Below are 57,671 nucleotides of genomic sequence, written 5' to 3' on the forward strand. Positions count from 1 at the left end.
CCTTGAGTAGAGTTGAAAAGTAGTATTTTTCTTCTTTTTAGCTGGAGAAGGTTTTTCCTTGGGTGTTTACTTTGGGTTGGTGTAGGCTCTGATGGTTGAGCAGCAGCCTTTTTCTCAAGGGTTGCTGACGGAACTGGATCAACCTTAGGCAAGGTCTTAGTATCCGTCATGTCATCAAAGACTACCTTAGCATCACGACTATGGCTAGGATGAAGACTCGTCACAAGGTCACGGCTCATTTCCAGAGTGCTGTTGTAACGGTTTTCTAACTTTTTAGCTGTCGCTCGAATAACCACATTCTCCAAAGCTTGAGGAACGTTATGGTTCTCAGCCAAAATCGATGGCAGAGGCTTTTGAAAATGTTGGAGGGCAATGGTAACTGCACTGTCACCATCATAAGGGATATGTCCTGTCAACATCTCAAAGAGCATGATACCCATAGCATAGATGTCACTCTGAATAGTAGCTTTAGACCCTCTCGCTTGCTCTGGAGACAGGTAGTGGACTGAACCTAACATAGAATTGGTCTGAGTCAGGCTCGTCTCAGCAAAGGCCACTGCAATACCAAAATCGGTCACCTTAGCCGTTCCATCCTTTGTTAAAAGAACGTTTTGCGGCTTCAAATCCCTATGAATAATCCCTTTTTGATGGGCAAGAGTCATGGCAGAGAGAACTTCTCCCATGATACGCACAACGTCTTGGTTAGATAGAGGTGCATGATCTTGAATATATTTCTTCAAGTCCGAACCGTCCACATATTCCATCGCTAAGAATTGCTGGCCGTCTTCTTCGCCAATATCTCGAATCGCAACAATATTTGGATGACTGAGTTCTGCCATGGCACGCGCTTCCCGTTGGAAACGCGCCACAGCCACCTGATCGGTCTGATAATTGGTCCGAAGCACCTTGATAGCCACTTCTTCATTATCCAAAATCAGGTCGTTAGCCAGATAAACATCCGCCATACCGCCACGTCCGATAGCTTTAAGGATTCGATAACGTCCAGCAAACAATTTGCCGACTTGGATCATTATCCTTCCTCACTTTCTATCTTAACAAGAGCAACTGTGATATTATCAAGACCACCTGCCTCGTTAGCAGCTGCCACTAAACGGCTAGTCTTTTCTTCGACAAATCCAGGACTGTTGACAATATGAACAATCTGATCAGTTGAAATCATATTTGTTAATCCATCTGAATTCGCTAAAATATAGTCTCCAGGTTCCAATTGTTGCACACCGAGGTCCGCCTCAATTGGGGCAGATTGTCCTACAGATTGCGTAATGATATTACGTTGCGGGTGGACAGCTGCCTCTTCCTCTGTCAATTGACCAGCCTTGATAAGGGCATTTACCAAAGAGTGGTCACTTGTCAATTGTTTGTATTCACCATTACGAATGTGAGCAATACGTGAATCCCCAACATGGGCAAAAATCACAGCATTATCAACAAAGGCAAGAACTTCAATAGTTGTTCCCATGCCCTTGTACTCTTCATTTTGACCGAGTTCATAAATTTTACGATTTTCTGCATCAATAGCAGCAATCATCCAATCACGAATCTTACTTAATTCACGAAAATCTGTGTTGATCCAATCACGACCAAGGTCCGTTACTGACATTTCGCTGGCAATATTACCAGCTCGGTGTCCACCCATTCCGTCTGCAACAACGACAAGGGTAACACCAGCTTGGTTAACAAATTTATTAACAAAGTCTTGGTTGTTTGACCGCTTTTGGCCAATGTCCGTTAATAATGAAATTTCCATAATCTTCTTTCTGACTTGCGTCAGCATTTCCTCCTCTGTAACCCTAGGCCTTTTTACGCAACTGTGCGATAAAGAAGCCATCAGTTAGATACTGTTCGGGGGTGATTGCCAAACAGCCATTAACCATTATGTTTTGGCATGGATGGTCTAAGGCAACTTGCTCAAAATCAGGATGCGTTTCAAGAAAAGCTTGAATCACCTCTTGATTTTCTTCAGCTATAATGGTGCAAGTACTATATGTTATTATACCACCTTTGCGTAGGGTTTGACAAACACTGGATAAGATGTCCAACTGCACAGCCTTAAGGGACTCAAAGTCTTGCAGATCCTTATTGTACTTAATGTCTGGTTTTCGACGGATGAGTCCAATTCCTGAACAAGGAGCATCCACGAGTATCTTATCAAAACTATCAGCTGGAAAGACTCGATGAACCTGACTAGCATCCAGTTTCTGTGTCTTAACCTTATCAGCCAGACCAAGTCGTTGCGCATTTTCCTTGATGAGATCTAGTTTATGATCATAAAGGTCAAGCGCTGTTACATGTCCACTGGTCAAATACGAAGCCATATGGACCGTCTTACCACCAGGAGCCGCACAGGCATCAAGGATTTCTTCTTCACCTTGAATCCCTAAAGTTGGCGCAACCAGTTGACTGGTCTCATCCTGAATGGTTAACAAGCCCTCTTTAAAATATTCTGTCCCAGCAAAGTAACCAGAGGACTTAACAAGCCCAACTGGTGACAGTTCTGAACGTTCAGCACCAGTTGCATCCGCAATCTCTTCCATACGAGACACATCTGTCACACGAACACTGGCCTTGTTCCTGACAAAGAGACTTTGGAAAATAGCAAGGGCACGGTCTTCCCCATACTGGTCAATAAGTTTCTTCACCAACCATACAGGTAGGGAATATTGAACAGAATAGCGTTTATTGACACGTTTAATCTTACTTGGGTCTGGCAATGGTTGACTAGACAATTTCCGAAGAACGGCATTGACCAGCTTCTCAGCACCCTTTTTATTACCTCGATTTTTGGCAATAGAGACGGCATCATTAACCACCGCATGGGCTGGAATTTTATCTAAGTAAGCCAACTGGTAAAGACTCAAAAGCAAGAGGTCGTAGACCCAAGCTTCAAGTTTGTCTCGATCCTCAATAACATGGGCCAAGATCCATTCCAAAGTAATCTTACGGGCAACGGTTCCATAAACAATTTCCGTCACCAAGGCCTTGTCCTTATCTGTTAGATGCGACTTGCTCAGACGTGCATTGAGGGCAATATTCGAGTAAGCCCCTTCTTGGAAGACTTCTTCTAAGACTTCAAGTGCCTGTCCACGGGCTGTTTTTTTCCAATCAGTGGCCAAATGCATCACCTACTTCAAGATTGCGACCGACCCCATTGAGAAAATCAGTAATAGCCATACGAGGCTTCCCTGCAGGCTGAACTGTCTTAAGCGAAATAGCTCCCTGACCAGTAGCAACGACCAAGCTCTTCTTGGTTTTTTCAATGATATGACCAGCCTGTCCTTGACCTTCTACCAAGTCTGCTTCATAAATCTTGAAACGTTTGCCATCAAGCAAAGTATGGGCCACAGGCCATGGGTACATACCTCGGATTTGATTGAAGATGTCACGTGCTGACTTGTTCCAATCAAGGCGTTCTTCTTCTGGGCTAATGTTTGGTGAAAAGGTTACCTGACTGGCATCTTGAGGAACAGGTTTAACTTCTCCTGCAATATAGGCAGGCAAGGTCTCGAGCAAAAGGTCACGACCCAAGACGGCCAATTTTTCAAACATGGTACCAACATTATCCTCGTCAAGAATTGGCAAGGCCTTTTGGCTAACCATGTCACCAGCGTCCATCTCCTTGACCATTTCCATAATTGTCACACCTGCTTCTGCATCCCCATTGATAATGGCATAATGAATAGGTGCCCCACCACGGTATTTTGGCAAGAGAGAGGCGTGAACATTCACCGCAAAATCCATGCTATTAAGCAACTTGCTTGGCAAAAATTGTCCATAAGCCGCAGTCACAATCCCATCAGCACCTAGTGCCATTACTTGAGCCATCTCTTCTGAACCCGACAATTTTTCAGGTTGATAAATAGGCAAATCATGCGCCAAGGCCACTTCCTTAACTGGTGTCATGCGGATTTCTTTTTACGGCCGACAGCACGGTCTGGCTGTGTGACAACAGCGACAATTTCGTAACGCTCATCTGTCAAAAGTCCTTCCAGCACTGTCGCTGAAAAGGCAGGCGTTCCCATAAATACTAATTTTGTCATATTTTCCTTTTCTAGATTAAGTAAAATTCTGAGGTTCGTGATCAATAATCAGACGCAAGTCCTTATTTTCAGGTTCCTGGGTCATATCAAGGACCCCATTAAGCGTTTCTTCCAAGTTATCTTCAAAACGGTATTTGATAATAATCTGATAATGATAAAGGTTATGTGTTCGAGCAATAGGCTTAGGCGTTGGTCCCAGAAAAGTCACCTTGTCCGACAAGTGCTCTTTCAAATAAGCCATAACCTCATAGCTCTTGCGGACTACAAACTCTTCATCCTTGTGAGAAAGCGTGATTCCTACCGTATAGAAATAGGGCGGGTAGGCCAGCTGGTGGCGAATCCCCATCTCATAGGCATAAAAACCTTCGTAATCCTGTTGCTGGGCAAACCGAATGGCATAATGGCTAGGATTATAGGTCTGAATAATAACCTCCCCTTCCTTGTCCGCACGACCAGCACGACCAGCCACCTGAGTCAAGAGTTGGAAGGTACGCTCAGCCGAACGAAAATCCGGTAAATTCAAGGACGTATCCGCATTCAAGACCCCTACCAAGGTAACATTTGGAAAATCCAAACCCTTGGCAATCATTTGGGTCCCAAGCAAAATGTCAGCCTTGCCACTTCCAAAAGTCTCTAGGAGTTTCTCGTGAGCACCTTTTTTACGTGTCGTATCAACATCCATCCGAATCACTCTGGCTTCAGGCAAGAGTTCTGTCAACTGGTCATAAGCCTTCTGTGTTCCAGTCCCATAATAGCGAATCTGACGACTCTGACAGTTAGGGCAGACGTGTGGTATTGCTTTTTGAAAATCACAATAGTGACAATTCATGGTCTTGGTATCCATGTGCAAGGTCAATGAAATATCACAGTTGGGACAATCATCCACATAGCCACAGTCACGACACATGACAAAAGAGGAATACCCACGACGGTTCAACATTAATACGACTTGTTCCTTACGTGCCAAGCGTTCTCTGATTTTTTCCAAGAGAGGTGGCGTAAAATCACTTACCTCTTGACGCCCAACAAAGTCCTTAAAATCCACCACTTCTACCTGCGGAATTTTAGCCTTAGGATTGGCCCTCTCTGTCAACTCAAGAAAATGATAAACCCCTTTCTGAGCCCTCGCTCGTGTCTCAATAGAAGGTGTCGCTGAGCCAAGGACAAGAATAGCGCCATGACTCTTAGCCCTAAGCAAGGCCACATCTCTAGCATGGTAGCGAGGATTGGACTCTTGTTTGTAAGTAGCCTCATGTTCCTCATCAATAATGATTGCTCCGATATTGTCCAAGGGAGCAAAGATAGCCGAACGTGCCCCTACAACAACTTTGGCTTGACCAGACCTAACCTTACGCCACTCATCAAATTTTTCACCGTCTGACAAGCCTGAATGCATAATGGCTACCAAGTCTCCAAAACGAGAGATGAAACGATTAGTCATTTGGGGTGTCAGGGAAATCTCTGGAACCAAGACAATGGCTGTTTTCCCCATGGCCAAGGTCCGCTCAATAAGATGAAGATAGACTTCCGTCTTACCCGAACCCGTCACTCCTTCCAACAAGAACGGTTTGCCACCACGACCAATCTGACCTGTCATGACTTCAACAGCATGCGCCTGTTGCGCATTAAGCTCCAGAAAATCTGTCCTTGCTACCTTTTCAAAGTAGCTATCGGCACGATTGACCTCAACCTCAGTGATGACCAAAGCTCCAGCTTCAATGAAAAACTTAACCACATCTCGAGAAAACAATTTATAGAGGTCAGCCAACTTCCCAGATTCACTTTTTCCTAGCAAGAAGTCCCTTAACTCTAACCGTTTCTTGGCTCGTTGCGAAATGTCCAAAGTCTCTAAAATGCCCTTTTGAACACTATAATGCTTCTCCGTTTTTATATTTTGCTTATCCTTGGCAATGTAATCAACCGTTACGCAACCAGATTGCACCAGACGAGGAATAGCTTGACCTTGTTTCTCTGATAATTGGGAGAAAAGAATGTGGTCTCGCCCCTGAAGAAAAGTGACCCTCTCCTCTTCACTCAGCTTATCAGTCGCCATGATAACTTTGTCATACTGAGAATTAAGAAGACCTGGAAGCATAGACTTCAAGATGGAAATCTTATAGGAAAAAACCGTGTGTCGCATTTGGTCAGCCAGGTCCAGCTGATCCTGATTTAGGACCGGTTCATAATCCAAAAGCTCCGCAATAGGCTTCAACTCTGGAAGATTGTCTCCATTTTCCTGCTCTTCCAAACCAAGGATAAAGCCTTGCAAAAGACGATTTCCCTTACCAAAAGGGACATGAACCCGCATACCGATGGCAATTTGACCTTGCATTGATTCGGGTACAAGGTAACTATAAGGCCTGTCCGTCTGCATCAGAGGAACATCTACAATTATTGTGCAACTAAAACCATATATCTCCTCCCATCACTGCCTTAAGACCAGTATTTTGTAGTGCTCAGGACCTCCTGAGTTGGATTATCATCATAAAGAAGGAAGCTGAGGCACTATGCCTCAGCTCCCCCTGTCCTCATAAACCAAAGCTAGACTTTGATTTTAGATTTTATCGCCTTCTTCTTTTCTTTAGCGATTTGTTCTTTGATTTTACGTTCTTCTTCCTCAGCAGCTAGACGTGCTTGGATAACTTTCAAACGTGCCAATTCACGTTTACCTTCTGGATCTGGGTGGATTGTGACATTTCCAGATTCAATTTCTTCAAGGGCTTGAAGCGTAGATTTGACAGCTGAAAATTCTTGAGTTGGTTCGGCACCAGCTGCCAATTCATGAGCACGTTTGGCTTGCAAAATAACCAATGAATATTTTGAAGGTACTTTATCCAAAAGCTTATCAATAGAGGGTTTCAACATCATAATTCTATACCTATTTCTAATTTATTTATCTGATAATTTCTTTTCTGAAATCATATTACGATAGCGGCCAATCACACGATCTACTCGGAAATGTTCTGCTTCAATGACACGTTTGACACGTTCAGCAGCCAAAGGCACCTCGTCATTGACGATAGCATAATCGTACTCGCTCATAAGAGCAATCTCTTCACGGGCACGCTCAATACGTTTAGCAATCACTTCCTCAGAATCTGTTCCACGACCAACCAAACGTTCTTGAAGTTCGTTCAAATCTGGTGGTGTTAAAAAGATAAAGACAGCATCTGGAACTTTTTTCTTAACCTGGAGGGCTCCTTGTACCTCGATTTCAAGAAACACATCAATGCCCTTATCCAAGGTCTCATTAACATAAGTCAATGGTGTTCCATAGTAGTTACCAACATACTCAGCATATTCCAACATTTGGCCGTTGCGAATAAGCTCCTCAAATTCCTCACGAGAACGGAAGAAATAATCCTTTCCATCAACCTCACCAGGACGCTGGGCACGTGTAGTCATTGAGACTGAGTATTCAAATTTGTGGTCAGGTGTTGAAAAAATTTCCTGACGGACAGTTCCTTTTCCGACACCAGAAGGCCCTGAAAAAACAATTAAAAGTCCACGATCAGACATGTCTTCTCCTTAAACTAAGATTAAAAATCTCTTTAAACTTGCCGTAAAAACAGAAAAGCAGATGCTCATTTCTACAGCTTGGGGGTTGTTGATTGATTCCGTGACAGCTCACTCACCGGAGCATGCCTTTTACCTTACTATTCTACCAATAAAAGCGACTTTTTTCAAGGTGAGGGAACCATTAAAAAAAGTGAATCCTATTTTCCTAGCACTCACTCTTTTATTCTTATCTTTTAAACCAAGCCAGTCAAGAGACCTTGCATAAATTCTTCCGAATGGAATTCACCAATATCATCAATTTTTTCACCAAAACCAATCAATTTTACTGGGATATCCAATTCTTGGCGGATGGCTAGAACTACCCCACCCTTGGCACTACCGTCCAATTTAGTCAAGATAAGACCAGTCAAGGGTGTGATTTTTGAAAATTCCTTAGCCTGACTAAGCGCATTTTGACCTGTTGAAGCATCCAAAGCCAAGAGGGTTTCATGAGGAGCTTCTGGGACCACACGTTTGATAATACGACCAATCTTTTCAAGCTCTGCCATGAGGTTGTCTTTATTTTGCAAGCGACCTGCCGTATCAATCATGAGAACATCAACGTCCTCAGCAAGAGCCTTTTCCATACCATCAAAGACTACTGAAGCAGGGTCAGCCTTCTCAGCACCAGTCACCACTGGCACATCTACACGACGCCCCCACTCGACCAACTGGGCAACAGCCCCTGCACGGAAGGTATCAGCAGCAACCAGCATGACTTTTTTACCTTCTTGTTTGTATTTGTGTGCCAACTTACCGATAGATGTCGTCTTACCTACACCATTGACCCCAACAAAAAGCATAACAGTCAAGCCATCCTGGAAGTTAATTTGCTCATTGTAAACATCGTCTTTCTCATAGATATCCACAAGCTTTTCGATAATCAAGCGTTGCAAATCCTCAGTCTTTTTGACATTTTCAAGGCGAGCTTCATAGCGTAAGTCTTCCGTTAATTGTGTCGCAACATTGACCCCAACGTCAGAGAGAATTAGCATTTCTTCCAATTCTTCGAAAAACTCTTCATCAACACGACGGAAATTAGCGAAAAATTCATTCAGACGGGCAGCAAAACCAGTACGGGTCTTTTTGAGTGTTCGATCATACTTTTCTCGTTCTGTTTCTACTTGAGAAGTAGCAACTTCTTCGGTTTTTTCCTCAACTTGACGGGTTTGAACCGCTTCAAAAGTAACTGTCTCACCTTTTTCGGCAGCAGCAGCTACTTGAGCTTTCTTGGCATAATAGTCAGCCATGACATCAGCAAAATGGTTATCCACAGCAGCTTGACTTTCTTCAGGCTCTTGACCTACTTCTGACTCACTAGAAGCAATACTATCCTCAGAAAAATCTTCAACCGTTTCTTCTTCAGATACTTCTTCGCTGTTCACGTCTACAGCGTCAGCCACTTCATCAACAGATTCTGTGGATAAAGCTTCTTCTGGATTTTCTGACTGACTTACTTGCTCAGTTTGACTCTCACTAGCTGACTCGCTTGTTGATAAATCTTGATGATCAAGGAACTCGACTTCTGAGTCAAAGTTTTGCAAGTCTTGATTGTCAAGAGACTCTGTTTCTGAAATGTCATCTGTTAAATCATTGCTGGCAACAGTTTCTGCAGCTTCCTGTGACTGTTCGTTTTTCTGTCCAAATAATCGATCAAATAGACCCATTTGGTTCTCCTTATTTCTCTAAAATATAGTTATGGATGGCCTCAGCCACACCAGATTCTTCATTCGTTTGGGTTGTTACAGCATCTGCGACAGCCTTGACTTTATCAACACCATTAGCCATAGCCACACCGAGACCAGCCCATTTCAACATGGTCAAATCGTTTTCTTCATCACCCATGGCCATGACTTGACTTTGGTCAATGCCCAGATAATCTGACAATAGTTTCAAGCCCTCAGCCTTATGAACACCCTTAGGCATCACTTCAAGGATAATTTCTCGAGACTTAAAAACTTCAAAGTCTTCGGAAAGCTGTTTAGGCAATTTGGGAATTTGTGCATCCAAAAACGCCTCCTCACAGACCGTAACAATCTTATTATAGACGATATTCTTCGGAATGTCATCAATGCTATTCACATCAACAAAGGTCAGGGCTGGATTAGCCTGGCGGTAGAGAGAGTGGTTTCCTTTACTTGGAACACCATAAACGATGCCATCACTGAGAACATCCATGGGAAGTCCCAGAGGTTCAAAAGCAGCATAAACCTGCTCTATATCCTCTCGACTCATCTCCTTCTTTACGAGGATATCACCGTTATTGCGCTGAACCAAGCCACCATTAAAAGTCACGCTGTAATGCTTGTCGTCCAACAAGCCCAAATCTTTCAAAATATGGTCGATTGCAGGAAGAGGACGACCAGTCGTAATGACCACGTGAACCCCCTTAGCCTCTGCCGCTTTTAGAGCCTCTCTATTTTCAACAGTAACCTGCTTATCCTTGGTAAAAAGCGTCCCATCTAAATCCAAGGCCAGTAGTTTAATCTCAGACATCTGAACCTACCAACCCTTCCATAGAGTCAAAGACGGCACCATCTTTATGGTGACCAATCACTTCATCAGCTACAGCCTTAATCTCATCACGCGCATTTTCCATCGCAATGGCACGACCCGCAAAGGTCAGCATCTCCATATCATTGAGATTATCACCAAAAGCCACAACATCAGAAGCCTGACGCCCTAACTCTTGACATAAATGGTAGAGGCCAAAGCCCTTATCCACACCCTTAAGAATAATATCCATAGAGTCAAAGCCAGTTGTCACAGCCGTCATATCCTCAAAAATCGTGTTGAGATAGTCACCACGCTCCATGATGGTATCCCCTTGGAACTTAGCCGTCACCTTAAAAATATCATCCGTCACTGATTCAAGGTCTGTCGCCACGACATTTTTATAATAACGTTCCATAGCCTTAAGATAGGCAGGATCAGCGTCGTTAGGTGCGTAAGCTCCCTGGCGGCCTGACAGAAGTATTCCCTCACAAGTTGGCAAGGCTAAAGTCGTGTCTGCAATTTCCAAATAATCTTTAGGTTCTAGTTTTGACTCAAACAAGACCTGGCCCTTATACTGAACCAAGGCTCCGTTTTCCGCAATGATAGCAATACGGTCCACAAACCCGTCAAAAAGCTCCTCCAAGGCTAAAAGAGCCCGTCCAGAGGCAACTGTAAAAACATATTCCTTGGCCTCACAAGCATCCAACAGGCTATCCAAACGTGCTTTATCATAAGTACCATGATGATCCAAAAAAGTACCATCCATATCTGTTGCTAAAATTTTCAAAATAATCTCCCTTCAGGTCGAATACACTTGCTCCTATTGTACCAAAAATAGAAACATAAGTTAGGGAAAAGCCATAGTTATGAGAGAAAATATAGTATTTCACTTGCAAATTATGTTTTTAAGTTGTATCGTTACTGTAGTACAAAAATAATGTAATGATATTTCCTAGAAAGGAGTCTCTTATGGCTTGGACATTTGATGAAAAATCACCCATTTATCTTCAAATCGCCTATCGTGTCAAACTTAAAATTGCTTCTAAAGAATTAAGCATGGGGCAACAACTTTTACCCGTTCGAGAATTCGCTCAAGAAGCCGGTGTCAATCCAAACACCGTACAAAGGGCCTTCCAAGAACTGGAAAAAGAAGGTTTGGTTTACTCTGCTCGTACTTCTGGTCGCTTTGTTACTGAAGACGAGAAACTCATTAACCAAAAACGACACGAAATTGCTCAAAACCTGATTAAGAACTTTGTCACTGAAATGTCGGCTATTGGCTTCAGTTCACCTGAAATTAAAACCATTATCACCGACTACATTGAACAAAGAGGAAAGGAGTTATAGACTGATGACTGATATTGTAACTTTAACAAATCTCACCAAAACCTACAATGGTATTCCAGCCCTAAGAGATGTGACTATGACTATCCCTTCAGGAAAGATTGTTGGTCTCCTAGGACCAAATGGAAGTGGTAAAACGACCCTCATTAAGATTTTGAATGGCCTCCTTCAGCCAACTTCTGGTCTTGTAACGATTAACGGATTTGAGCCATCACCCATCACCAAGTCACAAGTGGCTTATCTGCCTGACACAACCTATTTAGATGAAAGTAAGACCATCCAATACTACTTGGACTTCTTCCAAGATTTCTATACCGACTTTCGCTATCCTCTTGCCTTGCAACTTCTGGAGGATCTACACCTTCAACCTAATCTTCGTCTCAAAGACCTCTCAAAAGGGAACAAGGAAAAAGTTCAGTTGATTTTGGTTATGAGTCGTGAGGCCAAGCTCTATCTTCTTGATGAGCCTATTGGTGGCGTTGACCCTGCATCTCGTGACTATATCCTCAGGACCATCATCAACCAATACTCGGAAGAAGCTTCTGTTATCATCTCAACTCATTTGATTTCAGATGTTGAATCTATTTTAGACGAGGTTGTTTTCTTAAAGTACGGTCAGATTGAACTTCAAGGAGATGCCGATAATATCCGCCAAGCCCATGGCAAGTCTATTGACAAGCTCTTCAGAGAGATGTTCCACAACTAGGAGGTATGAGCATGTTTTGGAAATTAGTTAAGTATGAATTACAATCAGTCCGCAAGTGGTACCTTGGCATCTACGGGATTGCCATCCTACTGTCTATACCTTTGGGCTTAATGCTTCAAAAATTAATGGTCACCTTTGAACATAGCCATAAGGAACCAAGCCTACTTTTTATGGCCTTCTTTACACTGATTGTTATTGCTACCATTGTTGTTTGGGGAACCATCTATATCGCAACTATTGTCCTCATCATCAAACGCTTTGCGACCAGCGTCTTCGGACGAGAAGGCTACCTAAGCAACACGCTTCCTGTTTCAGCGCACCAACTTGTCTTGTCTAAACTCTTTGTAGCCTTTATTTTAGATACGATTTCATCTCTCGTTGTACTCGCTTCAATTGGCATTATAGCCGCTTTCAACCTAGATATGAAAGATATCCTCCTGACTACCAGCTACTTTGGTCAAATCTTAAAAGAAATGGGGGCCCTCTACCTCTTCATCCCTGCTACAATTTTAGGAACAATTGCTGGTATTCTACTTTATTACCTCTGTATTAGCATCGGAAATCTCTTCAACACTAACAAAATTCTTATGGGGTTTGTCGCTTATTTCGCTATTCAGTCTATCCTATTCTTTATTGGTTTCTTCTTTGGATTTAGCGCTGCTTTGACTTCAAATATCACAAGTAATTCAATGAACAATTTGACATATATTTTGGGTATCATTCAGTCTATCATTATTATCGCTGCAAGCTACTTTGGTACCTACTATATCATGACCAAGCGCTTAAACTTAGACTAAAAAAAAACGTGTTCCTTTTGGAACACGATTTTTTTTGCATTGAAAAGACTTATTTACTTTGTTCTTTACGGTAAGTCTCAATTTCCGCCTTGTTACCCCAAACGAAGTGTCCTGGGCGTACTTCAGCCATTTCTGGTTTATCAACAGAATAGTCATGCTGGTTTGGATCATAAACCTTCAAGACTTTCTTACGTTCCAAAATTGGGTCTGGAATAGGAACAGCAGACAAGAGTGACTTGGTGTAAGGGTGAATAGGATTGTTGTAGAGTTCTTCCGTTTCGGCAACTTCCACAATTGTTCCCTTATAGATAACAGCGATACGGTCAGAAATGAAACGGACCACTGACAAGTCATGAGCGATAAAGAGGTAGGTCAATCCCAACTCTTTTTGGAATTTCTTAAGCAGGTTCAAAATTTGGGCACGGACTGACACGTCAAGGGCTGAAATCGGTTCATCGGCAATAACCAAATCAGGTTGCATAACCAAGGAACGCGCAATCCCGATACGTTGACGTTGTCCCCCAGAAAATTCGTGAGGATAACGTGTCAAGTGCTCTTCGAGAAGCCCTACTTCTTTGATGATCTCCTTGATTTTAGCCTTACGGTCTTCTTCATCCTTATAAAGATGGAAGTTATACAAACCCTCAGACAAGATATAGTCAACCGTCGCACGTTCATTCAAACTCGCTGCAGGGTCTTGGAAAATCATCTGAATACGACGGATAAGGTCATTTTTCTCAGAGTGAGATAAGTGACCATTAATTTTCTTACCGTCAAATATAATGTCGCCATTACTTGTATCATTTAGACCAATAATGGCACGCCCGATAGTCGTCTTACCACTACCAGACTCACCAACGAGGGAAAAGGTTTCACCCTTGTTGATGAAAAAATTAGCATTGTGGACCGCGACGAATTTCTTGCTTCCCTCACCGAAGGAAATCTCCACATCTTTTACTTCAACTAACTTCTCAGGCATTGCCTTCCTCCTCATCTTCTAAATGTGCAAATCCCATATTGGCACGGATTTTTCATGTAGATTTTGGATGACCTCAGGTTTTTCAACTTTTGGCGCATCCTCATGTAAGAGCCAGGTCTTAGCCCAGTGAGTATCTGAAACTTGGAATTGTGGCGCTTTTTCCTCGAAGTCAATCTGCATAGCATAGTCTGAACGCAAGGCAAAGGCATCCCCAACAACCGGTGTATAAAGTGACGGTGGTGTCCCTGGAATTGAGAAGAGTTCACCCTTATCAGCAGCCAACTGCGGCAAGCTTGACAGCAAGCTCCAAGTATAGGGATGACAAGGTTCATAGAAAATTTCCTCAACCGTAGCAAACTCAATGATTTCACCAGCATACATAACCGCAACCTTATCAGCGATACTGGCTACGACACCAAGGTCATGGGTAATGAAAATGACTGAGAAACCATACTCCTCTTTAAGTGATTTCAAGAGGTCAATGATTTGAGCCTGAATGGTCACGTCAAGAGCCGTTGTTGGCTCGTCACAGATAAGAATATCAGGACGACAAGCTAGGGCAATGGCAATAACGATACGTTGACGCATCCCACCAGAATATTGGAAAGGATATTCATTGAAACGTTCCTCCGCATCAGGAATACCGACCTTGTCCATATAGTCAATGGCCATTTTCTTAGCTTCCTTAGGCGATTTACCTTGGTGCTTGACAATGACTTCAACAATTTGACTACCGATTGTCTTAATAGGGTCCAGACTGGTCATAGGATCCTGGAAGATTGTTGCAATCTTAGCTCCACGAATTGGTGCCCAATCTTGGTGACTCTTAAGTTTTGTTAAATCTTGACCACGATAATTAATAGATCCACTGGCTACACGGCCATTTTCTTCAAGCATCCCTGTGAAAGTTTTAGTCAAGACTGATTTACCTGAACCAGACTCACCAACCAAGGCCAAAACCTCACCTTCAACCAAATCAAGGGAAACCCCTCGAATAGCTGTCAAAACACGGTCACGAACGTCAAATTCCACGACGATATCGCGAGCCGATAATATTACATTTTTATTTCTGTCATATTGGACTCCTATCTATGCGTACGTGGGTCACTAGCATCCGCTAAGTTTTGACCAACAATAAAGAGGGCAAGAGAAACGAGAATCAAGGTTGTCAATGGAATCCAGAAGAGATAAGCATTGACCGTAACGTTCTGAGCATAGTCTGAAATCAAACGACCTAGACTAGGTGTTGTAACGGGAAGCCCCAAACCGAAGTAGGAAAGGAAAGCTTCGTAAGAGATAAATCCTGGCAAAAGCTGACTCGCCATGGTTACAATAACTGACACAAGTTGTGGCATGATATTCTTAACCACAATCTTTGCCGTTGGTGTTCCCAGTGTACGGGAAGCCAAGTTGTACTCCAAATCACGGTAACGCATGATTTGAATACGGATACTATAGGCAATCCCAATCCAACCTGTCACAGTCATGGCAAAAATCATATTCCAGAAACCAGCACCCAATGAATAAGTCAAGACAATAACCACAAGGAGGTCAGGAATATTTGAGATGATGTTGTAGATTTCCATCATAACCATATCGAAGGTCTTAGAAATCCCCCAAACAGCACCCACAAGCAAACCAATGACAACATTAAGGATGGTAGCAATGACAGCGATAAGAATTGAATTACGCGCACCAAACCAAACACTGTCGAATAGAGACTTACCATTACTATCGGTACCAAACCAATATTGAGCATTTGGGTGAACATAACGCAAACTGAAATCATTAACTTTTGAGACATCATTGAAATCAAATTTTGAAAACATCGGGTAGATAAAACTCATCAAAACAATGGCAATCAAGATACCCAACATGACTACTGTTGATTTCTTTTTAAGGAACTGACGCATCACCGATTTCCAATAAGAATAAGCCGGTGCATCAATTGTTTCAGAGGCAAAATCATCGCGCTTTACAAATTGGAACTTACTTTTATCAATTGAAGCCATTATTTACCTCCTTTAGATGTCAATTTGATACGTGGGTCAATCACTGTCATAAGGATATCACCCACAAGCAATGAGAAGATGGTGAGGGTTGTGAAAATAAACACGAGACCCACAACCATAGCATTATTTGAAGCACGAACAGAGTCAATCAACATTTTACCCATACCAGGATAGGCAAAAATAGTTTCTGTCAAGGTAGCTCCGGTGATAACACTTACGATAGATGCTGGAATTCCTGAAACCAAGGATACCATCGCATTTTTGAAAATGTGTTTGTTTGAAATTTCTTTTTCTGACAACCCTTTGGCGCGTGCAAAACGAACAAAGTCTTGAGATTGTAAATCAATCATATAACGACGAATCCAAATGGCAAGTCCTGGCGTTGACAAGAGACCAAGAATAACAGATGGCAAGACATAAGAACGCCAGTCACCTGCACCCAAGATTGGGAAGGAATCCGGAAGCCCAATTTCAGAACCAATCAATCGAATGATATAAACCAAGGCAATAGTTGGTAGAGAAAGCAAGAAGGTCAGAATACCTGTTGACACACTATCAAAGAGGGTGTTCTTTAAGCGGGCCATGTATGACCCTAATGGAATCGCCAAGGCATAAGACAAGACTAGACCAATCAATCCAGCAATAGCAGAGCTTGTCACCATTGATGGATACTGGTAATGACTTTTCGTTGCTGTATAAGGATCATTGCCAAACAAAGAACGGTCTCTTTCGTCAGCCTGACTTGGTGATTTATAGGTACGAGAGTAAATATCCACTGAAGATGGCTTTTTACCCGTTGGGAAATTCACATCAGTTGTTAAGGTTTGTCCTTGGCCCTGCGTAATGACATCAAGAACACCCTGATCAGCATAGGTTGGATAAGACGTACCAAGGTTCATCTTCACGAAGTTTTGGTGAACAAATGGGAACTGACCATTAAAGTAAAGCAGATATTTATGCTTAGTCCCTGAACCAACCACTGACCAACCAATAGCGGGATCATTTTCAATTCGAATGTAACGTTTCAAGTTTGGATTTGTTTTATCTTTTACCCATCCTGTATTGTCAAATTCAAAGAGGTGCGTATAGAAGCCAAATACACGTTCAAGGACTGGCACATCACGTGTCGCATAAAATTGCTTACTTTCCTTAAACTGCTGCAAATGCCAGCCACGTCCCAAACTATCCACATATTTTTGGTAGATAGCCTTATTGGCCTTGGTTGGTTTAGTCGTTACAGACTTATCAAGCGAGCTTGCTTTTTCCTGCAACTCCTTGGTGTCATAGTAATCAATATAACCCATTCGCTCATAGATTGTATTTTCATAGTTAGCTTTCGAATCGGCTGTCTTTGCAATCTTGTTGTAGTTAGGGTCCTGTCTGAAAATCAGACGCCTCGGCACCATGGTATAAATAATGGTGTAGGTCAAGGCCGTCACGACAAATATTGACAATAGAGAACGAAGGGTTCTCAATAAAATGTATTTTTTCATGTCTCTTCCTTTAACTCCAAAAGAACTTTCCCAATCAAATGAGAAAGTTCTATCGTCCTTTATTTAACGTCATTCTCATGATTTTTTGAGCGTGTTCGTTGGACTTAGACTTTTCTTTAAACCAGTTTTCACGGGCTTTATCATCATTTTTCTTATGACAACAGCTTTTGAAGATTCAAGTTGCGTGAGCATCTGTCAGAACCCTCAACTCCTACTTGAGTAATCACCTGAGTCTGTTGTCAATCAAGCATGCGTTGGTACGACACTCTGATTAACCAAAGTAGCCTGAGGATGACCTCCCCACAACCTTGCTTGTCTTTCTGTTTAACATTCGTAACGCACTATCTCCATTTTTTCATAAGCACTCTCCAAAAAATCATAGTCATATCACCATTATACCATAAAAATCGAAATAACAGCAATTTTCAGAATATTTTGTCTTATGCTTTCTTTCTCACAATTGATAGCTACTTTCAAAAGCATTTTGATAAATTTTTGGCCAAAAGAAAAAGGCTTACGCCTCTTTCCATGGCATTATTTAACGTGTTTGGCAAGATCTTTTTGAGCCTTGTCGTTAGACACTTTCTTTTCTTTAAGCCATTTTTCACGACTTTGTTCAAATTCTTTCTTAGTAACTACTTTTTCTTGTGGTTTAACATATTTGAAGTAGTCACCTGAACTCTTATCACCCACTTGAGTATATGAACCTGTAAATGGTGTCAAACGTGAGACAACTGGAGCTGAACCGTTACCAACCGTCAAAGGAATGACAAGTGAACTATCTTCTAACCAAGCTTGAGCTTGAGCATAACGATCATAACGTACATTGAGATCTGTTGTTTCAGAATCTGCTGAGTCAAGCAAGGCATCATAATCTTTAAGTCCTACTTGAGCTGCTGCCGCATTTGGCGCATTAAGGGTTGCATTTTGCATATCACCAGATGACAATTGGTTGATATCAATCACCACATTGTCACTTCCCAATGATTTTTCAATGGTTTGTTTCAAAGATTGCGCTTGAGAAACATTAAGTTTAGAACTTTGGTCAACTGGAAGGTCCAAGTGGATTGGGAATTGAACACCTTCTCCTTGGAGAGCTTCTTTAGCCTTACTAAACTCAGTTTTAGCTTTTTCAGCATTGTAGAGACCATCTTGACCATCAGCAAAGTTGACGCCTGACCACTCATCACCATATGAACTCATCTTTTCAGTAACAAGATCTCCAAAGGTCTTATTACCTGCACTAACGAAGTCAGAAGGAACAAAGAGATTTCGAATAGCTTTAGCTGCTCCCTCTTTACCATTGACTTGTGATTGATATACCGTACGGTCAATAGCGAAGTTAATTGATTGACGGAAGTCTTTATTCAAAAGAGCTTTTTTCGTAGAGGTCTTTTCAGCGTCAGTCTTTTTAGCAGTGTATTTGTAACTTTGACGGTCAATATTGACACTCATAGCTGACGTTGACGCACCAGCTGCTGTATAGTAGATATTATCTTTATATTTCTTTTCGACAGATGCATAGTTAGAGCTCATTGGGTAGACACGAGCAATACTATAAGCACCATCAGTGAAACTACGTTCCAAAGATTCTGGATCAGAACCATCATCATACGTCAATTTGATAGCATCAAAGTGAACGTTCTTCTTATCCCAATAGTTTTCATTCTTAGTCAACTCGATTGATGATTTAGCTGTCAAAGATTTGAGAAGGAATGGACCGTTGTATAGGATAGAGGTTGGGTCTGTTGACTTACCGAAATCTTTTCCTTTAGTCTTAAGGAAGTCTGCATTGACTGGGAAAAGCAAACCATAAGTTGTCTTAGAGTTCCAGTATGGCTCTGGTCGTTTAAGTGTATATTGCAAGGTATGGTCATCAATTGCCTTAACACCAACCTTTGAGAAATCTTTATTGGCACCTGAAAGGTAGTCGGACAAACCAGCAATAGAATCTTGAACCAAATAGAGAGCACCAGCTTTTGAGTCTGCCGCATGCTTAAGACCAGTTACAAAGTCTTTAGCTGTAACATCAGCGTACTCTTCACCATCAGAGGTATACCATTTAACCCCTTTACGGATTTTATAAGTGTAGGTTAGACCATCTTGAGAGACAGACCAATCTTCAGCCACTGAAGGTACAAGATTACCATATTTATCTGTTTCCATAAGACCATCAACACCATTTGTCACAGCGGTTGTTGTAGGTCCTGTATTTGAGGTAATGTAATCCAAAGTTTCAGGATCTGAACTGTAAACGTAACCATAAGTAGTACCACTGGTACTAGACTTAGATGAACAAGCCGCCAAAATACCAACACTAAGGACGGCAACGCCTGCTAAGGCTAACCATTTACTTTTTTCATAAGATTTCTCCAAAATATAAAATTTTTTACAGCTTCATTATAGCATAAATAATCAAAAAGAACAGTTATTATTAGAATCTTTTGTACAATTCGATAATATCTGTAAACACGAAAACTACTGAAATTCCTTATCAATAAAGGGTTTTCTTTAGTTTATGTTGATTAATTTTTAATCACAAAAGTTGCATAAAAAGGCCCAGCCACTCGGCCAGACCTCCTTTTATCATTACTTTTAATTATTGAGTGCTTGAGCAGCTGTGATAATCGCTAGATTGTAAATGTCTTCGGCACTAGCACCGCGAGAAAGGTCGTTAACTGGTTTATTGAGACCTTGCAAGATTGGTCCAATAGCTTCGAACATTCCCAATCGTTGGGCAATCTTATAGCCAATATTACCAGCCTGCAAACCTGGGAAGACAAAGACATTAGCTTGTCCTGCTACGTCACTGTCTGGTGCCTTAATAGCCGCTGTTGCTGGAACAAAGGCTGCATCAAACTGCAACTCACCATCAATAGCCAAGTCAGGACGCATCTCCTTAGCAAGAGCTGTTGCTTCAACAACCTTATCCACTTTTGGTGATTTGGCAGAACCTTTTGTTGAGAAGCTAAGCATGGCCACTTTAGGATCAAGCCCGAAAATGGCAGCTGTATCAGCAGTATTAACAGCAATTTCTGCCAGTTCTTGAGCGTTTGGTTCAATGTTAATAGCACAGTCAGCAAAAACCAAACGTTGGTTAGTGTTTTCACGGTTCATAAGGAAAACACCTGAAGTACGTGAAATGCCTGGTTTTGTCTTGATAACTTGAAGGGCAGGACGTACTGTATCAGCTGTTGAGTGAATAGCACCTGAAACCATACCATCAGCAAGACCAAGTTTCACTAACATAACACCAAAATAGTTAACATCACGAAGCAACTTGTCCGCATCTTCAATTGTCGCTTTTCCTTTACGGATTTCAACAAATTTTTCCTTCATTTCCTCAAAGCCTTCATAGGTTTCAGGATTAATAATCGTATAGTTAAAATCTGCAAAACCAAGATCATTCAAGATTTTGTGAACCTCAGCTGGGTCTCCCAAGATAATAGGATCCACCAATCCTTCAAATTTCAAACGGGCAGCTGCACGAACCACACGGTCGTCATTACCCTCAGGAAAAACAATCTTAATGTTCTTTCCTAAAATACGTTCACGAAGTTCACCAAATAGACTACGCATAAATACTCCTCAATCAATCTTTTTAGTTTGTAAGTCCATGATAACGGTTTCAAAGTCATCTGTCAAGGAAGACGCAAAGACCATCTCTTTCTTGGTAAAGGGATTGACAAAAGCAAGACGGTGACAATGCAAGGCCTGACGTTCAATCCCATAATTTAGAGAGCCCCCATAAAGGTCATCTCCCAAAAGAGGAAGGCCCAAATGAGCAAAGTGCACACGAATCTGGTGCGTCCGTCCAGTATGAAGGTTAATATCAACCAACTTAACTCGCCCATAATCACCTACCAAACGATAACTGGTATGAGCATATTTCCCTGATTTATGGACCCGACGTGTGATGATGGAATCCACATCACGCGCAATGGGTGCAATGATTTCTCCCTGTTCCTCAAGTTTAGTATCACCCTCCACCAAGGCATAGTAGTGCTTTTTAATGGACTTCTGCTGCAACTGCTTATCCATACGTGCATGGGCATAACCGTGCTTGGCAAAAAGCATGAGCCCAGACGTGTCCTTGTCCAGACGTGTCACAATATGCACTCGCTGATTGGGATAATCATTGCTAACAAAGTGATATTTGACAAAATTAGCCATGGTGTTGTCATGATTGACACTTGGAATACTAGCATAACCATATGGCTTGTTCACCAACAAAAAGTTGTCATCTTCATAGACAATATCCAAGTCAAACGGGATGGGAGTTAAGGTATCATGTGGTGCCTCATCAGGAATCTCTATAGCGACCACATCTCCCTCATGAACAGGGTAGGTCGCAAACTGCTCCTCACCATTGACCCAGATATGACCGCCCTCAAACTTAATCTTAGCCAAAAGTCCTTTGGAAACATCATGCTCCTTCAAAAAAGTCTTTACTCGGCAGGAACGTCCCACAGTAAATTCATATCTCATTCTTCCATGTCTCCGATAAAGGAATCACGTACACGCTCCCAGAAACTGGTATGACTGGCACTAGCCACAAAGGAAATCTTACGCTGGTCAATTGAGAACTCTACCTTTTGCACATTACGATTAGTGTAGGTTTTATTATCGACCGAAAGCGTGTAGCTCCCCATTCGGGTAGGATAAACGGTAATTTTCTCATTCTTAGGAACAATAAGTGGACTGCCCAAGGTACGGTAAACACGGTTATTAAGACTGGCAATCTCAGTCAATTGCAGGGCCTCAATAGTGGGATGAAGAACTGCACCACCCAAGGATTTATTGTAGGCAGTCGAACCTGTCGGTGTTGCTACAGACAGTCCATCCCCACGGAAGCTCTCAAATAAGATGTCATTGAGGCAGACATCAGCTGCCATAGTTTTTTCATTACGTTTAATAGCTGCTTCATTGAGTGCAATTGATGTAAAGGAACGGCCATCAGCCAAGGTTAGCTTGACATTTAAGAGCGGGTAAGAAATCTTCTCGCCGCGATCCTTACGCAAGGTCTCGATCAACTGCTCAACCTCACCATCTAAATAATCTGTATAAAATCCCAAATGCCCCGTATGAATGCCAACAAAACGCACACGAGCAAGCTCTTTTTCATACATATGAAAGGCTGATAGCAGCATGCCATCACCGCCGATAGAGATGACCACATCAGGATTTTTCTTGGTTAAATAAAAATCAGGATCGTCTCGAAAGGCATTAAAAAGTTTTGAGGCAACACGCCTACTCTGGGGCTTACCATTAGCAATAATAGCCACCTTCATCTCATCCGAAAAGGTCTTCATCTGTGTCATCACTATTTCCTACACTATCTTTCAAAGTTCTGTTGATTGGATCAAAGAGCAACTGAGCATCTCGAATATCATCACGTATCTTACGCATCTCTTCATCAAGCTGATAGGCCATGCGTGCCGTATTTTCCAAGCGGAGTTTAATCTCCTCTGGAAAATTTCCCTGATATTTATAATTAAGGGAATGTTCAATAGTGGCCCAAAAGTTCATGGCCAAAGTCCGAATTTGAATCTCGGCAAGGATTTCCTTACGGCCATCAATGGTATCAACAGGATAAGCCACGATAACATGATAAGAACGATAACCCGAATGTTTACGGTTCCTAATATAATCACGCTCTGAGACTATGGTCATATCACTACGGTGACGCAAAAGACCCAAAACCTCATCCACATCATCAACAAATTGAACCATAATACGCAGTCCAGCAATATCTTGCATTTCCTTGGCCAAATTCTCAACAGACAGGCCACGTAGGGCAATTTTTTCCTCAATGGAAGCCACTGACTTCACACGGCCCGTCACAAATTCAATGGGCGAATGACGATTTTTCTTACGAAATTGTTTACGAATGCCTCGGAGCTTAATCTTGAGCTCACCTACGGCCTGAATATAGGGGTCTAAAAATTCTTCCCAATCCATGGTCAAGATAGGACTCCTCCTTGTCAAAAGCTTTAGTTTTTTATAAAATAAAACAATCTGTTATATTATACCATATTTAAAGGACGAGGGAGGGACACACATGAACCATTTAGAGATAGAGTACAAAACTCTACTCACCAAAGATGAGTATAATCGTTTGGCTATGCTTTTCTCCCATGTAACACCTGTTACACAAACAAACTATTACATTGACACCATTCAGGGTGATATGAAGAGCAAAAAGTTGTCTTTACGCATCCGAACGCTCCCGACTCACGGAGAGCTGACCTTGAAAATTCCTGAGAAGGTTGGAAACATGGAGTACAACGTCACCATGGATTGTGCAGAGGCTAAGGCTATGACCAAGTCACTAGACTTTCCCGATTGCCAAATCAAATCCATTCTTCTGGAGCGTGGGGTTAAGTTAGAGGACTTGACCATTCTCGGGCATTTAACCACAACCCGTCGTGAATACCAGACCAACATTGGGCTTATGGCCCTTGATGTCAATGTTTACGCTGACAAGAAAGACTATGAACTGGAGTTGGAAGTTTTGGATGCCGAAAAAGGCAAAGATGACTTCGATGCCTTTCTTAAAGAAAATAACATTAACTTTAAATATGCCAAAAGTAAGGTAGCACGCTTTGTAGCTACTCTCAAGCGCGACAAAGACTAATTAACAATAGCTGATAAAAATTCTGCTCATTAGTTACGATGTCAGTCTATAAAAATTCATTCCATTTCTGAGACAAGGTTTGTGCCTTGTCTTTTTTGATAACCAAAGGAGTAGCCAGAAATACCACTACTGTTTGGTCTAAAAACGCATACAAGAGACAATTTTTCTCTAAAGGTTCGTCATTTTCGTTCATATCATGGTTTGATGGCTGAAATTTCTGCTGCTTTTTGCTAAAATAGAACTATCTGTAGTTTAATTTATAATAGCCCTAACTGGGCTTAGCACTTATTTATTAAAGGAGTCACCATTATCATGGTACATCAAAAAGCAAACCCACAATTGAAATTGTTCTCTCTCAGCTCAAATCCCGAAATTGCTGAAAAAATTGCTGAGGCTACCGGATTGCCACTTGGTAAAGTTTCTTCACGCCAATTCTCTGATGGAGAAATCATGATTAACATCGAAGAGTCTGTTCGTGGGGACGATATTTATATCATCCAATCTACAAGCAACCCTGTTAACGACCACCTTTGGGAATTGCTCATCATGATTGATGCCTGCAAACGTGCCAGTGCTAACTCTGTCAACGTGGTTATGCCTTACTTTGGTTATGCACGTCAAGACCGTATCGCTGCGTCACGTGAACCAATCACTGCTAAATTGATTGCCAATATGCTGGTTAAAGCTGGTGTTAACCGCATTTTGACTCTTGATCTTCACGCTGTCCAAGTTCAAGGTTTCTTTGACATTCCAGTGGATAATCTTTTCACGATGCCTTTATTTGCGGAATACTACGACGAAAAAGGATTCACAGGTAGTGATATTGTCGTTGTTAGTCCTAAAAACTCTGGTGTTAAACGTGCACGTGGTTTGGCAGAATACCTTGATGCCCCAATCGCTATCATCGACTACGCCCAAGATGATGCTGAACGTGAAGAAGGCTATATCATCGGTGAAGTTGAAGGCAAAACAGCCATCATTGTTGATGATATTCTTAATACTGGTAAAACTTTTGCCGAAGCTGCCAAAATCCTTGAACGTGCTGGTGTGAAAGACATCTATGCCGTAGCTAGCCACGGTCTCTTCGGAGGTGGAGCTGCTGAAATCCTCAACGTTGCACCAGTCAAAGAAATTTTGGTGACAGACTCCGTTGCAACTAAAGAAAAAGTTCCTACAAACGTTAAATACATTTCGGCAAGTAAGCTCATTGCCAACGCTATTACTCGTATCTTTGAACGCCAACCACTTAGCCCACTCTTTGCTTATAAATCTAACGAGGACTAAGCTATGGTTTATTTGGACAATGCAGCGACAACACCATTGAATGCCACTGCTATCTCTGCTATGACCCATGTCATGACTGAAACCTTTGGAAATCCATCGAGTCTTCATGCTTATGGGCGCCAAGCTTCCAAAGAACTCCGTGAAGCACGTGAGGAAATGGCCAAACAGTTCGACGTTCCTGCCCGCAAGCTTATCTTCACTTCTGGTGGGACTGAGGGCAACAATACAGCAATCAAAGGTTACGCCCTCGCCAATCAAGCTAAGGGGAAACATTTGATTACGACGGCCATTGAACACCACTCGGTACTTCACACCATGGCCTATCTGGAAGAACGCTTTGGTTTTGAAGTAACCTATATTCAACCGAAAAATCAGGTTATCACAGCACAACAAATCGCTGATGCTCTACGTGACGATACCATTCTCGTTTCTGTCATGTATGCCAATAACGAAACTGGCCAACTGCTTCCTGTCAAGGAAATTGGGAACTTACTCGCTGACCACCAGGCTGCCTTCCATGTGGATGCCGTTCAGGTTGCAGGGAAACTTCCTATTCACCCTGAGGAACTCGGTGCCGATTTCGTCTCTATCAGCGCCCACAAATTCCATGGACCTAAAGGTGTCGGCATGCTCTATCATAATGACTTGCACTTTGACAACCTTCTCCATGGTGGTGAACAAGAGGAAAAACGCCGTGCCAGTACTGAAAATCTAGTCGGAATTGCAGGAATGACCGCAGCTTACAAGCATGCTAGCGAGAATTACCAAGCCAATTACCAACATGTGGAAACAATTCGTCAGACTTTCCTAGACGCTCTTACCGTTCCTTACGAGATTAATAGCGCTGGTCCTAGCCTACCTCACGTTATCAACATCAGTTTTCCTGGTAAGGAAAATGGTCCTCTCTTAACTCTGTTAGATTTGGCTGGTTTCGCTGTCTCAACAGGCTCTGCTTGTACTGCTGGAACCGTTGATCCCAGCCATGTCATTCAATCCCTCTATGGCAAGGATTCTGACAAGCTAAAAACAGCCATTCGCATTAGTTTATCAGAGGAAAATACCGCTGAAGAACTCCAGGCCCTAGCAGAAAACTTAATCAAATCATAGGAGACTAACATGGCATTTGAAAAAAGCATTCATTTGACTGACTGTAAGTACCGTTACACCATCAGTCCTAATGTTAAAAAATTCACTCTACGTGATACGACTTTTGTGCAAAATAAGATTGGAAACTACGAGTTGCACCGCCTTCTCGAAAAAGTGCCTAACTCAGGCGAAGGTTTTCCACTCAAAATCACTATTAACAAAGACTTGACAGGCTTCAAATTGTCTATCACAGACAAATCTGGCCTTCGTAACGTTAATATCTTTAAAAATGAAGATCACCACATCTTGCAAGAAAAATTCTACTTCTTGATGCAGAGCTTGGTTGATCGTAACGTTTTCGAGCAAGAAGAAGTATAAATTTTTTCTTACTACATAGAAATAGCCTATCCATGTGATAGGTTTTTTATATCGCCTCATCTACACTATTTTGTTGCAATCTTCACAAACTTTTCTTAAAATATAAGAGAATCATACTAATTAAAGAAAGGAAAGCGATCAATGACATTTGAGAAAAACATCCCAAACGCCACTGCCAAACGTCTCTCTCTCTACTATCGTATTTTCAAACGATTCCATCGTGAAAATATCGATAAAGCAAGCTCTAAACAAATTGCTGAAGCGATTGGGATTGATCCTGCTACTGTTCGTCGTGACTTCTCCTATTTTGGTGAGCTAGGTCGCCGTGGTTTTGGTTATGACGTAAACAAGCTGATGACATTTTTCGCTGAACTCCTAAATGACAATGCGACTACCAAGGTACTCCTTGTAGGTGTTGGTAATGTCGGGCGTGCCCTTCTCCACTATCGTTTTCAAGAGCGTAACCGCATGCAGCTGGTCATGGCTTTTGACACGGATGATAACGAATTGGTAGGCACTCAAACTGAGGACAATATCCCTATCTATGGAATTTCTCAAATCAAAGATAAGATTGCCCAAGAAGACATCAAAACAGCCATCCTGACAGTGCCATCTATCAAGGCACAGGAAGTGGCTGATCTTTTGGTTGAAGCTGGTATTGAAGGCATCCTCTGCTTCTCTCCAGTTAACCTTAATCTTCCTCGCCATGTGGTTGTCCAGTACGTGGACCTCACTAGTGAACTACAAACCCTACTCTATTTCATGAAAGAAGAAGAAAAATCAAGGAGAAGTAATGACTAAACCTATTATCGGAATCACAGCCAATGTAAGGCCAAACCCAGCCCATGAAGATATTAACTGGTCCTATGCCCCATCTGGCTTTGTAGAAGGAGTTCAAAGAGCCGGTGGCCTAGCAATCCTACTACCAGTATCCGATCCTTCGGAAGCCAAGACCTACATCTCCATGATTGATAAGCTTATCCTGATCGGTGGGCAAAACGTTGACCCTAAATTCTACAACGAAGAGAACCATGCCAGTGAAGATGACTTCTTTCTCGAACGGGATATCTTTGAAATGGCACTCATCGAGGAAGCCACTAAGCAGAAGAAACCCATCTTTTCAATCTGTCGCGGTACCCAACTCATGAATGTCGCACTAGGTGGTAGCCTCCATCAAGATATTGAAAATCACTGGCAAGACAAACCTTCTGATTACCTCTACCATGAGATGATTGTTGATGAGAACAGCAAGTTGGCAGAAATCTACGGATGTGGAACCTCTATCAACTCCTTCCACCATCAAAGTATCAAACACTTGGCCTCTGACCTTCGTGTCATTGCGCGTGACCCTGAAGATAACACTGTTGAAGCCGTTGAGTCAAAAACGCCAAACCTTCGCTTCTTAGGCGTACAGTGGCATCCTGAGCTTCTCCTAGACAAACGTGAAGAAGACCTCAAACTCTTTGAATACGTCGTTAACGAACTATAAAAGCAACTGAGACTGCACTCAGTTGCTTTTATAGTATTTCTATCAGGGGACTCTTGCTAGAGCTCAAAATCCTCTCTTTCCTCTCGGAAAGAATAATAGGTGGATTTGCCTACAATCAAATGATCAAGGAGACAAATCCCCAAGTCATTGCAAGACCGCTTGATCTTTTGCGTAAAATCAATGTCATTATGACTAGGGTAGGCCTCACCAGACGGGTGATTGTGAACCACTATTAAAGACGTTGCCATCAGATGACAAGCATAATGCAAAATCTCACGAGGCTCTGCAATCGAACGACGCACCCCACCAATAAACACCGTCTTTTGCTGAATGATACGATTCTGCGTATCCAGGTAAATGGCCACCAAATGCTCCTGAGGCTTGTCCCCAATATCCAACATCATACGACGGGCCACCTGCTGACTAGACATAATCTGCTCAGAACGAGCCAACTCAGCCTTCTCAATCCGCTTAGACAGCTCCACCATAGCCTTCAACTCGATAGACTTCACACGCCCAATACCAGGAATGGCCTGAAGTTCATTTAAAGACAAGCGAGACAAATCTGCCAAACTCGTCATTCCTTTCAAAATACGACTAGCCATAGATAAGACCGACTCCGACCTAGTTCCCGTTCGCAGCACTATGGCCAACAGCTCCTGATCTGACAAAACCTCCGCCCCCTTCTGCAAGAGACGCTCACGAGGCAAAAGTCCCGACTCCTCAGCTACAATACTATACATAAGAAAAAACCTCCTACTTACTTATTCGTAAGTGGGAGGGGGAAATTAAATAGATGAGGATTTTTTTAAACCTATTTTTCTTAAAAAGGCCTTTTGATAGGCTGAAAACTTATCCTTGAGTGTCAGTGGTTTCGGAATCTTTTCCGTCTCAATAAGATAAACCTTATGTCGTTCGGCATAAGATATTGCTTCAGAAGTTATTATACGATAATCGATTCCTTCATCCCAAACTTTTCGATAAAAGAGATAATCCAGAACATTCTCATCAAAATGATAAAAAATGGGTTTATCCTTTAGTATAATTTTCCCAAAAAAATCTTTTGACATCCACATGGAGCCTTGGAAAACATAGAGTGAATTATTAGTAGCTTTTAGACATTGGTTATTTAAGTCAAGTTCCTGATTATGGTTTAAAGTGCTGATTGAGTCTGTCCAATAAAGTTCCTTAGACAAATCAGCAAACACCAGACCAACCTCTGGAAAATGTGTAAAAATTGATACTACTCTCTCTTCATCTAATAGCATATCCACTAGAGCATGTCTTGTAGCTTCATCAACAAGGCGACCTTCATTTCCAAAGTCTGATGTGTGAAAATGTCCAACAAAGTCATACTCTCTAAGCTGAGATACCAAAGATACTAAAGCATGATAATGATTTTCAAAAGTTTGAGAAACAAGATGGAATCTATCTTTCTCAAAACGATTTAATAAGATAACCTCAACTTCATTTCTATCGATATGGCTTGAAAGGGTAAAATAGTAGAAAGCAGACAAACTTGTGTCCGTAAATACTTTTAGTCTCTCTACATCACTAATGTGTACATGAATAGCTAAACGACAATTGAGCCTTGTAATTGTGTTAAAGTTAGAATCAACCATCTTATCATCTAAAAATACCAAACTATCAGGGGAATGATAACGGTTCAGATGCGACTTGATTAGTGCCACCGGATAAGTTGATCGGTTAGTAAGATAATCTAAAAGTAGTTTTCCTTTTTTCTCATCACCTGTAAAAGCTTTCAACTTAATAAAGGGTACCTTATGCTCAAGGGTACTTATTGGTCTGTAATAAGAAAAATCAGGGTGAATTAAATCTTCTGCCTCTTCATCAATGGTATTAAAGACAGCATCATAATGAAAACCTGCTTCAACCAGAACACTAGTAACTTTAGTTTCGTAATTGTCAATAACATCTTGAACGTCGGTAAAAGTCTTTATAGAAGTCCAAAATTTTTGAAAGGCATCTGAAGCAACAACATGCTTTTTGAAAGATATAAAATAACTTTGTAGATGCTCATCGAAATATTTGGTTTTTCTAAAATTCGTCATTCCCCAAAAGTCAACATTCGAACGTTTTTCAAAGCCTTCAACTAAGTCAGTCATATCCCATAGAGGACCAAAGCAAGTATCATTCATGAGTGTAACTGAATCGAAATCCGTTAAATGGTCAAAACCGACATGAGCCATACCATCTCTCCAAGCTGCAAAATCAAAGCCTAGATTTTCTCTTTGTAATACCTTCTCTACACCCAGATCTTTGAGAGTTTGTAATGTGGACCCTGTTAGTTGACTATTTGAAATCACAATAAGTTTAGAAAAAAGTGGTCTAAGCTGCTCTAATTGATAGAGCACATGACCACTTAATTCGTTGTACTTATTATAATGAACATACAACAAGAGACGTTTCATTTATTCCTTAATCTCCCATTTTCCATTTCTCTGAACCATACCAGTTGCAGAATCTTTTGCTGACTTATCATCATCTTCAATATCTGTTCGATTTAAGAGAATGACTGGTGAATTAGCTGAATCAGCAAAAGCAATCATCTGATCATCATTATCTCTTATAGAGACTTGAAGCTTGAGCTTAATATCATTCAGATGAGCCAAACTGCATTTATATGTGAGTGTTTTTCTTCCTGAACCACTGGTCTTATTGTCCAAGGAATTGTCATTATAAATCCAGATACCACGGTCAATATCTGTAATTGAAAAGGCAATATAGGTCTCAATATCTTCATTCACATCATAAGAAATCTCGAATGAAATATCTTGATCAGGACTAATAATATTTTCAGTCAAAAGTTTAACTTGTAAATTAGTGATTTTGGGATTTTCAACCACCACATCATCATTTGAAACTTTTTGACCAGCAGCATTATCAAAGCTATATTGATTGGCAACTTCATCAGGATCACCAACAACTTTGACTAGACCATGTTCAATCAGAACTGCCTTATTACAGTACTTTTTAACCGCTGACATGTCATGGGTCACCAAGATAGTTGTCTTTCCAGATTGCTTACGTTCCATGAAATAATCATTACATTTACGTTGAAAGGCCTCATCACCCACGGCCAACACTTCATCAAGGATGAGGATATCACCTTGGGCCTTGATAGCTACAGAAAAGGCAAGACGAACCTGCATACCACTTGAGTAGTTCTTCAACTTTTGATTCATGAAGTCATGAAGTTCAGCGAAATCTACAATGTCATCATACATGGCGTCTACTTCTTCTGTTGAGAAACCAAGCATAGCCCCATTCATGTAGACATTCTCACGGCCAGTCAATTCTGGGTTAAATCCAACCCCCAGCTCAATGAAAGATACCAACTTACCATCAATGGTAACCTTACCTTTTTCTGGAACATAAATCTCAGAAATAATTTTTAGAAGCGTTGATTTCCCTGAACCATTACGTCCAACAATTCCATAAAAATCACCTTTTTCGACTTCAAAAGAAATATCTTTCAAGACATGTTGCTCAGTATACCCTTTAATCCCTTTAAAGCGATTAACAAGAGTTGTTCTTAGACTCTGGCTCGCCTCAGTTGGCAATTTAAAATACTTACTTACATGATCTACTTTTACAGCAATATTATTTGACATTATAGAATCTCCGCAAATCGTTTAGCATTTCGATTAAAGACAAGGAAACCAATGATAAAAATCACAACAGGAATCGCATAAGGAACAAAAGCAATCAATTTATTGTTAATAATATCCCATCCTCTTGGGTTAACTGGGTCAATGATAAAATGACGCATATCCTGTAAAATCTGAGCGATTGGATTCAGCATCATAACCTTTGCAACAAACGTCTGGTTTCTTTGAAGAAGGTAAGTGATGGAATAGATAATCGGACTCGCATACATACCTGCTTGAAGTACAACTTCCCAGACAGGACCAATATCACGGTATTTAACAAAGAGTGCCGACAAGATAAAAGCAACTCCCATGGCCATTAAGAGAACCTCCATGAAAAGAGGAATAATGACCAAGGTATTAATACCAATCGGAACCTGATTAATTAAGGCAAATGCAAAAACAACCACTAGGTTAATCAAGAAGTTAATTGCAGCTCCTAGTACAGATGAGATAACAATTGTTTGCTTCGGAAAGTTTAGTTTACGTAAGAGATCACCTCGTGAAACAATAGAGAGCATTCCCATATTGGTAGCCTCAGTAAAGAAACTCCAAAAAATCATGGCTAGAAGCAAGCCTACAGCATAGTGTGGTGTCCCGTCATCAAATCTCAAAAAACGAACGAAGACAAGATACATAATTGTAAACATCATCAACGGTTTCAAAATAGACCAAAGATAACCAATAAAAGAACCCTGATAACGTAATTTAAAATCTGTTTTAATCAGTTCCTTAAGTAAAACTCGATTTTTCTGACTAAAGAATTCCATTTAGTCCTCCTTATACATGAATTTTGTCAAAATCAAACTCGTAAATACAAAGGTGTGAAAGGCTCTATTTTTACGATAACCATATGTTTTCAAACGACGATAACGCTCGCTTAACCCTTGATCCATTATAGTCACAAAGTTCTCAACCAGCTCTTTCTTTTTAGCATTCAATGGCAAAGAAAGAAGATTTTCCGCCTGATTCTGACTAGACTTAATCAACATCCAATATTTGTTGAACAAGGTCTGAGGGCGAATCCAATTCTGCATACGTTTCCGAAGCGTTCTAGCTCCCAAGACATTATCCGCATGCTGACGGTAAAGCTCTGTTGGCTGGTCAATATAAACAAGATTGCCAAATGCTGACGCAAGCAAACCTAAATACCAGTCATGCATCAGAAGCTCGTTAGTTTCCTCACCAGTCCATAATTCAGCCAGAGCATGATTGATTAAAGACACACCACCTGTAACAGTGTTTTCTGTCATTTCTTGAACCAATTCCGTATTAGCATGGTCAGACTGAGTACGAATCATACTCTCATGAAGCACCTCTAAATCTTGGTTCACAACCTTTAAATCCGTATATACCAAAAGGGGTTTATCAGACGGGTAGTGACTTGCTTTCTCAAGTTGAAGAGATAGCTTCTCAGGTAACCAAGTATCATCCTGGTCTGAGAAAAGATAGTAGTCAGATTCTTGATACTTCAAAAGCGTAAAGAAACTCTTTATAACACCTAAATTTTCAGTTTGATCAGGATTGATGAAAACAATGCGATCATCTTCTGAAGCGAAACGTTTGATAAGGTCTCTCGTTTTATCATTAGAACCATCATCGCGAATTAACAAAGTCCAATCAGTATAAGTCTGTTGCTGAATACTCTCTATTTGCTCTGCTAAAAAGTTCTCGCCATTATAAGTAGACATGAGAATAGTTACTTTCATGATAAAAATAGCTCCTCGTATTCACCCACGATTTTTTCCCAGGTGTAATTTTCTTTCATATTTTCTTTAGCAGCATTTCCCAAGTCTTCAAATGATACTTGACCATTTACAGAATCAATCAAACCCGACAGATTTCCATCGACTTTGTTCCAATACAAGGCAGTCTCTTGAGCAACCTGATGGTTAAAGTCTACGTTAAAGATAAGGTTGAGATTCGTTTGAGCCAGAGCTTCTAATAAACCTGGATTCGTTCCACCTACTTCATGTCCATGAATATAAGCGAAAGCCTGGTTTCGGATATACTTAAGCAAATCCTGATCATAGACAGTTCCCACAAATTTCACACGTTTATCTTTATCAAATCCTGTTATCTGTCTTAGTTCATCAAAGTAAGGATTACCTTCATGATTACAGATAATAACAAGATCACGTTCTGTAGAGGACTTCATAAACTCTCGAATCGCCGTTTCATAGTTATTTTCTGGAACAAAACGCCCTAATATCAAATAATATTCTTTTTCTTGAGTTTGCCATTTTTGATACCAATCTCGAACAGAAGCATCCTCAGCAGTCAAGGTCGTCTTTGATAAATCCGTTCCATAAGCAATAAAAGTTGTATTAGACCACGGATAGGTATCATGAATATAAGTCTCAATACCTCGATTATCAGAAATAATGAGGTCTGCATACTTTGTCATTTCTTTTTCAGAGTATTTGAGATAACTTTGAACAGGTTTAGACCACTTAGCACGCTTCCATTCTAAACCGTCAGGATTGACTAAAAGAACTCCACCAATAGACTGAATTTTCTTTGCGAAATAGGCGATGAAGGCACCTATAGTATTCCCTAAAATATAAAAAATCGGTTCTTGAATTTCCTCTTTTTTAATAAACTTCAAACTATAATTGATAGCCATCATATCATAAGCTATAACACGCGCAGGACCTAGTTTGGGAGGATTAACTGTAAAACAATCCGTTCCCTTATAATCAAAATGCTTGCCTGTACGTTCATCCGATAAGCAAGCCACATGATAACGTATTCTAGGCGATACCTTATGCGAGACCAATTTCTCAACAAATGTCTCGAAGCCACCGTACTGAGCGGGTAAACCACGACTACCTATGATAAAAATATCCTTCAAAGTTTACCTCCATTCGCCACGTCTCTAAAATACACAGAATCATACATAGTAGCTTTTATTATACCATTTTGGAAGGTATTTTGCATGACTGAACAGAAAGAGTAAAACAAAAAGGCCGTCAAAAAACGGCCTCTCTATCCATAGACATGGAAAACTATATTCTATCTTAATTTATTTTCTTAAGCTGAAATAATTTCTTTATAGCAGATTTGACACTCTTTGTTAGAGCTTTTTTGGTATTTAGAAAATCTATGTCAGACTTATTGACTTTTTTATGATGCAATTCATTATCCTCAAGCTTTTCAGTAATATTAGCGTAAACACTCTCAAGAGAGTATCTCTCTTTCAAACTAGGAACAGCTTGTACTGCTTCACGTTTCTCTTTATTAAATTGAGCAAGGGTATCTGAAATGGTTCTTGTTAATGCTTTTAAATCACCCAAATGGTACATATGACCTTGCTCATTCATATATTCAAAGGCAGATCTGTGTCCTGCATTATCAGATAAAATTGTTGGAATGCCATTTAAAACAGACTCAACGTAAACAAGACCAAACGTCTCCATACTAGATGGAAAAACTGTTAAATCCTTATCAGTAATCATAGACCAAGGATCGTCTACATGTCCTAAAAAGGAAATAGACTTCAGATGATGTTCTGCAATATAATCATCACAAATTTGTTTATAGTCCTCATCCCATGCCCCTAAAAATACAAGCTCAGTTCCTTCTAGATTAAGTAATTGAAAGGCCTTAATCAACTCAAGCTGATTTTTTCTCTGAGTCAAACGACCAACTGAAATGATACGATTATGGAAATTTGAGTCTGTTTTAATCTCTTCTTTTGGATCCATTTGAGTATATGGGGCAAAGGAATAAATCTTTCTGTTAAGAAAATACTTTTCCAAATCTTCTGTTAAAGCGCCCGTAACAGCAAAAATGTCATCTGAGAATTTATCTATAAAGTCCAGTTTTTCCTTATAGTAACCAAATTCTCCCTCAGGAAATTCATGGATTAACCAAAAATGTTTGACATTCTCAAAAGCCGCAGCAAGTGCGCCTTGAAAAACATTTACCGTATTACTGATGACAAGGTCTACCTTGTTATCTACGATAATATTTCGAATATCTTTAATATTCTTATTGTAGGAGGTCACTCGCATAAAATGATTACCTGGTGAGCCACCTGGTGCTTCTTCCCACCACCATTTGACTGCTGTAAGACCATAGGTTTCAATTCCTGCATTCTGCAATGCTGTTCGATATTCTTCTTGAGATGGCACTTTATAATCCGGAAAAACATTCAAGACACGATAACCTTCGTCTACTAGAAATTTCATCAAATTGACGATAGAAATTTCAGCACCATTATCCAGGGTCCCTGTCGGAGAAATAAATAAAATTGTCTTAGTCATAAATTATGCAAATACCCCCCAGTAATGGAAAAGAATCAAATACATAGCAACTAGGAAATTAGCTACTAAAGTCACTGTTGCTATTTTCAATCGTCTATGTCGAGATAAATCGATATTAGCCATATTAGCTACTAGAGGTAATAAAAGAATGATAAATGGCGTAAAATAACGTCCTTGAGAACCAACTGATATATTAGCTCCCTTACCAAGAACAAGAGGTGTCCACTGGATATACATCACTGTGATTGCAGCTAAAATCTCTAATAAGAAGAGAATCCATGATGCATTTGCGAAATCTTTGGTAAAGAAATCCTTCTTGCTTGAGAGAAATAACAGAGTCAAAACTATAATGTCAATGAAAATTAACCAAAGTGGCATTTGCAAGGTAAGATTCCCAAGGTAGCCAAACATTCCAAGGGACAAGATACCATTCAAATTATCATTCAACTCAGGATTGAAAAGTGTATTACGCAAAACGTCTCCATAATGGTGAAGACCACCCTGATTCTTCATCAAAAATTGAAGAACCGCAACAACACCCACAATAAAGAGAAGATAGAAGACTCCTTTAAATTTCGAAATAAAGGCCTTGACTGCTTGCATTGGACGATTTAGAAAGGAAAGGGCACCTTCAAACTTAAACGGTACAAATGGTATTAATCCCAACACTAGAATGTTATTTGGTTTAGTCGCTAAAAGTAAAATCGCAAGACCTATCACTTGAATAAGATTACGATTGGTAAAACGTTTAGAATAGGCAAGATTGGTGATAAAACCAAGAGCCAACATCACTTCCAAGTAGTTCATCACATCATAAGAAAGTGATGAAGCCTGTTGAACCATAATAGGTAAAAGCGATATAAACATTAGGGCTGTCTTTCCATACTTGAAATAACGTATTAAAAAGTAAATTCCTAGAATATAAGCCAATGCATTAAAAATACGGCCCATATAAATGATCATACCAACTGTAGGACTAATCCAGCTTCCAATCGTCATCCCTATCAACTGTGGAATAAAGGAGATTGATTTCAAACTCACACCAAAATGAAAAGGTTCCTTGCTCATATCAATTTTTTGAGCAAAAATCTGTTTATATTCTGCTAGTTTAACCTTATCATTACTTGGAATCTCGTTCATCCACTTAAAAGATTTCTCAGTTGGTTTATGGAAGGTTTCCCATGTCATGCGTGCATGATTTGTCTCATCTGGCACACGATTAATCGGAAACACAAACATAAATGAGAAAATAAAAATCGTTGCTAATATGAAAAATAAATTTTCAACTTTTATCTGTTTAATTCTGTTCAAAATAAGTCACCATTTCATCTTTCTTGCTTAAGGTACAATTTCCAAGGACCTCTCGGTAAGCTAATTCAGCTAACTTTTGTCTTAAATCTGAAGATAAAACTAAAGCCTCTAGCTTGTCAAACCACTGATCATCAGTAGCTAACAGACCTGTTTCACCATCAATAACCACATCCGAAAAAGCTCCTATCTTGCTCGCTACTGTTGGCACTTTTACCAAAGCAGCTTCAATCCACTTAATCTCAGATTTGGCACGATTAAAGATAGAATCCACAAGCGGTGCCAGGTTAATATCAACCTCGCTAATCAAGGCAGGCAGTTTATCCCAGTCCACATAATCGTGAGTGACAATTTGATTTTCAAAGAGCTTCATATCTTTTGGAATATCAAGAATTCCGACAATATGTAATTGAACATTACTATATTTTGTAAGCAGTTGCTTAATAGCTGGTTTAATCAATTCAAAATTCTCATTATGACTAATTGAACCAGAGAAATAACCAATCTTAACAATGTCTGATACTTGAGAATAGTCCTTAATAAATTGACTACTGATAGAGATTAACTCATCAGAGGCTAGATTACGATTAAGCAAAACCTTGCTTTGATACTTCTTCAACTCCTCTTGCAACTGGTTAGTTGAAGTAATGGCACCATCACAGTTCTCTAACATATAACCGTAATTTCGAACACCTGCATCATAGTTTCCTTTTTCAACCGAATTAAGCCCTTGCGTATAACTCAATTGGTCTGTATAAACCGTATCAAAGACTAAATCATCAATATCAAAGAAGACAGGTTTTCCATATTCTTTAGCCAAATGACAGAGACGCAAAAGTTCAGGTGAGATTGGTGAACGGTAGATAATGATGTGACTAGCGTTTTGAGCCATCGATAGTTGGAAATCAGATAGGTTAACAACTTTGACTGCAAAACCATGCTTACGTAATTGCTCTGCCTTATTCAAGACACGGTAACGGGTACATTGCGGAATAATATTTTCAACCCCATCAATCAATAGAATATATTGATCACGTGGAACCACCTTAAATTTATTCACAATATCTTCCAGAATTGACACTGGATAATCAGTTTTTTCTGCAACAAAGTCCAACAAGTCAGGGACTTCTGAATCACGATCCAGACCTTGCCACAAGAACTGGTCTTCATCATAATTTTTCAGAGCCGTATATTTCACCAAAGGACTACCTGCTTTGAGCATCTTAAGCGGGTGGATATACATGGCAGAATCTTCGTATTCTTGCACGACCGCATCGAAACGATAACCCAAATCAGCAAAATGCTTGGTAAAACGTGTCTCATGTCGACCAATAGCCTTATCACGAGAATCTGTATCCGTCAAATGTGTCCAGTACTCATAAAAGTCATCATCGTTTAACATGAGCTTTTCAATAACTAGGAAATAAGATTGAAGATGCTTAGGAATGTAGCCATAAGGATTCTCTTTAGTAACATCCTCTTGTTCTTCTCCAAAGGAAATTCCCCAGAAATCTAGTTTCTTATCAGCCATTTCCTGGAACACTTGAGACAAATCCCTCATCGGACCAATATTAGTATCATTCACCAAGAGGAGCTGGTCATAATCTTTAAGCTTATCTTTACCAAAGGCAAAGATTCCTTCTCTAAAGGCCGCAGTATCATATCCCTTGTTATCACGAGTCAAAACCCTACCGTAAGTCTCAAGGGTATTAATATCATCATCGTGAAGCTGTCCATTGACAACTACAATAACATCATCTACCAATGGAGCCAAGGCTTGCAAGAAACGTAATTTGTATTCTTGAAGACGAGCTTCAGACTCAAAAATAACATAAACCAACGCTTTCTTACCATTATGGGACAAGGCAGAGCGTTGACTATTTCTGAGACGTCGTAACTGGCGAACCTTAAGTGGTGTCATTCGACGACGTAGCTGTATCACTTTGACTTTTAAAGCTCTCAAATAATTTTTAATTGCCTTTGGATTCTTAGCAATTACTCCTGCTGTCTTTATAGGTGTAATTAGTGCGTTCCCCAAACGATATGACAGTGAACCTCGGATAAGCTCTATCTCTTTATGGGCACCCTTCAATCGCTTAGATTGTGCACCCTTCCTTTGTTCAATTTGATCGCGTTCTTTTTTCAAGCGATTAACATAGTCTGTCACTTCATCGTGATGTTTAAGCAAGCTATCTAACCGCTCTTCCAAAACCATGAGGTTATCACAAACTGCCTTGTAAACTTCATGAGGAAGCTTATCAAGATATTTCTCAAGAATGTCAAGATAGATTTCATAATGGTAGCGAACTGAGTCACGTCCAGAAATTGACCCTGTTTCAAAGACACGATAATTAAGCTTAGTGCTTGGCTGATATACCGCTTTAGCACCGTTATTAATAATCAAGTTCAATAAAAAGTCATAATCTTCAAGCTTTTTACGATTTAACTTCTCATCATAACGAGTATTTCCAATAATACTTCTACGAATCAAAGAACAATTATCAATAAAACTAGCATTTAGGAAAGCAGTTAAATCAAATTCACGGCTTTTGAGGTAGAACTCTTCTTTTTCTGGGTTAAAAAGATCACAGTACACGATGTCAGCATTTGTTTCCATCAACTTACTATACAACTGTTCCACATAATCCGCATCGAGGTAGTTATCACTATCTACAAATAGCAAATAATCACCTCTAATAAGCTCGAGTCCTAAATTTCGATTATTTACCACCCCAAGGTTTTCATGAGTTTCAAATGTTGTCTCAAAAGGTGAATCCTTCAAAACCTCTTGGATAATTTGAGTTGAACTATCCGTCGAACCATCATCCAAAACGATTAATTCGATATTTCGATAAGTCTGATTAAAAATACTTCGCAAGCATTGCTCAATATACTTTTCGTGATTATAACAGGTAACAACCACTGAGATTAAATTATTCATTTTTCCATCCATTTTGTTTAACAAAATATCAATTAGTACTTGATATCTACTAACATTACTAGCTTCAAAGATTACGGTGATAACCAATCTTTGAAGGTGCATACTACCTCAATTATACTATAGTTTAAACAAAAAGAAAAAGTCCCCTTGCTATTGAGAAACAAAAAAAGCAGAGCGAATCTGCTTTTCATTATTTTAATATTAGCTCGTTAGCCATTTGTCTTCTGACTCTTCACATATTGTTTCATTAGCCCCTTAGCTACCCACTTTGGCCAGAAGAGTTCATACATATACAAATCTTCTTTACTACGAGTATTATCAGCGATAGTTTTAGAAGTCTCAGACTCTTCATGAATTCGGTGACACATAAGCTTATCTGCTACATAGATAAAACGTCCCTTGAACTCGCTAATCTTATACCAAGCATACCAGTCAAGGCTAACCTTCATCTCCTCATCAAAATAGAAATTCTTCAACTTTTCAAGATTATAAGTGACAGCTGGACAACAAATAGGATTTCCAAAAGCCATCACACGATTGCGCCAAAAATGACTAGCTGGAAAAAGATTCAAGGTTTTGAGCATCAAGGTTTTGATCTTAAGATTTGTATTGGCAGGAATCTTAAGACCATTTTTTCTTCAAAATAATCAGAATATCCAATTAAAACATCAGAATTTCTTTCCATTTTGCCCAATACTTTCTCAGTGTATTCTGGCTCATAGTAGTCATCTTGATGAGCTATTGTAGCATATTTAGTCTCTACAAAAGACATAGCATTGTTCCAATCCTTACCAATTCCTCCACCTTGTTTAGTATAAAATGGGATAGCATAACGCTGGCAAAGTTCCTTAATCGAATCAAGTGGCGTTGAACTATAACAGATAATTTGTGATTTAAGAGTTTGATTTTTCAAAGATTGAATACAAGCTTCTAGATAATCACTTTCTCCATAAGCACAAATTACCCAAGTATGATTATCCTTCATTCTTTTCCTCTTTCTCAACAACGTGACTCTTTAGAATTGATAATTCTTGAACCAAATGCTTAATCTGTTCCTTTTGCTTTGACAATGTCATGGTTTGTAAAAAAGCAATAACTAGCAAGAAGAAGATTGCAAGCGACAATAAGAAATTTGATGTCAGTTCAAATCCAAGTAATCCTGCAAAATAAACCGGAATAACATCAAAAATGGAGATAATAATCATCACAAGACTGATGACAATCCACATGAAGGCTTGCTCAAATAAAATATTATTCTTGTTGATATTCCTAATGACTAAATAAAGGAAAAGATTGAAGCTATTAACATCACAATAGATAAAACTGACATTATTCACTCTCCCTCATAAAGGCTGCAATAACAATCGAGGAACACACTTCAAGCATATAACGAATGGATTTAATTGGCGTAATAGAAGAAACGCCACCAGTGCGTTCAAACATATTCGCTGGTTGCTCAACAACTCGATATTTACGTTTCAAAATATGAACAATAGTCTCTGGTTCTGGATACTTGATTGGATAACGTTTAGCGAATTGTTTGATAATAGCTTTATCAGCTAAACGATAGCCCGATGTCGTATCTAAAACTCTTTGGCCTGTCGTCCATTTGATGAGATTAGAAATCACACTAATTCCAAAACGTCGCATAAACGTCGTTTGAAATTCCGACTTAACATCACCAACAAAACGAGAACCAATAACTAAATCTGCTTCATTTTTTCGAATTGGCTCAAGCAGTTCTGATAGAGACTCAATATCATGCTGTCCATCACCATCAAATTGAACAGCTACATCATAGTCATGCTCCAGTGCATATTTGTAACCTGTTTGAACCGCGCCACCAATTCCAAGATTCATAACAAGATTAACAGCATTAAAATGATTCTCTTCCAAAATTTCTTTTGTCTTATCAGTTGATCCATCATTGATAACAACATAGTCCAACTCAAAATCAACTTTCTTGCGGTAATTCAAGATACTTGTTACCGTGTCGAAAATGCTTTCCTCCTCATTGTAGGCAGGAATAATCATTAAAACTCTCATGTATTCTTATTCTTTCTGTGTTTAATACGTCTATCTTTTATTTTTTTGGAGTTGTTTTTTTCGGTATTTCATAAATGCTGGTATCAGCGAGTTAATAATCTTATATCTCAACATTGGAAAAGGTTTCATAATTATATTAAATGTCTTAAAACAAATAAAGTATAATTCCCAACCTGTTTCCATAGGAGTTTCAGACCAAGGTGTCTTTTCAAAATAATAAAGATAATGCTTTCTTAGTTTATGGGTATTTCCCTTTCTCCAAGGACGTTCTTCTCCCAGATAATGTACAATGATTGGGCTCTCAATAGCTTCTCGCAACTCTTGTCTACTTATAAACTCAGCTGGTAAAGATAGTTTTTTTAACACCCTATAAGGGTAAAAAAGTATATATTGAAGAAATTATATTTTGGAGAAATAACATAGATATCATCTTTTAAAGATCCATTAATTGCATCTTGATCATTAGCAAAAAGATTGCCACCATGTTTTTATAATACTCTAGGACTTTCTCTCCAAGTTTACGCTCTCTCCATCTCTGCAAATCAATAAGTAGAACACCAGCATTACAATACATTTGTTTGTCCAGACCTAGAAATTCTCTTCGCCCTGCATCAACAGTAGATTCAGGCCCCATTCCAATTGAACGGTTACCCATGTCTAATTTCCATAGAGATTCAAGACTTCCCAATACCAAGGTATCACCATCTAAATACAAAATTCTATCAATATCCTCTGGTAAAAGCTTGTCAACTAAAAGGCGTGCCAACACAATTGGTGACCAACCATTTGTATCAAAATCAAAATCTATCAGGCTCCTAAGATTAGGTAGAGTAATAAAATGAACTGAACGACCATAAAGTTTAGTGAATTCTTGTAGTTTAGCTTTATTAACCTCAGAGATATCGGTATTTAGTAAGTAGATATTAATTTCATCCATTGATTTATTATTCTCAAAAATTGAACACATACATGTTGCAACTTGTGGAACAAAAGCGTTATTTAACGTAAATAAAATATTCATTAACTTCTCTTTCTTTTATCGTTATTATTTACCCAAATATAAATTATTATGCTAGTGCTAAAAAAGATAATCATTGAAATTAAGAATGATAACGATGCACCAAGAACACCTTCTGACCTTACAAATGACAATGTGGTCAATTTAGCCACAATAAAGGTAGTTATATATGAAATCACTAGATATGATTGCTTTCTAAAAATTGTCATAACTATATCAATAACAAGTGCCAACACATTAAGAATACCTCCCGCCAGAAGAATTGCAAAAGGTACTTTATATTCTACCAATAATGTTCCGTAGACTAAACCTAAAATCTCTGTACCTATTAGATAACCTAGACCAATAATAATTACACCTAAAACTGTCATGGCTGCAAACAAGAGACGAACTTGCTTATAAAATAACTCATATTTCTGTTCATACCAATAAATAGACAATTGTGTCGTCAAAGGTCTTAAAACGAAAAATAAAAGGGATAGAACAAAGACGGGCATAAACAACACATTAAAGTCTCGCTGAATACCATTGGAAAAAAATCCCTGGGTTAAAAGCAAGTCAATATCAATCTTAGCTTCATTATAGACATAGGTAATCAAAAAACCATTTAGAAATAAAGGAAAAGCTTCTTTCAAAATAGAGGTAATATTTTTTCTATCTTTTATTATTGATGGAAGAAAATCTACTTTAAAGTTATTTATAGAAACTCTATAATCTAGTATAGCTGTGAGAAATAGATTTATCAAACATATAATGCCACTTGAAAGCAATAAAGATTTTGTTAGGAGCAAACTTAACCCAAAGACTAATATACAGACCCAACTTCGAAAAAACTGAACCTTTCCAGCTAAATCAGATCTATTTCGTTGTTGAAAATACCCCTGAAAAACATCCGAATAGGCATCAATTGCTCGATAAAATACTAAAAGTAATATAATTATTGCTTTATATAAATCATATCCCTGTACAAAAACATATCCAAGAGAGGTTACTAACATCATAATAATTGTTACTATACGTGTATTATGGTAGGAAACAAATGAATACCTTTCTTTAACATCTGTAGATTGCATATTACGTATTTGAAAATATCCTAACACAAAGAACTGCTGTCCAAGTGCGTACGCAATACTAAAAATATCTGAATTTCTAGAATCAAGAAGTCTGGACGCTAAAAGTAGGAGAATAACTGAAATTAAAGAAGACGAGATAGTTCCCAACATATTCCAAATATAATTCTCTTTCATAGAACTTTGGTTAGATATTTTTTCTGAAATGAGTGGTTGTTGATCCATATTCTTTGTCAAAGTATATTTTTGTGAACTCATTATTTCTCCTACAAAACGATTTTTCCCTTTATTATACTATAGATTTTTTAAAAAGTGAAAATCCCACATAACGATTCACTAAACCACTTAAAAAAGAGGTCATAAAGACCTCTTTTAAAAAGTTTTACCACTACAATTTTTGTTATAGATACACTAACTTTTAATTATCTTCTTAATTATATAAGCATATAACACTACAAAGAGACTAGATACTAATGAGATTACAAAAAATATCTTTGCCAAAATTGTATAGTGATACGAAATCCCTATCTCATGTTTTCCTTCTGGTACCGATATTTTTACCCCAGCATCCGGAGCCTTAGAAAAATCTGTTATACTACCATCTAAATCAACTGATATACCTTTATATGCATAGAAAGGCAAGCTCACTGTTAGCTTCTTATCACTATCAATAATTAATTTTGTCTTCAAAGAGTTAAATAATATCTTTGTTTTAACAATTTGATTATCCTTCAAACTAATAACTTCATGTCGTAATTTTCGTTGAAAGGCATCATAATCAGAAATACTACCGTCTGTACTTAGCATATAATCTGTAGCATGGTAATCTCCATTTGTAACAACTGGAAGAAGTTCTTCTTTAGGCATATTGTTAAAAGTTGTTTGTGGTCCCTTTATTGTTTTTTGAGCTTGTGAAACACTAAAGAATGTCGTCAAGCCAATCACACCAATTAATACTGCGATTAAGCACTCTTTTCTTAATGAAAGACTAACAAAGACTTTACTTGCCAAATAAGCAGTGAAAAGGGTAATAAAATTATTTAGACGCCAAATAAACTGTATTGAAGATACTATATGTTCACTATTTTCAGGCCAATGTATTAATGGACTTTCAAAAACTATGAGGATAAGAGTCAAAACAAAATAAGGATATCATATTTTTGTAATTTAAACACCCCAATAAGAGAAACTATTAGACAAAAAATAATTAGAAATCCTGGAAGTGTATAATTGTTTTCAAAGTTGAGATTCAATAATAAATCTTTAAGTGAGTGGGCAGTCGCATTTAAATTTACTCCTTGTGGCTTCACAATAGCATTCGATAACGATTGCTCTCCCATAAGAACCAATTGAAACGCAAAAATGGAAATCGTAGATAAAGTTGCCACTATAAAACTTAATAGTCTCTCCTTCTTACTATTCACAAATAAAAAGGTTATTATAAAAATGAGACCAACTAGTAAAGCTGTGAGAAGTAGTGAAATTAAATGAGAGTAGGCTACTAAAGACATTCCGATACTTAAAATATACCATTTTCTATAATCTCCTTTTAAAATAGTGTAAAGACCATAGAAAACTAACGGAATAAAAGCATAGGCGATAAATTCACCTGTTGCAAACCGTATCACAATGTTATCTAATCTATATAAAGAAAAAGTATAAAAGGTAGCAAATAATAAACCCGCAAAATCCTTTTATTTTCCTTGTCTTCGTTAACCATAATATTACTTATCGAATAATAAGCAATTAGAAATGTAAGTATCGTTAGTAAATATTGATATATATAATATCCTAGGAAAACACTGTGGAATAACCTATATAATACAAAGAATGGATAATAGGTTAAAAACGGATAGAAATAATTAACTCCCAAACCTATACCATAAAAAGCTTTGAAGTTTATAGGGGAGGCATATATACCTTCCATACCCAACAAACGATTTAGATGGAAGCTAAGATCTGCTCCATTCAACCCCTTATTGAAAACAGCAATTGAAATGACATATAATAGACTGAGTAATAAGCTACATAATAGCACTCTTTTTCGTGTCATTATTTCACTTCCTGTTTGTAAAACTCTTTCAAAGCATCTTGCCATGTCGGAATGACAAACCCTGTAGCCTTAGCCTTAGCCAAACTCATTGTTGAGTTAAGTGGACGTTTAGCTTTAGCTGGGAATTGGCTTGAATCAACAGGTTTCACTTCAACATCAGTATCTTTAAGGATTTCAACCGCAAAGTCATACCAAGTTGTATCTTCTGCTGCATCATTTGACAAGTGATAGTAACCATACTCCTTACGGTTTTCAGCCAAATAAGTCATAAATTCTGCTAAAGTACGTGTCCAAGTTGGACGACCATGTTGGTCATTAACAACTGTGAGTGTCTTGTGAGTCTTAGCAAGGTTTTGCATAGTGAAGACAAAGTTCTTACCATAGTTACCAAATACCCACGCAGTACGGATAATATAGTAGTTTGACACATGTTTTTCGACTAGTTCTTCACCCATACGTTTTGTACGACCGTACTCTGTCTGTGGATCTGGTTTGTCATCAACTTCCCACTCTTGACCGACTGGTTTCTCACCATCAAAAACGTAGTCCGTTGAAATATAAACCAGCGTTGCACCATGTTTTTCGGCAGCTTTAGCGACATTTTCAGTACCAGTCACGTTAATAGCATAGTCAAGTTCTTTACCTTCATCTTCAGCAGCATCAACAGCTGTGTAAGCAGCACAGTGATAAACCAAGGTTGGTTTTACTTCTGCAAACACTTCGTCTACTTTGTCAGCATCCGTGATGTCCATTTCTGCCACATCTACTGCTACATATTCTTCGTTACGTTCATCAAGAAGGTGACGAAGTTCAGTTCCGAGTTGACCATTTGCACCTGTTACTAGAATCATATTTTTCTCCTTATATTTCCAATAATGTTAGTTTCATTTTAACAAAAAAGCAGAAAAAATCTGCTTTCTCTCTTAGTTTTTCCACGCAGGGGTAATACCTAAAATAAACCCTCTATATACAATTACAATTAAATATAATGCTAAGACACTAGCTGTTGAAAAAATAGCAATATAATACTTAGCTTTTGAGGATATTCTAAAATTCATTTTCATTCCCAACCACGACATCAGTGGGACGAGGAAAATAATATATGCATGTAAATACCTACCCGTCAAATCATCAAAAGTTATATGATTTGGATGTAAACTGTAAAATCCTAAAAATATACCAAACCAATTTAATATATAAACTATTAGACCGGCTAGAGCAGTAGGTAATCTGTATTCGCTCTTTTGAGTTGACATCATTACTAATACTAAACAAACAATCCAACAGATATTCACTATCTCCGGAAGATTATCCTGAACTACAGAGAATAGTGTCGCACCCCTCCCACCCATAGTTGCAACATTAAAGTAATTATTGAAAAATACTTTTATCAAATCGGGAATATTATAGACTCTGTGGACAAATAAAACAACTGTTAAGAATAATAAACTAGTTACAATTGCTAATAACACTCTTGATATTCTAGAACAACGTTTAAGTGCTGATATTATAGGATTATATACTATTGGAATCCCCAATAATACTGGTAAAGCAAAAATATAGTTAAGTTTTGTTAACAAAATCAATGCTATAGTCATTGCTGTATAAACAACATCTTCTTTCCTTACATCTGATACTTTTTTTAACTGACTCAAATACAAGAAATTTGTCCCAAAGGCTGCTACAGCAAGAAACGCAAAGATATCATATGATGGACTGGCTATTTTTTGCATAAAAGGAACAGTAAATATCATCAAGAAAATCAGATGATCAAACTTAGCCCTTCTAAAAATTAGATACATTCCTCCCAAAAAGAAGATTAAATTAAATAATCTAGCAGAAAATAGCATTACACCATAACTTGGATAAACTATCCTTCCTAGGAGTAAACCAATTGCGGGTATAAAATGCCCAACATCTATTTTTAATGTTAGATTTTGATCGGTTAAAACATTAAATTTAATCCCATCATTTGCAACACTTTTAATCTTTTCACCATAAAATTTTCTTATAGAAATTTGTTTAGGTTGACTAATGGCAGTAAGCTCAATCTCTCTCAATCTTTTTTCTGAGGTCTCCTTAGGGGATGTCTCAGAAAAAACAGAGTAACTTTTTGCCATATGGAAACCTTCATCTCCATTTGAAAGAGGATAAGAGGCAAATAATGATATTAATCCAAACAAAAGAACAATTAACATAAAGGCGTTAATTGTTTTCTTTTTTCACTCATTCCTTCACCCTTTTTCCTTAACAATATAAACCGGTCGTTTCTTGGTTTCTAAGAAAATCTTGGAAATGTAGTGACCGATGATACCAAGCGCTAAGAGCTGAATACCTCCGATAAAGAGGATAATAGAGACAAGACTCGCCCAACCAGCTACGCTTCCACCAATGGTCAACTTTCTGATAATGACGAAAACAATTCCAACCAAAGAAATCAAGAATGAGAAGGTTCCTGCCCATGTAGCTAGTTTCAAAGGAACTTCTGAAAAGTTGATAAAACCATCTAAAGAGTAATTCAATAGTTTCCAGAAAGACCAAGAGGTTTCTCCAGCTACACGTTCACGATTTTCATAAGAGACATAGGCCACATCAAAACCAACCCAAGAAAAGAGTCCCTTTGAAAAACGATTAACCTCTTTGAGTTCTAGGATAGCATCAACAACCTGGCGAGTCATCAAACGAAAATCACGTGCGCCATCAACCATCTCGGTATCAGAAACTTTGTTAATTAGCCAATAGAAAGTCTTGGCAAAGATGGAACGAATCGGAGGCTCTCCCTTACGGTCAGCACGACGAGTCCCAACAACATCATAACCTTCTTGAATCTTGGCATACATCTCAATAAGCAGTTCAGGCGGATCCTGAAGGTCAGCATCCATAACTGTCACATAGTCTCCCTGAGCTGCTTCAAGGCCTGCAAGCAAGCCAGCTTCCTTACCAAAATTACGTGAGAAAGATAGATAGTGAACATTTTCAAACTGCTTCGAAACCTGTCTCAATACCTCTAAAGTTTTATCCTTAGAACCATCATTCACAAAGTAATAGTTAAACGCTAGTTGATTGGCTATCTGCTTTTCAACAGCCTGACAAGCTTCTAAAAATGGATGAATAGTCTCTTCTTCGTTATAACAGGGGACAACGATAGCCAGTGTTTTCATAAACGCTCTCCTAACGAATACCTAGAGCGATACGGGCATAACGGCTCATTTTTCTACAGACCAAGCTGGTGTCCAGACCAACTTCACTTCAGTCTTAGTGACTTCTGGCACCTCTTTCATGGCATCATGAATTTGGTCTGTCAAAAGATCTGCCAAGGGACAACCTATCGTTGTCAAGGTCATATCAATCTCAGTGGAACCATCCTGCTCAAAACGGATGTCGTATATGAGGCCTAAGTTAACAATATCAATCCCTAGCTCTGGGTCGATAACCATTTCCAGGGCTTCCAAGATACGGTCTTTGATTTTTTCAATTTCTGCTTCAGTATAGGTCACTTCAGACATAGTTTTTCCTCCAAAATCAGGGCCCTACATCAGGCCCTACTCCATTTTACTCTCTTAGTCTTCAATAAAGTCTTTAAGCTGTTTACTGCGGCTTGGATGGCGCAATTTACGAAGGGCTTTCGCTTCAATCTGACGAATACGTTCACGAGTAACGTTAAAGACTTTACCAACATCTTCTAAAGTACGCATTTTCCCATCATCAAGACCAAAACGGAGACGAAGAACGTTTTCTTCACGGTCTGTCAAAGTATCAAGGACTTCATCCAATTGTTCACGAAGAACGACACGAGTCGTGTAATCGACTGGATTTTCAATAACTTCATCTTCGATAAAGTCACCCAAATGACTGTCATCTTCTTCACCAATAGGTGTTTCAAGTGAGACTGGTTCTTGAGCGATTTTGAGGATTTCACGGACCTTATCTGGTGTCATACCCATGCGCTCTGCAATTTGTTCAGGTGTAGGGTCTTGGCCCAACTCTTGCAAAAGATTACGTTGCTCACGGACCAATTTATTGATGGTTTCAACCATGTGAACTGGGATACGGATGGTACGTGCTTGGTCTGCGATGGCACGTGTGATAGCTTGACGGATCCACCATGTCGCATAAGTTGAGAATTTGAAACCTTTAGAGTAGTCAAATTTATCAACGGCTTTCATAAGCCCCATGTTACCTTCTTGAATCAAGTCCAAGAACTGCATACCACGTCCCACATAGCGTTTAGCGATTGAGACTACCAAACGAAGGTTGGCTTCTGCCAAACGTTGTTTAGCTTCCAAGTCACCATTTTCAACAGCGATAGCCAATTCTTTTTCCTCTTCGTTACTCAAGAGAGGCACTACCCCAATCTCTTTGAGGTACATACGAACAGGGTCATTGACCTTAGCTGAATTTGAACCAAGAAGCTCCTCGTCTGTCAACTCTTCTGGTTTTGGGGCTTCAACAACATATTTAGATGAAGGATTTCCGTCCTTATCAGTGATAGAGATACCACCGTCTGTCAAACGTTCCAAAAGGTCATCAATCCCATCAGCATCAAGAACAAATGGGATAACAAGTTTTTCTGTGACTTCATCATCAATTGCTGTACCAGCTTTTTTGTGGTTACGAATGAAATCAGCGACTTGAACGTTAAATGCTGTATTTTGTTTTTCTTTGCCATGTGTTACTCCATATCTCGTTTTTGGGCGATGAGCATCTGCAGAGCTTCCACCGCTGCATCCACATCACCGTGGTTACTTGATTCTCTTATTTGTTTACTTTGCTTACGAAAGTCCTGTTCCCTCAAAAAATGATTTCTACGCTCTTCGATAGCCTGAACTTCTTCAAGACTTGTTTCAGGTGGTAAAATCTCCTCTAAAACCTGATAATAGGCTGTTTGCACCTCTTGAGAAAGTAGAGATAAAGCTACGGTATCAATCTGACCATCTTGTTTCAGAATATGATAAAGCTCCTCTAACTCAGGCGTTTGGAAGAAAAACTCCTCTCTCATGCGATAGTCATTCAAAATCATAGGATGATTAAGCATACGATGGAAGAGTTGATTTTCCGCCCGACGGAGGCCTGTAATCTTAGGCGTAGATGGTAGCTTAACCGTTCCTCTAAATCCTGACGCAGAAGACTCATAACTACGATTGCCGGCAGCCGATAATTGAGCCGTCTGCTGATTTCTCAAGGTCAGGCGCTCGTTGTTAACTGCTTGCTCAACTTGGAAAAAGTCAAAGTCAGGCAGTAAGTCAGCCACCTTAGAAATGTAAGAATTTTGCGCCGTCACAGATGGTGACTTGGCAATAATCTTTGCAATCTGCTCAACATAAGCAATCTCTGCTTGAAGATTATCTACATTAGCAGGTTTAAGTTGGCCAATCCAAAATTCCACATCTGAGATGCGAGACTCGACCAACAGTTTGCCCAAAGCCTCTTCAGATGTTTTTTGAAGGTACTCATCAGGATCCATATTGTCTGGTATTTTAACAATATCGACCTGAAAGTCCGACAAAAGCTCCAAAGACTTAGCAATAGCATTTTGCCCAGCCTTATCACCATCATAAGTCAGAACAATCTTCTTGGTTAGTTTGCGCAGACGATTGACATGTTCAGGCGTCAGAGCCGTTCCCATAGAAGCTACCGCATTGACCTGCCCAGCCCTATAAGCAGCAATAACATCCATGAAGCCCTCCATCAAATAGACTTCATGAGTCTTCTGAATCACTGGCTTAGCCTGATCTAAGTGGTAGAGTTCATAGGATTTATTGAAAATGCGAGTAGCTCTGGTATTTTTGTACTTAGCTTGCCCTTGTTCAATAGCTTCCTTAGTCCAAACACGACCTGAAAAACCTATTGTCTTACCGAATTCATTTTTGAGCGGAAACATGATTCGATTTTTAAAGGTATCGAAAAGACAATTACTTTCAGAAAGATTAAAAAGACCTGATTCTGTCAGCACCTCTTCGTCGTATTTTTTGGAAACAGACTGATAGAGATAATCTGGTTCGTCAGGGGATAGACCAATCTGAAAGGCCTTAAGTAAATCGTCAGTCATGCCACGCTCATAAAGATAAGCACGCGCCGCCTCTCCTATCTTAGTCGTCATTAGTACGGCATGATAGAATTTGAGAGCATCCTCATGAAGATCATAAAAAGCTTGATTTGGAGAATGCTGCTGTTGGGCTTGCCTTGGGGTATCTATAGTAACTGCGATACCTAAGCGATCTGCCAGAACTTTGACACTTTCTTGGAAAGAAATCTGACGGTATTCTTCCAAAAATTTAAAGACATCTCCAGACTTTCCACAACCAAAGCAATGGTAAAACTGCCTGTCCTCAATAACATTAAATGAGGGGGTTTTCTCCTTATGGAAGGGGCAAAGTCCGAGGTAATTGCGACCTGCTCGATTTAGACTGACAACTTCACCAATCACGTCAACGATATTGGTGCTGCTCTTAATATCTTCTATTAAAGCTTTGTCAATTGCCATCTACGCGCCCCCTATCTTACCATAATTGCATTACCCTTAATTATAGCATGATGAAAAATGAAAGTAAAATAAAAATGATTTTTCTGAGCAAATCCCTTGTAAAGATATATAAAATCAGATAAACTATTAAAAGTAAATAAAAGAAAGGAATCATTGTCAAAATGATTAAAGAACTTAAAGACTTTTTGTTCAAGGGGAATGTCCTTGACCTTGCTGTAGCCGTTGTTATGGGGGCTGCTTTCAACGCTATCATTACTTCACTTGTTGGTGATATCATCACACCACTTATCCTTAACCCAGTTGTTAAGGCTGCTAACGTTGAAAACCTTTCTAAATTGTCATGGAACGGTATCGCATACGGTAGCTTCTTGAGCGCAGTCATCAACTTCATCATCGTTGGTACTACTCTCTTCTTCGTTGTTAAAGCTGCTGGTAAAGCAACTGCTCTTAGCAATAAAGCCGCTAAAGAAGCTGCTGAAGAAGCTGCTGAAAATGCTGGTCCATCACAAGAAGAATTGCTCGCTGAAATCCGCGACCTTCTTGCAAACAAATAATCTCTATTTGTTTAACTAAAAGCATATGAAACTAAGATGTCTGATAATTATTAGACATCTTAGTTTCATATGCTTTTAGTTAAACCAACTGTCTTATCTATTCGCTAAAACAGAAAAAAACTTGAGAAAATACTCAAGCTTTTTTGCTATAGAATCATTCTTAATTAGAATTTTTTACGTTTGCGAGCTGCTTCTGATTTACGTTTACGTTTTACAGAAGGTTTTTCGTAATGTTCACGTTTACGAGCCTCTTGAAGAGTACCAGCTTTAGTCACAGAACGTTTGAAACGACGAAGAGCGTCGTCAAGTGATTCGTTTTTACGAACAACTGTTTTTGACATTGAATTCACCTCCTCAAGATAATGTAACATTTTACACGTTCTATTCAAGTATACAAAACTCATCTTTGTCTGTCAAGAAATATCTTTTAGGTTTCCACCTTTTGAAATTCTAGATAGGTTTTTACTTCCTTAGGCATAATAAAAATTTCTCTAGTCAATACATATACAGAGCATTTTAAATAGTGAGATGACCTAAGTATCACTTCAAAAACCTTGGTGTACTCCTTTCTCCAATAAGGAGATTATTAACACAACTTTCTGCCACGATAAAACGCCTGAAACTTCTATAGTTTCAGGCGCTGGTAGTTTTGAGATTCTAGGTTTGAAACCTCCTTAGGAAAGGATAAGTTCCAACTTCACCTAAGGAAAGTCTCAAAAAGAAGACTTGGTCTTCAAGCTAACTAGAGAAATCATCTCCAGTTCCTATTTTAGTCAACTGCTGTGTATTTAGAAGCATCCTTGATGTACTCGTCGTAAGTACCATTATCTTTCAATTTCTTGATAACTTTATTAACAGCTTTTTTCAACTTATCATTACCTTTAGTCATGGCAACAGCTTTCGCATCGCCATCATTAACTTTAAGAGCAACGCTTGCCAAAGTTAAATCTGAATTTTGGGCAACATAGCCTTCTGCTACTGGTTTTTCAAGGTCAACAGCATCAACTTGGCCAGATTTGACTTCGTTAATAGCTTCACCCATAGCTGTCAGTGATACGACTGTTGAATCTTTCAATTGTTTCTTAGAAAGTCCTTCTTCAATAGCTCCTTTTTGAACGGCTACTTTTTTACCCTTGAAAGCATCTAGACTTGAGTAATCAGAAGCTTGATCTTTACGTACGATGATAGCATTTTGTGTTTCGTAGTAAGGATCTGAGAAATCAAAGGTTTTCTTACGTTCAGCTGTCACTGAGATACCTGAAATGGCAATATCAGCCTTACCAGCTTGAAGACTAGAGAGGACATTGTCAAAACTCATTGTTGCCACTTCAAGTTTAACCCCGAGTTCATCAGCGATAGCTTGTGCCAATTTGATATCTGAACCAACCACTTGGTCCTTGCCATCAATCAAAGTTTTGAACTCAAATGGTGCGTAGTCTGGGCTCACAGCTACAACAAGCTTTTTATTTTCTTTAATGGATTCGTAAGCATCCTTTTTTGACCCACAAGCTACTAAAGTCACAGTAGCAAGGAGAGCCATAGCCCCAAGGAAAAGTTTTTTCATTTTCATAAGAAACTCCTGTATAAATATAATTTTTCGCTTGTTATTTTACTTGAAATTAGTGATAATGTCAACATTTATGCAAAAATTGCGAAAGTTTTTCCAAACCTTTCTGGAGAACTTCCTTGTCACAACAATAGCCGATGCGGACATGGGATTCCTTGTCAAAACGGTTACCTGGAACAATGAGAACACCATAGTCCTGTAGGAGTTCAAGAGCAAAGTCTTCAATGGGACGAGGAACCTCTAACTTGACAAAGGAAGTCGATACACTAGCTGGGCGAATCCAAGAAGCCTTAGGCTCATCAGCAATCCAGGCATCCATAAGAGCTATATTTTCCGTCACAATCTTACGGTTACGCTCCAAGATGGCTTCCTTATTTTTGAGGACAAGGATCGCCACCATGTCATCAAAAACACCGGCACAAATCATTGTGTAATCACGATAGTCACGTAGAATGTCTGCCACCTCAGTATTAGAAGCTACCCAGCCTACTCGGATGCCAGGTATTGAATAGGTTTTCGACAGACTATTGACGGTAATGCCTTTGTCATACAAGTCAACGATGGAAGGAGCAGGATTATCAAAACTGCGATAAACCTCATCTGAGAAAATATAGGCGCCCACTTCCTTAGCAATGGCCACCAACTCCTTGAGGTAGGAAGCATCCATAAGGGCACCTGTAGGATTATTGGCATTGTTAATACAAATCATCTTGGTATTAGGACGAATCAGCCGACGCAGTTGATCCAAATCAGGCAACCAGCCCTTATCTTCCTGAACTTCCCAGAAATCCACTTCTGCTCCTAGGGATTTAGGAATATCATAAAGTTGTTGATAGGTGGGATACATGGAGATAACGTGATCCTTTGTCTCAATCAGAGCATAGAGGGCAAGCATAGTCGCACCTGTAGCACCATTGGTTTGGAGGATATTGTCAACTGGCATATTCTTGTACAAACTTGACACCTGAGCCTTAAACTCTGGTGACCCTTCAATCCAGCCGTAATCCATCTTTTTCCTTAAAAGTTGGTTAAAAAAAGTGTCCTTATCAATACCTGAGAGGTCAAATAATTCCTCTAGGGTTAGGGCCTTAATCGAAACACCTGCAATATCATAAATGGCGGATTTTTCATGGACATTAAGCCATTCTTCAACACCAAAACGTGGTAGCTTCATTATCTCTCCTTGCTAATCTCAAGCTCTGCTTTACTACATTATTTATTGTCATTTATGACAGACTTACATTGATAATACCTGTTTTTAACATAGAATTCAATAAAAAATGGGGTATTCCCCATTTTAGATTTAAGAATATTTTTGAAAACTCTCTTAAGTTAGCAAAGTAAGCATCAAATGAGACTTTCCACCGTGATGAAAGCACCTGAAACGTGTTCGTTTCAGGTGCCTGGAATTTTGAGATCTTAGGTACAAAACCTAGTCATGGAACTTCAAAGAAGTTGGCTGACGTTCGGCATCACCTAAGGAAAGTTTCTAAAAGAACTTTTATTCAATTCATCATAGAAACTCTTTTCATTTTACTTACTTTGTTTTTAAGTCGATGCTTCTTTTAGCCATTGGTCAAATTTGCCTGAGTTTTTAGTCTCTTTGATGACGGCGTTAATTTCTTTAAGTAAGTCATCTGAGCCTTTACGTGTTGCAACTGCATAGGCATCTGAACCGTCTGACTTGAGGTTAAAGTTGGCAAGGGTCAAATCATCATTTTGAGAGATATACCCCTCAGCAATAGCCTTTTCAAGTACAACGGCCTGAATTTGTCCTGACTTGAGTTCATTAATCATTTCACCATTTGAAGCCAGTGAAACCACGCTAGCTTTCGGAATTTGTTTCTTAGCGACTGTTTCTTGAACGGATCCTTTTTGAGTACCGACGGTTTGTTTAGCTAGACTATCAGTGCTTGTAAAGTCATTGACCTTATCTTTCTTAACAATAACCACATTTTCAGCGGTGTAATAGCTATCAGAAAAATCATAGACTTTCTTACGCTCGTTTGTTACCGAGATTCCTGCAATGGCAATATCTGCTTTACCAGACTGAACGCTGGCTAGGACATTGTCAAAGGACATAACGGAAAATTCGACCTTGACACCTAATTTCTTTCCGATGGCCTTGGCCAACTCGATATCTGCTCCGACCAGAGTGTCCTTGCCATTAATGAGCGTTTTGAATTCAAAAGGCGCAAACTCTGATTCAGTGGCGACAACAATTTTCTTCTTGTCCTTAATCGTTTGAGGTTTCACCCCCTGACTTCCGCTACAGGCGACCAGGACGCAAGTTGCGACTAAGGCCGTGAGTACAAACCAAAATTTCTTCATTGTTTACTCCTTATTTAGTAGGACTCTTTAGCGAGAGAGCGTA

At 39.3% G+C, this 57,671-nt stretch carries 48 protein-coding genes and 8 pseudogenes (1 of these 56 cut by a window edge); 10 read left to right on the forward strand and 46 right to left on the reverse strand.

Annotation, left to right across the window (positions count from 1 at the left end):
* From pknB to HSISS2_RS07735, 10 genes and pseudogenes are all read right to left on the reverse strand, one after another.
* Positions 1–1,031 (reverse strand): Stk1 family PASTA domain-containing Ser/Thr kinase (gene pknB / locus HSISS2_RS07690; protein WP_134981529.1); only part of this gene is annotated, 1,031 nt, incomplete at its 3' end.
* The gene (locus HSISS2_RS07695; protein WP_037613505.1) at positions 1,031–1,768 is read right to left on the reverse strand and encodes a Stp1/IreP family PP2C-type Ser/Thr phosphatase; all 738 of its coding nucleotides are present in this window, start codon (positions 1,766–1,768) and stop codon (positions 1,031–1,033) included. The genes pknB and HSISS2_RS07695, both read right to left, overlap by 1 nt.
* 43 nt (positions 1,769–1,811) lie before the next feature.
* Positions 1,812–3,134 carry a 16S rRNA (cytosine(967)-C(5))-methyltransferase RsmB gene (rsmB, locus tag HSISS2_RS07700; protein WP_021146198.1) on the reverse strand — a complete coding sequence of 441 codons (1,323 nt, stop codon included), beginning with the start codon at positions 3,132–3,134 and terminating at the stop codon, positions 1,812–1,814.
* A pseudogene (gene fmt / locus HSISS2_RS07705) lies at positions 3,124–4,058 on the reverse strand (methionyl-tRNA formyltransferase). Before fmt ends, rsmB begins: the two are co-directional and overlap by 11 nt.
* Positions 4,059–4,074: 16 nt before the next feature.
* On the reverse strand, positions 4,075–6,474 hold the full coding sequence (locus tag HSISS2_RS07710) for a primosomal protein N' (protein ID WP_042767095.1): 2,400 nt from the start codon (positions 6,472–6,474) through the stop codon (positions 4,075–4,077).
* Between the two features lie 125 nt (positions 6,475–6,599).
* Positions 6,600–6,926, reverse strand: coding sequence for a DNA-directed RNA polymerase subunit omega (gene rpoZ / locus HSISS2_RS07715; RefSeq protein ID WP_042767096.1), 327 nt, complete (start codon positions 6,924–6,926; stop codon positions 6,600–6,602).
* A 21-nt stretch (positions 6,927–6,947) separates the two neighbouring features.
* Complete coding sequence (gene gmk / locus HSISS2_RS07720; protein WP_008535152.1) at positions 6,948–7,577, reverse strand: guanylate kinase; 630 nt, start codon at positions 7,575–7,577, stop codon at positions 6,948–6,950.
* A 233-nt stretch (positions 7,578–7,810) separates the two neighbouring features.
* On the reverse strand, positions 7,811–9,283 hold the full coding sequence (gene ftsY, locus HSISS2_RS07725) for a signal recognition particle-docking protein FtsY (RefSeq protein WP_021146203.1): 1,473 nt from the start codon (positions 9,281–9,283) through the stop codon (positions 7,811–7,813).
* A gap of 10 nt (positions 9,284–9,293) precedes the next feature.
* Positions 9,294–10,112 carry a Cof-type HAD-IIB family hydrolase gene (locus tag HSISS2_RS07730; RefSeq protein ID WP_021146204.1) on the reverse strand — a complete coding sequence of 273 codons (819 nt, stop codon included), beginning with the start codon at positions 10,110–10,112 and terminating at the stop codon, positions 9,294–9,296.
* Entirely contained in the window at positions 10,105–10,899 is a 795-nt protein-coding gene (locus HSISS2_RS07735; protein ID WP_021146205.1) for a Cof-type HAD-IIB family hydrolase, read from the reverse strand. Before HSISS2_RS07735 ends, HSISS2_RS07730 begins: the two co-directional genes overlap by 8 nt.
* 182 nt (positions 10,900–11,081) lie before the next feature.
* Here HSISS2_RS07735 and HSISS2_RS07740 point away from each other — a divergent pair, with 182 nt between their 5' ends.
* From HSISS2_RS07740 to HSISS2_RS07750, 3 genes are read left to right on the forward strand one after another with little or no spacing between them, the layout of a single operon-like run.
* Positions 11,082–11,459: a GntR family transcriptional regulator gene (locus tag HSISS2_RS07740; RefSeq protein WP_008535155.1), complete on the forward strand. Its 378-nt coding sequence runs from the start codon at positions 11,082–11,084 to the stop codon at positions 11,457–11,459.
* A gap of 4 nt (positions 11,460–11,463) precedes the next feature.
* Positions 11,464–12,162 (forward strand): ABC transporter ATP-binding protein, encoded by a 699-nt coding sequence (locus tag HSISS2_RS07745; RefSeq protein WP_021146206.1) that lies wholly within the window; start codon positions 11,464–11,466, stop codon positions 12,160–12,162.
* An 11-nt stretch (positions 12,163–12,173) separates the two neighbouring features.
* Entirely contained in the window at positions 12,174–12,959 is a 786-nt protein-coding gene (locus HSISS2_RS07750; RefSeq protein ID WP_021146207.1) for a hypothetical protein, read from the forward strand.
* 49 nt (positions 12,960–13,008) lie between these two features.
* Here the strand turns inward: HSISS2_RS07750 and HSISS2_RS07755 are convergent, their stop codons facing one another.
* The 9 genes and pseudogenes from HSISS2_RS07755 to HSISS2_RS07795 all read right to left on the reverse strand — a co-directional run bounded on the left by HSISS2_RS07755 (position 13,009) and on the right by HSISS2_RS07795 (position 23,410).
* Positions 13,009–13,938 carry an ATP-binding cassette domain-containing protein gene (locus tag HSISS2_RS07755; RefSeq protein WP_021146208.1) on the reverse strand — a complete coding sequence of 310 codons (930 nt, stop codon included), beginning with the start codon at positions 13,936–13,938 and terminating at the stop codon, positions 13,009–13,011.
* Positions 13,931–15,027: pseudogene (locus tag HSISS2_RS07760) on the reverse strand (ABC transporter ATP-binding protein). The gene HSISS2_RS07755 and the pseudogene HSISS2_RS07760 overlap by 8 nt, the downstream one beginning before the upstream one ends.
* Positions 15,024–15,950 carry an oligopeptide ABC transporter permease OppC gene (oppC, locus tag HSISS2_RS07765; RefSeq protein ID WP_021146210.1) on the reverse strand — a complete coding sequence of 309 codons (927 nt, stop codon included), beginning with the start codon at positions 15,948–15,950 and terminating at the stop codon, positions 15,024–15,026. Before oppC ends, HSISS2_RS07760 begins: the two are co-directional and overlap by 4 nt.
* Entirely contained in the window at positions 15,950–17,443 is a 1,494-nt protein-coding gene (locus tag HSISS2_RS07770) for an ABC transporter permease (RefSeq protein WP_021146211.1), read from the reverse strand. Before HSISS2_RS07770 ends, oppC begins: the two co-directional genes overlap by 1 nt.
* Before the next feature lie 534 nt (positions 17,444–17,977).
* The gene (locus HSISS2_RS07775; protein ID WP_021146212.1) at positions 17,978–19,819 is read right to left on the reverse strand and encodes a peptide ABC transporter substrate-binding protein; all 1,842 of its coding nucleotides are present in this window, start codon (positions 19,817–19,819) and stop codon (positions 17,978–17,980) included.
* Between the two features lie 219 nt (positions 19,820–20,038).
* Positions 20,039–21,022 carry a phosphate acetyltransferase gene (pta, locus tag HSISS2_RS07780; protein ID WP_021146213.1) on the reverse strand — a complete coding sequence of 328 codons (984 nt, stop codon included), beginning with the start codon at positions 21,020–21,022 and terminating at the stop codon, positions 20,039–20,041.
* 9 nt (positions 21,023–21,031) lie between these two features.
* Positions 21,032–21,931 (reverse strand): RluA family pseudouridine synthase, encoded by a 900-nt coding sequence (locus tag HSISS2_RS07785; RefSeq protein ID WP_042767097.1) that lies wholly within the window; start codon positions 21,929–21,931, stop codon positions 21,032–21,034.
* The gene (locus tag HSISS2_RS07790; RefSeq protein ID WP_021146215.1) at positions 21,928–22,764 is read right to left on the reverse strand and encodes an NAD kinase; all 837 of its coding nucleotides are present in this window, start codon (positions 22,762–22,764) and stop codon (positions 21,928–21,930) included. Before HSISS2_RS07790 ends, HSISS2_RS07785 begins: the two co-directional genes overlap by 4 nt.
* Positions 22,736–23,410: a GTP pyrophosphokinase family protein gene (locus tag HSISS2_RS07795; RefSeq protein ID WP_021146216.1), complete on the reverse strand. Its 675-nt coding sequence runs from the start codon at positions 23,408–23,410 to the stop codon at positions 22,736–22,738. Before HSISS2_RS07795 ends, HSISS2_RS07790 begins: the two co-directional genes overlap by 29 nt.
* A gap of 94 nt (positions 23,411–23,504) precedes the next feature.
* Between HSISS2_RS07795 and HSISS2_RS07800 the strand changes: the two genes are divergently transcribed.
* The 6 genes from HSISS2_RS07800 (at position 23,505) to HSISS2_RS07825 (ending at position 28,317) form a co-directional block, all read left to right on the forward strand.
* On the forward strand, positions 23,505–24,080 hold the full coding sequence (locus HSISS2_RS07800) for a CYTH domain-containing protein (protein ID WP_021146217.1): 576 nt from the start codon (positions 23,505–23,507) through the stop codon (positions 24,078–24,080).
* 312 nt (positions 24,081–24,392) lie between these two features.
* On the forward strand, positions 24,393–25,364 hold the full coding sequence (locus HSISS2_RS07805) for a ribose-phosphate diphosphokinase (protein WP_021146219.1): 972 nt from the start codon (positions 24,393–24,395) through the stop codon (positions 25,362–25,364).
* Between the two features lie 3 nt (positions 25,365–25,367).
* Positions 25,368–26,471 carry a cysteine desulfurase family protein gene (locus tag HSISS2_RS07810; RefSeq protein ID WP_021146220.1) on the forward strand — a complete coding sequence of 368 codons (1,104 nt, stop codon included), beginning with the start codon at positions 25,368–25,370 and terminating at the stop codon, positions 26,469–26,471.
* Between the two features lie 9 nt (positions 26,472–26,480).
* Positions 26,481–26,828, forward strand: coding sequence for a DUF1831 domain-containing protein (locus HSISS2_RS07815; protein WP_002884733.1), 348 nt, complete (start codon positions 26,481–26,483; stop codon positions 26,826–26,828).
* 141 nt (positions 26,829–26,969) lie between these two features.
* A complete protein-coding gene (locus tag HSISS2_RS07820; RefSeq protein WP_021146221.1) occupies positions 26,970–27,629 on the forward strand; it encodes a redox-sensing transcriptional repressor Rex in 660 nt (219 codons plus the stop codon).
* Positions 27,622–28,317, forward strand: a complete 696-nt coding sequence (locus tag HSISS2_RS07825; protein WP_021146222.1) for a gamma-glutamyl-gamma-aminobutyrate hydrolase family protein — start codon at positions 27,622–27,624, stop codon at positions 28,315–28,317. The genes HSISS2_RS07820 and HSISS2_RS07825 overlap by 8 nt, the downstream gene beginning before the upstream one ends.
* A 56-nt stretch (positions 28,318–28,373) precedes the next feature.
* Here the strand turns inward: HSISS2_RS07825 and radC are convergent, their stop codons facing one another.
* The 22 genes and pseudogenes from radC to dnaG all read right to left on the reverse strand — a co-directional run bounded on the left by radC (position 28,374) and on the right by dnaG (position 53,176).
* Positions 28,374–29,060 (reverse strand): DNA repair protein RadC, encoded by a 687-nt coding sequence (gene radC / locus HSISS2_RS07830; RefSeq protein ID WP_008535178.1) that lies wholly within the window; start codon positions 29,058–29,060, stop codon positions 28,374–28,376.
* 45 nt (positions 29,061–29,105) lie between these two features.
* Entirely contained in the window at positions 29,106–30,749 is a 1,644-nt protein-coding gene (locus tag HSISS2_RS07835; RefSeq protein ID WP_021146223.1) for a rhamnan synthesis F family protein, read from the reverse strand.
* Entirely contained in the window at positions 30,750–31,952 is a 1,203-nt protein-coding gene (locus HSISS2_RS07840; protein ID WP_021146224.1) for a polysaccharide ABC transporter ATP-binding protein, read from the reverse strand.
* Positions 31,952–32,758: an ABC transporter permease gene (locus HSISS2_RS07845; protein WP_021146225.1), complete on the reverse strand. Its 807-nt coding sequence runs from the start codon at positions 32,756–32,758 to the stop codon at positions 31,952–31,954. The genes HSISS2_RS07840 and HSISS2_RS07845 overlap by 1 nt, the downstream gene beginning before the upstream one ends.
* The gene (locus tag HSISS2_RS07850) at positions 32,759–33,697 is read right to left on the reverse strand and encodes a glycosyltransferase family 2 protein (protein WP_021146226.1); all 939 of its coding nucleotides are present in this window, start codon (positions 33,695–33,697) and stop codon (positions 32,759–32,761) included.
* Positions 33,694–34,842: a beta 1-4 rhamnosyltransferase Cps2T gene (locus HSISS2_RS07855; RefSeq protein WP_021146227.1), complete on the reverse strand. Its 1,149-nt coding sequence runs from the start codon at positions 34,840–34,842 to the stop codon at positions 33,694–33,696. Before HSISS2_RS07855 ends, HSISS2_RS07850 begins: the two co-directional genes overlap by 4 nt.
* A gap of 166 nt (positions 34,843–35,008) precedes the next feature.
* A complete protein-coding gene (locus tag HSISS2_RS07860; protein WP_021146228.1) occupies positions 35,009–36,256 on the reverse strand; it encodes a glycosyltransferase family 4 protein in 1,248 nt (415 codons plus the stop codon).
* 3 nt (positions 36,257–36,259) lie between these two features.
* Positions 36,260–37,567, reverse strand: a complete 1,308-nt coding sequence (locus HSISS2_RS07865) for a DUF2142 domain-containing protein (protein ID WP_042767098.1) — start codon at positions 37,565–37,567, stop codon at positions 36,260–36,262.
* A complete protein-coding gene (locus tag HSISS2_RS07870; RefSeq protein ID WP_042767261.1) occupies positions 37,554–40,505 on the reverse strand; it encodes a rhamnan synthesis F family protein in 2,952 nt (983 codons plus the stop codon). Before HSISS2_RS07870 ends, HSISS2_RS07865 begins: the two co-directional genes overlap by 14 nt.
* A 209-nt stretch (positions 40,506–40,714) precedes the next feature.
* Positions 40,715–41,490 (reverse strand): annotated as a pseudogene (locus HSISS2_RS07875) (glycosyltransferase family 2 protein).
* Positions 41,480–41,835: pseudogene (locus tag HSISS2_RS07880) on the reverse strand (DUF2304 domain-containing protein). Before HSISS2_RS07880 ends, HSISS2_RS07875 begins: the two co-directional pseudogenes overlap by 11 nt.
* Positions 41,835–42,551 carry a glycosyltransferase family 2 protein gene (locus tag HSISS2_RS07885; RefSeq protein ID WP_042767099.1) on the reverse strand — a complete coding sequence of 239 codons (717 nt, stop codon included), beginning with the start codon at positions 42,549–42,551 and terminating at the stop codon, positions 41,835–41,837. Before HSISS2_RS07885 ends, HSISS2_RS07880 begins: the two are co-directional and overlap by 1 nt.
* Positions 42,552–42,581: 30 nt before the next feature.
* Positions 42,582–43,572: pseudogene (locus tag HSISS2_RS12235) on the reverse strand (glycosyltransferase family 8 protein).
* Positions 43,572–44,897, reverse strand: a complete 1,326-nt coding sequence (locus HSISS2_RS07895; protein ID WP_021146236.1) for a lipopolysaccharide biosynthesis protein — start codon at positions 44,895–44,897, stop codon at positions 43,572–43,574. Before HSISS2_RS07895 ends, HSISS2_RS12235 begins: the two are co-directional and overlap by 1 nt.
* A 153-nt stretch (positions 44,898–45,050) precedes the next feature.
* Positions 45,051–45,776 carry a hypothetical protein gene (locus HSISS2_RS07900; protein ID WP_021146237.1) on the reverse strand — a complete coding sequence of 242 codons (726 nt, stop codon included), beginning with the start codon at positions 45,774–45,776 and terminating at the stop codon, positions 45,051–45,053.
* The gene (locus HSISS2_RS11060) at positions 45,773–46,267 is read right to left on the reverse strand and encodes a hypothetical protein (RefSeq protein ID WP_021146238.1); all 495 of its coding nucleotides are present in this window, start codon (positions 46,265–46,267) and stop codon (positions 45,773–45,775) included. Before HSISS2_RS11060 ends, HSISS2_RS07900 begins: the two co-directional genes overlap by 4 nt.
* A gap of 424 nt (positions 46,268–46,691) precedes the next feature.
* Entirely contained in the window at positions 46,692–47,543 is an 852-nt protein-coding gene (gene rfbD / locus HSISS2_RS07910; RefSeq protein ID WP_021146239.1) for a dTDP-4-dehydrorhamnose reductase, read from the reverse strand.
* Between the two features lie 72 nt (positions 47,544–47,615).
* Positions 47,616–48,890: a DUF2142 domain-containing protein gene (locus tag HSISS2_RS07915; RefSeq protein WP_021146240.1), complete on the reverse strand. Its 1,275-nt coding sequence runs from the start codon at positions 48,888–48,890 to the stop codon at positions 47,616–47,618.
* Between the two features lie 36 nt (positions 48,891–48,926).
* Positions 48,927–49,853, reverse strand: a complete 927-nt coding sequence (locus HSISS2_RS07920; RefSeq protein ID WP_021146241.1) for a glycosyltransferase family 2 protein — start codon at positions 49,851–49,853, stop codon at positions 48,927–48,929.
* Positions 49,854–49,863: 10 nt separating this feature from the next.
* Positions 49,864–50,198: pseudogene (locus HSISS2_RS07925) on the reverse strand (metal-sulfur cluster assembly factor).
* A 54-nt stretch (positions 50,199–50,252) separates the two neighbouring features.
* Positions 50,253–51,356 (reverse strand): annotated as a pseudogene (gene rpoD / locus HSISS2_RS07930) (RNA polymerase sigma factor RpoD); the annotation flags it as partial.
* Between the two features lie 8 nt (positions 51,357–51,364).
* Complete coding sequence (gene dnaG / locus HSISS2_RS07935; RefSeq protein WP_021146244.1) at positions 51,365–53,176, reverse strand: DNA primase; 1,812 nt, start codon at positions 53,174–53,176, stop codon at positions 51,365–51,367.
* A gap of 161 nt (positions 53,177–53,337) precedes the next feature.
* On the opposite strand from dnaG, the gene mscL reads away from it, so the two are divergent.
* Positions 53,338–53,730 (forward strand): large conductance mechanosensitive channel protein MscL, encoded by a 393-nt coding sequence (gene mscL, locus HSISS2_RS07940; protein ID WP_008535198.1) that lies wholly within the window; start codon positions 53,338–53,340, stop codon positions 53,728–53,730.
* A 164-nt stretch (positions 53,731–53,894) separates the two neighbouring features.
* Here mscL and rpsU read toward each other — a convergent pair whose 3' ends face one another.
* The 5 genes and pseudogenes from rpsU to HSISS2_RS07965 form a co-directional block, all read right to left on the reverse strand.
* Positions 53,895–54,071 carry a 30S ribosomal protein S21 gene (rpsU, locus tag HSISS2_RS07945; RefSeq protein ID WP_002884573.1) on the reverse strand — a complete coding sequence of 59 codons (177 nt, stop codon included), beginning with the start codon at positions 54,069–54,071 and terminating at the stop codon, positions 53,895–53,897.
* 428 nt (positions 54,072–54,499) lie between these two features.
* On the reverse strand, positions 54,500–55,294 hold the full coding sequence (locus HSISS2_RS07950) for a transporter substrate-binding domain-containing protein (RefSeq protein WP_042767262.1): 795 nt from the start codon (positions 55,292–55,294) through the stop codon (positions 54,500–54,502).
* 67 nt (positions 55,295–55,361) lie between these two features.
* Positions 55,362–56,471: an aminotransferase gene (locus HSISS2_RS07955; protein WP_021146246.1), complete on the reverse strand. Its 1,110-nt coding sequence runs from the start codon at positions 56,469–56,471 to the stop codon at positions 55,362–55,364.
* A 374-nt stretch (positions 56,472–56,845) separates the two neighbouring features.
* Positions 56,846–57,628, reverse strand: coding sequence for a transporter substrate-binding domain-containing protein (locus HSISS2_RS07960; protein ID WP_042767101.1), 783 nt, complete (start codon positions 57,626–57,628; stop codon positions 56,846–56,848).
* A 10-nt stretch (positions 57,629–57,638) separates the two neighbouring features.
* Positions 57,639–57,671, reverse strand: a pseudogene (locus HSISS2_RS07965) (transporter substrate-binding domain-containing protein) (it continues 770 nt past the right edge of the window).

It is taken from the genome of Streptococcus sp. HSISS2, assembly GCF_000448665.1.
In the GTDB taxonomy this organism is placed as follows: Bacteria; Bacillota; Bacilli; order Lactobacillales; family Streptococcaceae; genus Streptococcus; species Streptococcus raffinosi.

What these genes read in the sequence shown, in the direction of transcription:
- HSISS2_RS07805 (WP_021146219.1), top strand. Translation starts at nt 24,393, where the DNA reads ATGGTACATCAAAAAGCAAACCCACAATTGAAATTGTTCTCTCTCAGC.
- pta (WP_021146213.1), bottom strand. Translation starts at nt 21,022, where the DNA reads ATGCGTAGTCTATTTGGTGAACTTCGTGAACGTATTTTAGGAAAGAAC.
- ftsY (WP_021146203.1), bottom strand. Translation starts at nt 9,283, where the DNA reads ATGGGTCTATTTGATCGATTATTTGGACAGAAAAACGAACAGTCACAG.
- dnaG (WP_021146244.1), bottom strand. Translation starts at nt 53,176, where the DNA reads ATGGCAATTGACAAAGCTTTAATAGAAGATATTAAGAGCAGCACCAAT.
- HSISS2_RS07960 (WP_042767101.1), bottom strand. Translation starts at nt 57,628, where the DNA reads ATGAAGAAATTTTGGTTTGTACTCACGGCCTTAGTCGCAACTTGCGTC.
- radC (WP_008535178.1), bottom strand. Translation starts at nt 29,060, where the DNA reads ATGTATAGTATTGTAGCTGAGGAGTCGGGACTTTTGCCTCGTGAGCGT.
- HSISS2_RS07915 (WP_021146240.1), bottom strand. Translation starts at nt 48,890, where the DNA reads ATGTTAATTGTTCTTTTGTTTGGATTAATATCATTATTTGCCTCTTAT.
- HSISS2_RS07750 (WP_021146207.1), top strand. Translation starts at nt 12,174, where the DNA reads ATGTTTTGGAAATTAGTTAAGTATGAATTACAATCAGTCCGCAAGTGG.
- HSISS2_RS07825 (WP_021146222.1), top strand. Translation starts at nt 27,622, where the DNA reads ATGACTAAACCTATTATCGGAATCACAGCCAATGTAAGGCCAAACCCA.
- rfbD (WP_021146239.1), bottom strand. Translation starts at nt 47,543, where the DNA reads ATGATTCTAGTAACAGGTGCAAATGGTCAACTCGGAACTGAACTTCGT.
- HSISS2_RS07815 (WP_002884733.1), top strand. Translation starts at nt 26,481, where the DNA reads ATGGCATTTGAAAAAAGCATTCATTTGACTGACTGTAAGTACCGTTAC.
- HSISS2_RS07755 (WP_021146208.1), bottom strand. Translation starts at nt 13,938, where the DNA reads ATGCCTGAGAAGTTAGTTGAAGTAAAAGATGTGGAGATTTCCTTCGGT.
- mscL (WP_008535198.1), top strand. Translation starts at nt 53,338, where the DNA reads ATGATTAAAGAACTTAAAGACTTTTTGTTCAAGGGGAATGTCCTTGAC.
- HSISS2_RS07800 (WP_021146217.1), top strand. Translation starts at nt 23,505, where the DNA reads ATGAACCATTTAGAGATAGAGTACAAAACTCTACTCACCAAAGATGAG.
- HSISS2_RS07885 (WP_042767099.1), bottom strand. Translation starts at nt 42,551, where the DNA reads ATGAGAGTTTTAATGATTATTCCTGCCTACAATGAGGAGGAAAGCATT.
- HSISS2_RS07730 (WP_021146204.1), bottom strand. Translation starts at nt 10,112, where the DNA reads ATGTCTGAGATTAAACTACTGGCCTTGGATTTAGATGGGACGCTTTTT.
- HSISS2_RS07770 (WP_021146211.1), bottom strand. Translation starts at nt 17,443, where the DNA reads ATGAAAAAATACATTTTATTGAGAACCCTTCGTTCTCTATTGTCAATA.
- HSISS2_RS07835 (WP_021146223.1), bottom strand. Translation starts at nt 30,749, where the DNA reads ATGAAACGTCTCTTGTTGTATGTTCATTATAATAAGTACAACGAATTA.
- rpsU (WP_002884573.1), bottom strand. Translation starts at nt 54,071, where the DNA reads ATGTCAAAAACAGTTGTTCGTAAAAACGAATCACTTGACGACGCTCTT.
- HSISS2_RS07845 (WP_021146225.1), bottom strand. Translation starts at nt 32,758, where the DNA reads ATGGAATTCTTTAGTCAGAAAAATCGAGTTTTACTTAAGGAACTGATT.
- rpoZ (WP_042767096.1), bottom strand. Translation starts at nt 6,926, where the DNA reads ATGATGTTGAAACCCTCTATTGATAAGCTTTTGGATAAAGTACCTTCA.
- HSISS2_RS07850 (WP_021146226.1), bottom strand. Translation starts at nt 33,697, where the DNA reads ATGAAAGTAACTATTCTCATGTCTACTTATAATGGCGAGAACTTTTTA.
- HSISS2_RS07860 (WP_021146228.1), bottom strand. Translation starts at nt 36,256, where the DNA reads ATGACTAAGACAATTTTATTTATTTCTCCGACAGGGACCCTGGATAAT.
- HSISS2_RS07840 (WP_021146224.1), bottom strand. Translation starts at nt 31,952, where the DNA reads ATGTCAAATAATATTGCTGTAAAAGTAGATCATGTAAGTAAGTATTTT.
- HSISS2_RS07920 (WP_021146241.1), bottom strand. Translation starts at nt 49,853, where the DNA reads ATGAAAACACTGGCTATCGTTGTCCCCTGTTATAACGAAGAAGAGACT.
- HSISS2_RS07785 (WP_042767097.1), bottom strand. Translation starts at nt 21,931, where the DNA reads ATGAGATATGAATTTACTGTGGGACGTTCCTGCCGAGTAAAGACTTTT.
- HSISS2_RS07950 (WP_042767262.1), bottom strand. Translation starts at nt 55,294, where the DNA reads ATGAAAAAACTTTTCCTTGGGGCTATGGCTCTCCTTGCTACTGTGACT.
- HSISS2_RS07810 (WP_021146220.1), top strand. Translation starts at nt 25,368, where the DNA reads ATGGTTTATTTGGACAATGCAGCGACAACACCATTGAATGCCACTGCT.
- HSISS2_RS07745 (WP_021146206.1), top strand. Translation starts at nt 11,464, where the DNA reads ATGACTGATATTGTAACTTTAACAAATCTCACCAAAACCTACAATGGT.
- HSISS2_RS07695 (WP_037613505.1), bottom strand. Translation starts at nt 1,768, where the DNA reads ATGGAAATTTCATTATTAACGGACATTGGCCAAAAGCGGTCAAACAAC.
- gmk (WP_008535152.1), bottom strand. Translation starts at nt 7,577, where the DNA reads ATGTCTGATCGTGGACTTTTAATTGTTTTTTCAGGGCCTTCTGGTGTC.
- HSISS2_RS07895 (WP_021146236.1), bottom strand. Translation starts at nt 44,897, where the DNA reads ATGAGTTCACAAAAATATACTTTGACAAAGAATATGGATCAACAACCA.
- HSISS2_RS07870 (WP_042767261.1), bottom strand. Translation starts at nt 40,505, where the DNA reads ATGAATAATTTAATCTCAGTGGTTGTTACCTGTTATAATCACGAAAAG.
- HSISS2_RS07820 (WP_021146221.1), top strand. Translation starts at nt 26,970, where the DNA reads ATGACATTTGAGAAAAACATCCCAAACGCCACTGCCAAACGTCTCTCT.
- HSISS2_RS07955 (WP_021146246.1), bottom strand. Translation starts at nt 56,471, where the DNA reads ATGAAGCTACCACGTTTTGGTGTTGAAGAATGGCTTAATGTCCATGAA.
- HSISS2_RS07790 (WP_021146215.1), bottom strand. Translation starts at nt 22,764, where the DNA reads ATGACACAGATGAAGACCTTTTCGGATGAGATGAAGGTGGCTATTATT.
- oppC (WP_021146210.1), bottom strand. Translation starts at nt 15,950, where the DNA reads ATGGCTTCAATTGATAAAAGTAAGTTCCAATTTGTAAAGCGCGATGAT.
- HSISS2_RS07740 (WP_008535155.1), top strand. Translation starts at nt 11,082, where the DNA reads ATGGCTTGGACATTTGATGAAAAATCACCCATTTATCTTCAAATCGCC.